The sequence below is a fragment of the Microcoleus sp. Z1_B2 genome (genome assembly GCF_036700325.1).
Lineage (GTDB): Bacteria > Cyanobacteriota > Cyanobacteriia > Cyanobacteriales > Microcoleaceae > Microcoleus.
In genome coordinates, this window is record NZ_JAUBOQ010000007.1 from 47,794 (window position 1) to 95,641 (window position 47,848).

Here is a 47,848-nt window from a genome sequence, read left to right on the forward strand (position 1 = left end):
TAGCAAAACTCCTCGGATTAGAAACAGAATTAGGACAAACTCAGGTACAGCTTGCCGGCAAAGAATCGCAATTTCAAGAAGCTTTAGCAAAAGTCTTAAAATTAGAAGCAGACTTAGGGGAAACTCAGGTACAGCTTGCCGGCAAAGAATCGCAATTTCAAGAAGCTTTAGCAAAACTCCTCGGATTAGAAACAGAATTAGGACAAACTCAGGTACAGCTTGCCGGCAAAGAATCGCAATTTCAAACAGCTTTAGCAAAAGTATTAGAATTAGAAGCAGACTTAGGGCAAACTCAGGTACAATTTGAAGAAACTGAATTTATATTGCAGCAAAAGTTAGCTGAGTTAATTCAGTTAGAAACAGCACAAAGTCAAAATCAGGAAAGATTAAAGGATACTCAGGAAAAATTAGAACACTCCCGCCTGGAAAATGAAAAGTTTCGGGCAGAACTTGCTATCATCAAGTCTTCACTAGGGTGGCAACTGAGAGAAAAGTTGTGGGAAGTTCAGCGCCAAATCCGCGACTTGTTCCCTAAATTTATTTTTTCCTTAGATCGACCAACTACTTGGCAAGTTTGTGATTCCAAGCTGCTAATTGTGGGCTGGGTTTTTAACCAAAAAAGAGAGACTACAGCAGTCCGCGCCCGAATTAAAGACCAGAGTTTTGCGGGCGTTTACGGCCTAGATAGAAGTGATATAGCGCTAGCACACTCTCATATTCCGGCTGCGAAGAACTCAGGTTTTACAATTGAATTGGAAGCGCCTGCGGGACGGCACGAAGTGCTACTGGAAGCGCAAGATGAGCGAGGTAAATGGCATTTGTTGGCAGCTTATCCGTTGTTAGTTTCAACGATTCAAGCATCGTTAGATGTACCGGTGGTGTGGGAACAGCGTCAGGGTCAAATTTTGTTTGCAGGTTGGTGCTGCCACCACGATCGCAAAATTGCTAAATTAAGCTTATTGTGTGGCGATACTTCTGTAGAATGCGCCTACGGTTTGCGGCGAAAAGATGTCGGCGAAGTGTTCCCCGACTGGGTTAACAGTTCGGAAAGCGGTTTTGAGGCCCTTGTCGATTTGCCGCCAGGGGAATGGCACGTTTCTCTGCAAGCTGAGTTAGAAACCGGGGAAATTTTGTCTTTTCAAGCGCCTAAAATATTGACAGTCCGGCGCTACCATATCTGGCAGCGAAGTGCAGATAAGTTTGAGGAGTTATCAAGGTTTACAGCCGCTATTCAGCAGCGGGCGAGGGAGAGAAAACAGCGTCTTGGGAGAATTGTGCCCTTGCCCTGGGAAATTGTGAAAGTGCTCCGCCAGTTGGGGAAGATTTATCGGCAGCAAAAACAGTTTACTGCGCCGGGGGAATTACTGCCACCTGCGGGTTTTGTGGTGCCTCAACCTATTGATAGATATGACGCTTGGCTGGAGGTGAATCAGTGGAACGATCACGCCCGCGATTATTTGATTTCTCGGTTAAAATCCTGCCGGGAGCCCCTGCCAAAAATTTCGGTAGTAATGCCAGTTTACAACCCGCAGATAGATTTTCTCGAAAGTGCGATCGACAGCGTAATCAATCAAGTTTATCCAAACTGGGAACTCTGCATTGCCGACGATTGCAGCACCGATTTAACTGTTGCTGAATCTTTGAAAAGCTGGGGTCAAAAGGACGATCGTATCCGCATCACATTTCGTACAGAAAACGGCAACATCAGCGCAGCAACCAACAGCGCCGCCGCCCTCGCAACAGGCGACATCATCCTGTTTTTAGACAACGACGACGAACTAACTCCCGACGCATTAGGCGAAGTCGCCTTATATTTTGCCGCCCATCCAGCCACAGATTTTCTCTATTCCGACGACGACAAAATCGACACTAAAGGCCGCCGATTCGCCCCGCAATTCAAACCGGAATGGTCGCCGGAACTGCTGCTTTCCTATATGTATCTCGGTCATTTGTGCGCCGTCAGAAGACACATTTTTGAAGAAATAGGCGGTTTGCGAATCGGTTTTGAAGGCTCGCAAGATTACGATTTTGCCTTGAGAGCCACCGAAATTTCTCGCCACGTCGCCCACCTGCCGCTAGTGCTGTATCACTGGCGAACCGCACCCGGTTCTACAGCCATATCTGGAGCCGCGAAACCCGCCAGTTTTTCCGCAGGTCAAAAAGCCATTCAAGACGCACTAAACCGCCGCCAAATTAACGGCAATGTCGCTCAGCACGCATGGGCTATTAAAGAAAATTTGGGCATATTTGCCCAGGATTTCCCGGATAACGGCCCGTCAGTAACGGTAATTATTCCTACTAAAAATCAGCTCCAATTGCTGAAATCATGTCTGGATTCTCTAGAAACTACAACATACAAAAATTATCAAGTTGCCGTTATCGACAACGAAAGCGACGATCCGAAAACTCTGGAATATTTAAAGCAATTAAATTGCCAAGTTTTGCATATAAAAAATCCTGGGGGCAAGTTTAGTTTTGCAGCAATTAACAACCGCGCTGTCGAACAAGTTGACAGCGAATATGTGTTGTTTTTGAACAACGATACTGAAGTAATTAACCCCCGCTGGCTGAGTCAAATGGTGGGATACGCTCAAATTCCCGCTGTGGGTGCAGTCGGCGCGCGGCTGTTATATCCCGACGGCAGAATTCAGCACGCGGGCGTAATTCACGGGCTGCATCACGGTTTGGCGGGTCACGCTTTTAAGCTGATGGACAAGAATAATCGAGGCTATCTTTCTCAAGCGATGGTAACGCGAAATTACTCTGCGGTAACAGCCGCTTGCACGATTACTCCACGTCAATTGTTCTTAGAATTGGGCGGTTTTGATGAGGAGAATTTTGCTGTTGCTTACAATGATGTAGATTACGGATACCGATTGTTAGAACGGGGTTATCGGTGCGTATATTGTCCCGATGCGGAGTTGTTGCACAAAGAAGGAACTTCTAGGGGTTTTACCGACAATCCTCAAGAAGTGGCGGCTTTTAGGCGTAAGTATGCGGGCAAAAATGACAGTTTTTACAGTCCTCATTTGTCTTTAGAAGATGAGTATTTTCATATTCAACCTCGACGGGTTTTTATGAAGGAAGAAGGTTCGGCAACGGATTTTGTAACGGATGTAACGGATGTAACGGATGTAACGGATGTAACCGAGAAGGAAGAACGCAAATTTAGTGATTCTGGTTGGTTGGAAGCAGAAGCAGAGAATTTGATTCATCCTATCAAAGTTTTGATGTGCAGCAATTCGCTGGATTTTACTGGGGCGCCCCTGCATCAGTACGAAATCGCGGTGAAATTGGCGGCTGAGGGTGTGGTTAAGCCGATCGTACTTTGCACCACAGACGGGCCCCTGCGTCAAGCTTACGAACAGCAGGGAATTGAAGTAATTGTGCGCGACAATCCTCTCGAACACATCTATCAGCGCGATGCTTATGATGAAGCTATCCGCAGTTTTAGCACAGAAATTGCCAGTTTAAAAGTAGATGCAATTTATGCCAATACTTTAGAAAACTTTTTTGTAGTTGATGCGGCGCGACAACTCGGAATTCCTGTGGTGTGGAACGTGCACGAAAGCGAACCTTGGCAAACTTATTTTAACAGGTTTGGTTCGGAGATTGCGGCGAGAGCTTTAGAGTGTTTTCGCTTTCCTTACAAAGTTATTTTTGTGGCGGATGCCACGCGGGACAGGTATTTGCCTCTCAACAGCCACCACAATTTTACGGTGATTCACAACGGCTTAGATTTAAGCAAATTGGAAAATTTGGATAATTCTGAATTAGCTAGAAAAACTTTAGGTGTTGCGGCGGAAGATGTGGTAATTTTGCTGCTGGGAACGGTATGCGAACGCAAAGGACAGCAGGATTTAGTTAAGGCACTTTCACTTTTACCTGATAAATGGCACAATAAAATTAGGTGTTTTATTGTGGGCGATCGCCCCAGTATTTACAGCAATAAATTAGCCGATTTAGTGGGGGAATTGCCAGCAGAGTTGCGGCAAAGGGTGACAGTAGTCCCGGAAACTGGGGAGACGGTAAAATATTACAAAGCGGCTGATATTTTTGTTTGCACTTCTCGCGTCGAAAGTTTTCCAAGAGTGATTTTGGAGGCGATGGCTTGCGATTTGCCAATTGTTACATCGCCAGTTTTTGGGATTAAAGAACAAGTGCGGCCTGGAATTAATGGTTTGTTTTATACGCCCGATCGCCCGGACGAATTAGTTGCAGCTTTGATTAGTTTATTGGAGGATAAATCTTTGCGACAGCAGTTAGCTGACAACGCTAAATATGTCTTGGATTCACTTAATACTTTTGAGGAAATGACTCAAGCTTATGCAGAGATTTTTTGCGAAGCATATTTCAGCCGTCATTAGTCATTTTACAGTGCCAGCGTCCCCCCCAGTGAAGGGCAGTAACTCACCTCGTAGACTTTTGGCAGGATTTAATATAATTTGCCAAGAATTGCGGAACATATTGAAAATTGAGCCATCAATACTATAAAATAATCAAAAATGAACGATGATAAAATGACCGATCGCCCAAGAGTAGATTATGAAAGGGCCTGGGACAGTTACGCCCAACAGTGGCAAAAAACTAATGCCGAACTTGCCTATATTGGCGACGAATGGATAGGTAAAGCTGCCGGTGCCGCCAACTCCTTAGCCGAATACGAAGCGCTGATAGAACAGCAATTTATTGCACCGTACATCAAAAAAGAACATACGGTTTTAGAAATTGGTATCGGCGGGGGAAAAACTGGTTCGCTGTTGCTGAAATACTGCGATCGACTAATTTGTGCCGACATTTCCAGTCAAATGCTGCAAGCAGCCCGATCGCGCTTGGGGTGCGATCGCGTTTCTTACGTCAAACTCGACGGTTTAACATTAGACGGCATCGCCCCAGGTTCAGCGGATGTCTGCTTTTGTTACGATACAATGGTACACGTAGAGCCGGTAGATATATTCAACTACCTGACTCGAATTCCCAAACTGCTGCGGGGCGATCGAATTTGCGTGTTTCACCACACAAATATTTTTAGCGAATTAGGGTGGCAAAAATTCGCCAGCGAGTGGGACAAAAACTTGCTAGGGCACCGAGACGGCACAGCATTTTCAGTGATGACTGATACAATTATGGAAAAATTTCTCCATCATTTAAACTATGAAATCATCCTGAAAAATACATCTTCAGTACCGCGAGATTGCGTCTGGATCTGCAAAGCGCCAACCCCTAATGAATAAAACCAAAGCTTTTTAGCCGCCTCAAAATATTTTATTCCAACTAACAACAGTCAACAGTCAATCGATTTTAGATTTTAGATTTTAGATTTTAGATTGTTATCAGTCAACAGTCAACAGTCAACAGTCAACAGTCAATCGATTTTAGATTTTAGATTGTTATCAGTCAACAGTCAACAGACAACAGACAACAGTCAACAGTCAACAGTCAACAGACAACTGACAATGAAAGCATTATTTCTCCATCCCAACTTCCCCGCCCAATACCGCCACATTATCACGGCTTTAGGCGCAGATCCCAAAAATCAAATTGTTTTCGGCACTAAAAACGAGCGCCCAGAGTGGAACATTCCCGGCGTTCGCAAAGCAGCATTTACCCCCAGCCGAGAACCCCACGCGCAGACTCACCAATACGTCCGCCCTTTAGAAAGTGCCGTCATCTACGGACAAGCCGTATTTAGAATGGCAGAACAACTCAAAGCAGACGGTTTCGTACCCGATATTATCTGCGGACATTCCGGTTGGGGGCCGACATTGTTTGTCAAAGAAGCTTTTCCAAATACGCCGCTTTTGTGCTATTTCGAGTGGTTTTATCATGCGATTGGTTCCGACGCAGATTTCGACCCAGCGGAACCTTTAACAGTTGACGATATGGCCAGAATTAGAATCAAAAATGCGCCGATTCTGATCGATTTATATTCTTGCGATTGGGGTTTGTCGCCCACTTATTGGCAGCGATCGCAATTTCCCCCAGAATTACAACAAAAATTATCCACACTCCACGACGGCGTAGATACCGATTACTTCAAACCAGACCCCGGTGCTAAACTGGTTTTGCCTAACTTAGACTTGTCTGGCGTTGATGAAATTGTCACCTACGTATCGCGGGGAATGGAACCTTACCGGGGTTTTCCCGAATTCATTGAGTCGATCGCCTATGTACAAGAACGCCGCCCCAACTGTCACGTAGTAATCGTTGGTTCAGAAAGAGTTTGTTACGGTCGTTCTTTACCCAACGGCGAGTCTTACAAAGACTATATGCTCAAAAAAGTGCCGCTCGATTTGTCGCGAGTTCACTTTGTCGGCCCCCTACCTTACGGACTGTATTTAAAAGTAATTCAAGCATCCGACGTACACGTTTATTTGACCAGACCTTTTGTGCTATCTTGGTCGATGATTGAATCTCTATCAACCGGATGTTTAGTAATCGGTTCCGACACAGGGCCAGTCAGAGAAGTTATCCGCGACGGAGAAAACGGTTTGCTAGTCGATTACTTCTCACCGAAACAAGTAGCCGATCGTATTGATGAAGTTTTAGACCATCCTACCCGCATGGCAGACATTCGCATCAAAGCCCGTCAAACCGCCCTAGAACGCTACAGTTTAGCTAAAATGCTGCCGCAACATTTACAACTGATCGAGCAAGTAGCAAATCGTTCCATGCCGCCTACAGTTGGTATGGAACCAGAACGGGAATTAGCAGCATCTTTTGCAGTGAGAATTTAGCAATAAAGGGTAGTCCTGCATAGTCAGGACTACGCCAATTTTAACAGGAAGAAATGGCTGTACTTGCTTGAAAGTAACCATTTTTGTTACTATTGTTAAAACCCAAATAAATTCCCATGAAATCAACTACTAGGGCGCTGAAAGAATGGAATGTAGCAGTTAATGCTTTGGAACAAGGTCAAACCATTGTGCTGTTGCGGAAGGGGGGAATTCGCGAGCAAGCAGGACAGTTCAATGTCACTGAAAAACAGGTTTTGCTGTATCCAACTTTTGAACACCAACAGCCGGATTTATTAAAGCCGGAGTTTGCACATCAAGTCCAGAAAGTTGAATCTGGTTGGCATCCTGAAGTTATTAGAATTGGCAGTTGGGCGGAGATTACTGATGTTTTTTTGGTAGCTTGGGAACCGGCAATTACTGCGCTATTTCCGTACCATATTTGGAATGAAAAATTTGTAAGCGATCGCCTGAAATGGAAACAAACTCAGCCAATTTATATTTTATTGCTGCGGGCTTATCGCCTTGCAGAAATCCGCGAAATTCCCTACACTCCTGAATACGGCGGTTGCCGTTCTTGGATCGATTTGGCCGATGCTATTTCCCTGGAGGGAAGCCAAGCTGTTTTGAGCGATCGAGAGTACATTGAACGCTCAAATGAAATCCGCAATCTGATAGCGAATCCTGCGAATGCTTCTGGTTCGCAGAGAGTGACAACGCTGACGGAAGGTAGTCAGGATTTTACTCCTCATTAATAGTTTTTAAGGTACTTTTCGAGAGGCGCGCTTCTACCAAACCCAGCCCAAAATCCGCAACTAATGCCATTAAAGCGGCCGGAATTGCCCCAGCCAAAAGTAACTGATTGTTGACGGTAGCAACGCCCCGGAAAATAAACACCCCCAAGCCGCCGGCACCAATTGCAGCGGCGATTGTAGCGAGTCCGATCGCAATTACCGCAGCAACTCGCACCCCCGCCAGAATCACGCCCAGCGCCAGGGGAATTTCCACTTGCCATAACAGTTGCATATCAGTCATCCCCATGCCTCTTCCCGCTTCCGTAATCGCTGGATCGACGCCGACAATCCCAGTATAAGTATTGCGGATAATAGGCAGTAAAGAATACAGAGTGAGGGCGATAATTGCCGTGCGATCGCCTATTCCACCCACTACCGGCACCGGGATTAGCAAGCCAAACAAAGCTAAACTGGGAATTGTTTGCATAATATTAGCAAATCCCAAAATTGGCTTTTTCAATTTAGGTTTTCTCGTGGCTAAAATTCCCAGGGGCATCCCCACAATAATAGCGATAAAAATTGCAACAGTTACTAAATATAAGTGTTCACTGGCGCGCTGAATTATCTCAGCGCCATAGCGGTTGATAAAAATTATCATTAGGTAATTGGTTCTTGCTGATTGCTGTCAACCTTATAAATCATTTTCTATTTCAGGACTTGGTTCACCAGGATAGAAGCGAGAGTCCAAAATTTCCTCTAAGCTGTAAAGGCAATTTTGAGGAAATGTTTTGAGAGGCAAATCGGTTTCTCCTACTGCCAAATCTCTACCGTTTTGATAAGCTTCTTGGAAAGCTTCTTGCAAGTAAGGTTTCAGACTTGGGTTATCTTGTATCAGTCTCTGAGTGTCCCGCCGCTGCACTCGAATTGTAGACAACCAGCTACGACTCCGCTGCTGGGGCTGATATTGCCACTTCAGCAAATGTCCCAGCAAAATGCTCAAACGATTTCTAAGTTCTTGACGTTCCTGTTTGCCCAAAGATTCAATCTCCTCAATTAAATTTGGCAAGTCAAGTTGACTCCACTGACACTTGCGAAGTAACTTGGCTTGTTCTTGCGTCCAAGCATAGAAGTCTGTCTCGTAAAGACTGTGCATCGTTTGATTATCAGCTTAGTTACTAAAACTATATTATCAAATTTTTGCTAAATTATTCAAATTTAGCTACTTGCAAACATTCAAGAAATGCCCCCGCTTCTGGATGCTGAGATTTGAGAAAATCATCAGGTGTTGCCAATTCAATCAACCGTCCATCTTGCATCAAACCAATTCTAGAAGCTAACAAAAAAGCTTCTTGAATGCCGTGAGTCACAAAAATCACAGTTTTGCCAAGTTGCTGCTGTAATTGACCGAATTCCCGCTGTAATTCCAGACGAGTAATCGGGTCTAAAGCACCAAACGGTTCATCCATTAACAATATCGGAGGGTCAGCCGCCAGTGCTCTGGCGACGCCTACCCGCTGCCGCTGTCCGCCGGATAACTGATGCGGATAGCGTTTGGCGAAGTGCTGGGGGTCGAGGTTGACTAATTCTAACAGTTGGCGGACGCGAGATTGAATACGATCGCCCTCCCAACCTTCTAATCTTGGCACTAAACCGACGTTTTGCTCGACGGTAAAATGGGGAAACAAACCAATTTCTTGAATGACATAACCAATTTTTCGGCGCAGTTGAATTGGGTTCCATTGAGTTGTCGGTTTTCCCATGACAAGAACTTCGCCGCTGCTTGGCGTTAGTAAATTGTTAATCAATTTCATGGTAGTAGTTTTGCCACTCCCGCTGCGTCCCAGCAATACTAAAACTTCTCCTTGCAGCACTTTGAAATTGAGTTTGTCTACTAAATGCCTGCGGTTGAGGCGATATGTCACGTCGAGGCATTCGACAGCAACTTCATTATTGAGAGGCATGATTAGTTCCGGTGATTTTGGTTTTAATAAATCGTCAATTGGCTAGCGTCGCGGGACAATCCAAAATCTAAAATCTAAAATCTAAAATCTAAAATTGTCTTGGTTTTGCCATTCTAGCAGTAAGGCTCGACATTGGAGGCAAGTTAATTTTTTGAGCAAGTCGCGAATTCCGTCTGGGGTGACAGGATATTCAGCACCGATAAATTCGGGGTTTACTGTTGCTGTCGGGTGCAATTCTGCAACAAAACCGTAGAGTTTTTGATTGGAGAATGAGCTGTTTATCGCCCAGCCGATATTGTTAATCGGTTCGAGGCGGGCGATCGCACTTTCTGTCACGCCTAATTCTTTCTTGATTATAGCTGGAACGGCTTCTGCTGGCGTGGCTTCGGCTGGTACGCGACCGCCGGGAAAATCCAGGGTTGCTTCTGCCACGCCGGGGCGATACATCGGTGTGGGAAACAGCAATTTTTCAGCTTGAATTGTCAAGATTACAACTGAATCCGCTCTTTCTACTCGCCAATATTCTACTGTTTTGCCTTCCGTTGTTTCGAGATGTTCCGCGATTAGTTTTACCCAATGAGAGTTGATCTCTACAAAGCGATCTAGAGTTTTCCACTGGGATTTTGCAGTTTGGTTCATGTGGGAATTTTTGGAATAAATCAGATGTTGTTTGCTATGGTAGGCGAGCGTTGCCGAGCTGAACAATAGCCGATCGACCTTTTCAGCTTTGAGCCCGTTTTTTCCTCTCGATTGTAAATTTTTGCTACAACCCTACACATTCGCCTAGATAATTCCGTAACATAGACTACATAATCAAAGTTTATCTGCGCCGTCGCTCTGGGTTGTTGCAACCCCGACCTGGTTCAGAGTCTTAGCCCAAAAGGAGTTGTGATGAAACTGCAAACAGATATTCGTACTTGGCAATCCCAACCAACGCCCGGAAGCTTCGCCAATGTCCGCGACTGGGAAAAATTTGGCTGCGCCGTACCTGCACCAAAATTGACTCCTTCTATGTGGGTTAAATTGTTCAACCCGCCAACCGCATTCAGCTTTGACGAAGCGTGGCTGTTGTGTGAATCTTCGGAAGAACAGTGGCTAGCTTGGATTCCTGATTATGGCGAAATTTTACTGAGTACACATGAATTTTGCGCTCCTAAATCGTGAATTACGCAGACAAACTTTGATAAACCAGGTGTTAAAATCCATATCCCTCCGGTTCAACGGGATTTTTGGGAAACAAGCTGGTTTCTGCGTAATAATGTCGTTTGCAGTGAGGAATGCAAGTCCTTAAACTTTGATAAGGACTTGCATTCCTCACTACAAACCTCTTATTATGATGTCGTTTCAGCCGATATCATACAGCACTTTCCAGGTAAGTGAAGTACAGAGAAACCGGGTTTCTTGAATAAAACCGGTTTCTGGCGAGAAATCCAGAAGAAACCCGGTTTCTGGGGTGTACTTTATAAACCGGGAATCCGCTGTATAAGTCCTAATAGATATTAATAGAAATTTCGCCAACAAAAAGAGCAATAGGTTTTCTATTGCTCTTTTTGTTCAAAAACACTCTCTAGTTTTTATCTTTAGATAGCGGAAGTTATATCAACTGGCTTCGATTGACCCCAATATCGCTGCGGTGACGGGTTTACTGTATCGATGCTTGCATGGGAGATATTGGTGAACCCGCCCTTACAGCAATTACGGTCAATTTAGCCCCTGTGATATTGCTGGCTTATTTGCAAACTGCACGGTTATTTGCGTTTCTGACAATCGTGCCTACTCTACCATTAATCTGAATCGGGTTCTTGGTGCTGGCTCGAATCAAGAGTGGTTGTTTTGCCAGACATTCTCTGATTGATGCTGCCCAGGCGGTGAGAGCTCCGGTGTATTCTGTACGACCCGCTGGGGCGCGAAACTGATCGGTAATTAGGAAATCCGAGGTGATGCTAGTGTCAGTACCAACATTGGTAATAATTGGAAAATCAAAGGCTCTGGGCAAGGTTCTGTCCTGGATTCTGCCCGGTACTAACTGGTATTTCTTCGATCCACCCTTGTAGTCAATACCTGCTTGAGGGCTGGTGGGAGGGCTTGTTTGAGCTAAGGCGGGAACAGGCAAGCTTGCTACCAAAACGGTGCAGACACTCCAAAATAATTTCGATTTCATTCGATTCATCTCCTCAACTTTATGACGATTAGCACTAATTTAGGTATGCTCAAAATACACTAGCTTTTATTGAGAAAGCGCCTGATGATATTGAGCTTTTGAGTTTGAGTTCAACTTACCTAATTTATTACCAAACATTCTCAAAAATGTTAAAACTGGTTGGCCTGACCAACTGTAGAAAAGTTTCAGTTGAGTTAGATATTTACACATCTGAAGTTGTTACAGCATTGGGGAGTCGGTTTTACCAGAATGATTCATTTTTGAGCGATGTCATTGGAACTTTATCAAATTTTGTCTCAGATATCAAGTTTTGCCGATCGCGTATCCTGTTTTAACACTGGTTTGTGGCTCGATCGAGGTTTGAGTGTGGCGCGCTATACCAGGGCGAGAAAGATGCTACAGTGCATCGATGGGCGTTTGAGTATTTTCAGGCGACAATAGACAGAGAAGGGGCTTGAAAATAGGTGATTTTAGTGGAAGATAGTAAATTTATCGACGTATCGGGCATTATGGGTGTTCCCGCGGCTCCGGCGGGTTACAAATCCGGCTTTGTGGGTATTGTCGGACGCCCGAATGTCGGAAAATCAACGCTGATGAATCAGTTGGTGGGACAGAAAATTGCGATTACTTCGCCGGTGTCTCAGACGACGCGTAACAGGCTGCGAGGCATCCTAACGACACCGGAAGCACAAATTATTTTTGTAGATACTCCCGGAATTCACAAGCCACATCACGAATTGGGCAAGGTTTTGGTGCAGAATGCCCGCACAGCGATTCAGTCGGTGGATGTCGTGCTATTTGTGGTGGATGGTTCGGTGGAATCGGGAGGGGGCGATCGATATATTATCGAAATTCTCAGCAATTGCAAAGTTCCGGTGATTTTGGGGATGAATAAGTTGGACGAACAACCGGAGGATTCCGTGTTGATCGATCGAACTTACGAGCAAATTGTCAATCCTGAGTGGCCTGTAGTGAAATTTTCCGCTCTCACGGGCGAGGGTGTCGAGTCGCTGCAACAATTGTTAATCGAACATTTGGAGGTTGGGCCTTATTATTATCCGCCCGATTTGGTGACTGACCAGCCGGAACGCTTTATTATGGGCGAATTGATTCGGGAACAGATTTTGCTGCTGACGCGGGAAGAAGTGCCGCATTCGGTAGCAATTGCGATCGACATAGTTCAAGAAGAAGCAAAAATTACGCGCATTCTGGCGACAATTCACGTGGAACGGGATTCCCAAAAAGGCATTTTAATCGGTAAAAGCGGCAGTATGCTCAAGTCGATCGGCAGTGCGGCGCGAGAACAGATTCAAAAGTTAATTGAAGGCAAAGTATATTTGGAGTTATTTGTCAAGGTGCAGCCGAAGTGGCGGCAGTCCCGCACCCGTTTGGCGGAATTGGGCTATCGCGTGGAAGAGTGAAACTTTGGCAGTTGGCAGTTGGATTTCTTCGGTTCTTTAGACCTCTTGCAAAAAATCCTTTTCATCTATTGATGGGACGGGCAAGATGCCCATCCCACAAGAAAAAATAAATTTTGTGGGATGGGCATCTTGCCCGTCCTAATTATTTTTGCAAGAGGTCTTTTGAATCAAGAATCGAGCACGACTTTCGCTCTGAGAGAGTTTCATCGGGTGCGGAGAGTCGGTACAAACCCCCGCTTAACAACTAGAACGCCATTCCAACAACCGTAAAGTAAACTGAGAGCAGCCCCATTCGCCCCAGTTGACCTATGCCGCGTTGGTTCAATACTGCTGGCCCATGCCAAGAAGACATTCATTACGCATTGTCGCCCACGGTACGCTTACCCAGCTTAGAAAGGTTAATCGCTCAACGCAACTATTTCGTCATCCATGCACCCCGGCAAGTGGGGAAAACCACCGCTATGCTGGCGTTAGCCAAACAACTCACCGAAAGCGGACAATACACCGCCGTGATGCTGTCGGTAGAAGTCGGCGCACCCTTCAGTCAAGACATCGCGGGTGCAGAGGATGCCATTCTCGGTGCTTGGCGACGGGCGATTTCGATTCGACTTCCCCCAGAATTGCAGCCGCCTGCTTGGCCCTCGTCGGAACCGGGACAGCAAATCGGCCATGTACTCAGCCTGTGGGCACAATCTTCTCCTCGTCCTTTGGTGATTTTCATCGATGAAATTGACGCACTACAAGACCAAGCGTTGATTTCTATGCTGCGACAACTGCGCGATGGTTATCCCAATCGCCCGAAAGCGTTTCCGCAATCGGTGGGTTTAATTGGTTTGCGGGATGTTCGCGATTACAAAGTGGCTGCGGGGGGAAGCGATCGACTCCATACATCGAGTCCGTTTAATATTAAAGTGCGATCGATTACTCTCAGAGATTTTAATGCCTCAGAAGTCGCGGAACTCTACGCGCAACATACCCAAGATACCGGACAAGTTTTTACACCTGAAGCCGTAGCCTTAGCTTTTGAACTGACTCAGGGACAACCTTGGTTAGTGAATGCTTTAGCTAAGGAAATTGTAGAAGAATTAGTAACAGATGAATCGATCGCTATTACACCAGACCATATTTTAGAAGCCAAAGAAATTCTCATAAAACGACAAGATACGCATTTAGATAGTTTGGCAGAACGACTGCGCGAAAACCGAGTTAAAGCCATTATCGAGCCGATGTTGGCAGGTTTGGAACTGGGCAATATCCCCAATGATGATATTCAGTTTTTAATCGATTTGGGTTTGTGTAAGATGGATGTTCAGGGTGGATTGACGATCGCTAACCCAATTTATCGCGAAGTTTTGCCCCGCGTGCTCACCGTAACGCCAATGGCTTCTCTGCCCCAAATTGCACCGAGTTGGTTGACTAAGGAAGGCAAATTAGACACGCAAGCGTTACTCAAAACTTTTTTGGAATTTTGGCTACAACATGGCGAACCGTTACTCAAAAGTGCATCTTATCCCGAAATAGCCCCGCATTTGGTGTTAATGGCATTTCTGCATCGGGTGATTAATGGTGGGGGAACGTTGGAACGGGAATATGCGATCGGACGCGACAGAATGGATTTATGTTTGCGTTATGGTGAGGTAACATTGGGAATTGAACTGAAGGTTTGGCGAACTCGGAAAGTCGATCCGTTGAGTAAAGGGTTGGAACAGTTAGATGGATATTTGGCTCGATTGGGAGAAGATGAAGGGTGGTTGGTGATATTCGATCGACGCGAGAATGCGCTGGAATTAGAAGAACGACTGAATACTGAAATTCATCTGACACCAATGGGGCGAACCGTTACAGTTATTCGTGCGTGAAGAAGTTCTGATGAATGTCTGTTCGGGTTGTCCATTCTGAGTCTCGAAGAAGTTTTATGCACCACCAAGGAGGAGCGTATGTCGTTAAAAGGTATAGCCAAGGAAACATTGCAGATTCTAGAAAAAGGCGAGTTCATTTCAAGGCACGATCGTGTTATTAATTTCGCTACCGAGCAGAAGCTGGCAGAGAAAAATACTAAATTGTATCGACCAGAAGAAGTTGAAAATTTATTGCAAAATACGCAATGTGATGCGAAACAGAGCCTTTTGGTGGAAGTTACCGATGAGACCTCTCAAGCAGCCGCCTACCGTTTGGTAAAAGGTGAAGGTTGCCACGATCTCGCGCTCCTAAACTATGCCTCCGCTCGAAATCCTGGCGGCGGATTTATTAATGGTGCAAAAGCACAAGAAGAAGATTTGGCTCGCTGTTCCGGGTTATATCCCTGTCAATTGACACAGCCCGAGTATTATCAAGCAAACCGATCGCAAGATTCTCTTCTTTACACCGATTATCTGATTTATTCTCCAAAAGTTCCTTGGTTTAGAATCCGCAGTCGTGAATTGCTCGATGATTATTTTTTAGCATCTGTTATTACTGCGCCCGCACCAAATGCAGGTCAAGTATTGCGTCGCGATCCCAATGCAATTCCCGATATTGAAAAAGCATTACGGCGACGTGCTGGATATGTACTTGCGGTGGCGCAAGATAATGGACATCGATCGTTGTTACTCGGTGCATGGGGCTGTGGTGTGTTTTGCAACGATGCCAGTATGGTAGCAGATGCTTTTGGTCAGTGGCTTGAGAGTCCGCGATTTCATGGATGTTTCGATCGTGTAGTTTTTGGTATATACGATTCGGCTAAGAGTAAGGATACATTGAAGGCGTTTAAAAATAGATTTTTGAAATAGTACCGAATGGGGAGGTATTCTGATGAGCCAAGTGAATTTTGAGGCTATGAGCGATGCCGAATTGAGACGGTACTTTCTGGAAAATCGCGCCCGATCGAGCTGCTTGTCAGGCATATTTAGACAGGTTCAGTCAGCGTCCGAAATCAATCATTGGAAGCCCGATGGATCCCGATTTTGACGCAAAGATTCAGGCAGCAATTCGGCAGAAATTAGAAGCATCGCGTAGTAGCCAGCCAGCTAACAACACAGTGGAGCGGAATAGAGTCTTTTCGCTTCGTTTCGGTGTTACTTGCCGCCGCAGCGTTTTGCCGTTATCTCGTAAACACTGCCTGACCTTGGAGATGATTCGGAATCTCGATCGAGAGATTGACCTACAGAAAATTGGTAGAATAAATAGATACGCTAGATGTCGATCGCTGCCGATGGGCGATCGCTTATAATCGGATGAAAGCGCGATCGATAAAACTCACCCCAAAAGCACCTATGAAAAGCACGATCGAAATCGATAGCTCCCTCATCACCAATGCGCTCCAAGTCACCGGACTGACTGCACAACAAGAAGTCATCGAATTGGCCCTGAGCCTGCTGATCCAAATGAAAAACCAAGAGAACCTACGTGCGCTACGGGGTAAACTCGCCTGGGACGGCGACCTCGATCGCATGAGAACGGATACGGAACAATAGTAAGCCCATGATTATTGTTGATTCCAGCGTCTGGATTGACTACTTTAACGGACAATCCACCCCACAAACCGATCTCCTTGACCAACTCCTCACCACCCAACCGATCGCGATCGGCAACCTTATCCTCACCGAAGTCCTCCAAGGGTTTCACCAAGACTCCGACTACAACAGGGCCAAGCATCTCCTCACCAATCTCACCGTCTTCAATTTCCTCGAAGCCGACCTCGCCATCAAAAGTGCTGACAATTTTCGCACCCTCAGAAAGCAAGGCATCACAGTTCGCAAAACGATTGATGTCATTATCGCCACCTTCTGCATCGAAAACAATCACGAACTCTTATTTGCCGATCGGGACTTTCTTCCATTCGTCGATCGTCTTGGACTGAAATCTGCTCTCTAAACTGGTCTGCTAAAAATCCCATATCAAACTATGAACTACCGAAACCACATCACGATCGAAGCAAACAAACGCGGTGGTAAGCCTTGTGTACGCGGCTTGCGAATTACGGTTTATGAAGTGCTTGAGTACCTGGCTTCCGAGATGACTGAAGCAGAAATTCTTGACGATTTTCCCGATTTGACGCGAGAAGATTTAAAAGCCTGCATTGCTTATGCTGCTGACCGCGAGCGTCGGTTTATGACCGATCCATTATCCGCATGAAATTACTTTTTGATGAAAAATTGTCGCCCAAGTTGCCGAATCGTTTGAGCGATATTTTCCCAAATTCGCTTCACGTTCGAGATGTGGGAATGAAAGCAACGATCGACCCAATAGTTTGGGATTATGCAAAAGATAATAATTTGATGATTGTCTCGAAAGACGCGGATATGCACGACCTGAGCTTAGTATTTGGGAATCCACCGAAAGTTATTTGGCTTCGCCTTGGAAACTGTTCGACCTAGCAAATTGAAAATTTGCTACGTCGGAATTTTAACGCGATCGAATTATTTTATGAAGACGAGAATTTATCGCTGCTTGCTTTATCATAATACACCGAATCGAATTAGCGTTAGGGTAGGTAGTTTTTCCATGATTATTCCACCAATCTTTTAAAGCCTCACACGCGAATTCACTGGCATCTTTACTGTTTCATAATGTTATATATCCTATGTTTTGTTGAAAATCATAAATCCCATGTGGAATCACTTTTCAGTGACCTAAACTCCAAAAGTCATGATCTAAAAGCGATCGCCCAACTCTACATTCTGACTCAACGCTTGTAGCCGATCGCGATCCAATAACTCAATCTGAGAACCATTAATCGTAATTAATCCTTTATCGTGGAGATGCGAGAATGCCCTAGAAAGGGTAGCAGAAATCGTCCCTAAAATAGCAGCTAGCTGAGTTTTAGTAACATCTAGATTAATAACTTGATCGCCATTAGCGCGATCGCTCAAATCTAATAAATAAGCTGCTAATCTTTGTGGCACTTCTTTAAACGACAGATCTTCCACCATCTGTGCCAATTTACGCGAACGGGTTGCCAAACTTGTCAGCATATTGATGGCGAGCGCAGGATATTGATGAAGTAAATCCAGAAAAGCTAACCGAGGGAAGAATATTAATTCTGTGGATTCCAATGCGATCGCCGAAGCTGGAAAAGCTTTGCCATCAAAGGTGGCAACTTCGGCAAAGTAATCGCCTCTTTTTAATAAATGTAAAATGTGTTCTTTCCCATTGGATGCAGTCTTAAATACCTTGACACGACCAGCTTGGACAATGAAAAACCCAGTTGCATCACTGCCCTGATGGAAAATTGTCTCATCTTTTCCAAAGGTTTGCAGTTGAGCGATCTGAGCTAAAGGAATCAGTTGCTCTGCCGATAATCCTTGAAAAATCAGAATGTTTTGTAACCAGTTGCTCAAATCGACTCTATTTAACATCGTTTAGGGTAGTGAGGATGGTTGGAACAAAGCGCCGAGCTAGACAAGATAAACGTACTTGAGCATTTTTTAAGGTTGTTTTTGACTTAAGTCAAAGCATTATTAGGTTCTATTCTCCTATGCTATGTCGATAGGTACTTTAAAACCGAATTTATGGCTTTATGGCAAACCCAACCTTTGACAAAGTGGTGACAGCCCGCGCTCGTCCCCGTCAAATTAGCCTACCCGCTTGGCTGGTGCTAATTTGCATCGTCACTTTTTCAGTGCTGATCTTTGCAGGATCGGCGATTTACAAAAATGCACCACCGATTCCCGCTACTGTGGTGTCGCCGCAACAGGAAATCATTCTAACTCAAGCGAATATTGAAGCTGGGCAAGTAACCTATCTGGGTCGCGGTGGACAACATATTGGGAGTATTTGGGGGCACGGCAGTTACCTAGCTCCCGACTGGACAGCCGATGTCCTGCACCGTTGGGGTCTTGCCACTGCCGGACTTTTATATAACGGTAATTCCGATTTTAGTGAAGCTGATTTACAGGCTTTATCGGCAGTCGATCGCGCTACTCTCCAAGCGCAGGTACAGCAAGAATTTAAAACTAATCGCTATGCGTCAGAGACAGGAGCCTTAACCCTCACGGCTGCTCAAACTAAGGGACTAAGCAAGGTTTTTGATAGCTATAAAACTTTGCTATCCCAAGGCTCTAAGATTCATTCCATTCCTAGCGGTTGGTTTACTGACGAGACGCAAATCCGTAATGTCACCGCTTTCTTTAGTTGGACGGCTTGGGCAGCATCTGCCGATCGTCCGAATGCACCATTTTCCTATACCGCCAACTTTCCCCACGATGACTTGATTGGCAATCAGGCTCCGGCTCAATTCTTGATCTGGTCAATTGTGTCGGTGATTGTGCTGATTGCGGCGATCGGTATATTTCTGTTTGTTTACATCACCCAAGAAGATAGCGAAGAAGTAATCGCTGTCGCCCATCGCCCCCTGATTCGGATTGCCACACCGAGCCAAAAAGTCACTACCCTCTTCTTTGGGGTTGCTATGACTTTGTTTTTGGTGCAAATGTTGATGGGAATGGTCACAGCCCATTACGCTGTAGAAGGCGACGGCTTCTATGGTGTGCCACTTCAGCAATATTTACCCTATGCCGCCTCGCGGACTTGGCATTTACAGCTAGCAGTATTTTGGATTGCCACCTGTTGGCTCGCCGCAGGGCTATATTTCGCGCCAAGGTTTGGTAAACATGAGCCGAAGTTGCAAGCTTGGGGCAATGGCGGTTTGTTAGTGGCTTTGACTGTCGTTGTTGTTGGTTCCTTAATCGGATCTTGGGCTAGTGTCCAAGGCATTATCGGCGGTGACAATAGTTTCTGGTTTGGACATCAGGGCTATGAATATGTAGAACTTGGTCGCCTCTGGCAATTATTGCTGATTGGTGGCATGGTGTTTTGGCTCTGGCTGATGTACCGCGCCCTCAAGCCTGCGCTCAAGGCGGAAGGTGATAAAACGGGACTGAATCATTTCTTTCTCTACAGTGCGATTACAATTCCCCTGTTCTATGCGTCAGGGTTGATGTACAACAATCACACCCATTTGAGCATTGCTGAATATTGGCGTTGGTGGGTCGTGCATTTATGGGTAGAAGGCTTCTTTGAGGTGTTTGCGACTGTAGCGATCGCCTATCTATGTAGCGAATTGGGCTTCCTAAAGCGCTCCTCCGCCCTGAGAGCCACCTACATGACGACAATTCTCTATCTTGGTAGTGGCGTAATCGGCACGTTACACCATCTCTACTTTTCAGGAACACCTGTATTCATTACGTCGATGGGTTCCGTTGCTTCAGCCTTAGAAGTCGTTCCTTTGACCTTAATTGGCTTTGAAGTGGTGAAGTCGATGAAGCTATCCCAAGAAGCGCAAGGATTTTATCGAGTACCACTAAAATTCTTTATTGCCACTGCTTTTTGGAACTTAGTTGGAGCAGGTGTCTTTGGTTTCTTAATCAATCCACCGATTTTCCTCTACTATTCCCAAGGACTAAATACTACGCCAATCCATGCCCATGCTGCACTTTTTGGTGTCTACGGCTCCCTTGCGATCGCCCTCATGCTCTTTGCCTTGCGTGAAATCACTCCTGATCGCGCCTGGGATGAGAAAAACTTCAATTTATCCTTCTGGTGGATCAATGGTGGGCTAGGCATGATGATGGTTTTCGGACTGATTCCTAATGGTTTTTATCAATTGGTACAATCTGTTAATCATGGCACTTGGTACGCTCGCAGTGCTGAAGTCATTGGTTCGGCATGGATGCAGTGGACAGTTTGGCTACGCATCCCTGGGGATATCGTCTTCTCGGTTGGTGCATTGATCCTCGTCTTTTGCGTGATTAAAGCGATCGTGGCTATTTTCCAACAGCCTACTCAAGCCCAACCCCTCGAAACCATTGCGGCTGAGATTCCGGTCGTCAGTCATTAGTTGCTCAATTGTTCAAATTATCTTTCGTATTTATTGAGGATTCAGTCAATGATTCGTCTCTTAGTTGGTATTCTCGTTTTTGTGATCAATGTCGTCTATGCCGATCGCCCTTATCCTCGGTTTTATGTGCTAGAAACCGTGGCTCGTGTTCCTTATTTCTCTTATCTATCGGTACTTCACCTCTATGAAACCTTGGGCTGGTGGCGGAAGGCTGATTGGTTAAAAATCCACTTTTCGGAGTCGTGGAATGAACTACATCATCTGTTGATTATGGAATCACTGGGAGGATCGAGCTTTTGGGTCGATCGCCTTCTAGCACGAGCCACTGCACTCATTTACTACTGGATTATCATTTTGGTCTACATGGTGTCGTCCAAATCTGCCTACAAATTCATGGAACTTGTAGAGGGACACGCCTATGCCAGCTACGACAAGTTCCTCAATGCCGAAGCTGAGGCTCTCAAGCAACAGCCCGCACCAGATGTCGCTATCCAATACTATCGAGATGGCGATTTGTATATGTTTGAGGAGTTTCAAACAAGCAGTGCTAATGTATTCCGTCGTCCAACGATCGACAATCTCTATGATGTGTTTGTTGCCATTCGGGATGATGAAATGGAACACGTGAAAACAATGGTGGCTTGTCAGCAGCCGACTGCACAATTCTCGTTAGTCAGTCCCCATGCGATGCAGGCAGCTTCTACGCTAAAGGTTGAGTTAACTGCAAAGACCGATGCTGTGGAACTCAGTCCCTCGAAATAGGTGATTTGAACCCGTCGTTCTCTGGTATGAAAACGTTGGTATCGCCCTGTGTCTAGGGGCGATCGCGGCTTTTCTGATGGATGCTATTATCGAAAACAATCACTAATTCTTATTTGGCGATCGGGACTTTCTTCCATTCGTCGATCGTCTTGGACTGAAATCTGTTCTCTAAACTGGTCTGCTAAAAATCCCATATTAAATTAGTACAATTAATTCATGGAATATGCGATCGGGTGCGATCGAGTCTAATCTCAAATATAATAAAGATAGCTTGTTTCAGTGCGACGGCTGAAGTGTTTAAGTCGAATCGTGTAGCGAACTCGATCGAGGAAAGGAGATTCCGATGGGGAGTAAGAAGGAGTTGACATACATCCTCAATCTGCGGTATTATTCGGCTATATCCAGTATTTTACCGCATCCAGTCTAGTATTGTACCGCAACTGCGATACAATTATAAGTTATGCGGCAATCCTGGGGTTAGCGAAGTATAGTGAACTTGAAATTGTCATTACTGAGCAAGCCAAATATTAAACAGCTATGAGCGACATATTTATAAGTCAAGTCATTGAGAAAGTTCTGTCAGGGCAAATACGCATACCGACTTTTCAACGAGGTTTCGTCTGGGATGCTGATAAGGTAGCTGTTTTAATGGATAGCTTGTACAAGAGTTATCCTATTGGCTCATTGCTTTTCTGGAGAACGCGATCAAGACTTCGATTTGAGCGTGATCTTGGCCCATTTAGATTGCCAGATGTAGATCCAGACTATCCAATTGACTATGTGTTAGATGGACAGCAGAGAATTACATCTATATTTGGGGTATTTCAATCACAAGTAGACGCTTTTAGCCAAGAAGTTTGGACAAACGTATATTTTGATTACAGAGCTAATACAAATGCTCAGGAATCTCAGTTTGCTGCACTTGATGAGTCAGAAGCTGATCCCAACAGATATTTTTTGCTAAGAAACTTTTTTAATACTGTTGCATACAGGCGAGCTACCGCAAGTTTAGAAGATGAGATATTGGAATTATTAGATAAAGTTCAAGACGTTTTTAGGCAAACAAGAATTCCAATTCAAATGCTGTCAACTGATGACAAAACCATAGTAGCTATTGTTTTCGAGAGAATTAATAGGCAAGGAATTGAATTAGATACTTTGCAGCTTTTGTCGGCATGGACTTGGAGCGAAGAATTTGATTTACAACGTAAATTTGAAGATTTATCCTTGGAACTTGAACCATTTGGTTTCAGAGATGTTGGTCAAGATCAGGATTTGTTGTTGAGGTGTTGCGCTGCTGTTTTGACAGGCAATGTTAAAACTGACACTTTGATTAATCTAAATGGAGCTATTGTCAGAGATCGTTTCCAAGAGATGGCTAATGGGCTCAAGGGGGCGATAGACTTTCTAAGAGACAATTTAAAGATCTTTTCTTTAGACAATTTGCCGTATTCTAATTTTCTAGTTCCCTTATCAGTTTTTTTCTCATCAACTGGAAATTCGCAGTTTCGATATACAGATTCTCAGAGAAGAACAATTCTGAAATGGTTCTGGCGGACTTGTTTTTCTAGAAGATACAACAGTCAACCTATTAAAAGTATGCAGTCTGACGTTGGGGAAATATCGAAGCTAAAACTTGGGCAACCTTCAAATCTAGCTACTATTTCAGATGCTTTTGAAGTAGAATCATCATTCTTCAAAGACAACAAATTTAGAAGTAAGACTGTCATAACAAAAACCTTTATTTTACTGCTAGCTCAAAAAAATCCCTACAGTTTCGTAACTGGATCACCCATAAGTTTGCGTGAGGTTTTGAGGGAATACAATCGAAATCAATTTCACCATATGTATCCTAGAGCTTTTTTGAGAAGCGCCAATCAAGATAGCTACGACGATAGTTGTCTTGCCAATTTTTGCTTTTTGTCTACAAGCGACAATAATATGATTAGTAATAGTCCTCCTAGCCTCTACAGGTCGGTAATGCCAAGTTTGTCTATGAATGAAATTCTTGAACATGCTATTTCTCCTGTCTCGTTGTTTGATGACGATTTTAGAGTTTTTGTAGATGAGAGAGCAGAGCTTTTGGCAGCAGAAGCTAATCGACTTGTCCAATAGACAAATGCAGCGTAACAATTCGGGTGCAGCGGATTGACCGAAGCCGCTTGGATTGGATACAAAGACCCTGGCAACCGCTGACCCGAAACGTTATCTCGCAAACGCTGCCTGACTTTGGAGATGATTCGGAAGCTCGATCGAGAGCTTGACAAATCAGAAAATTGGTAGAATCAATAGATACGCTGCGATCGCGCACCATGCAACAAGCTAGTAGATCCAATCTTTTCGCCAAACCTCGAACGAGGAGATTCTCAAATGCCATTGGCTGAACTAATGTCACAGATCCAGGAACTTTCAAAAATTGACAAGCTTCGGCTGATGCAGTTTCTGGCAACAGAACTCGTCAAAGAAGAAAATGCAACAAACTTTTTTGTGGCCGATCGAGAGTATCCGGTCTGGTCGCCTTACAATTGCTCTGAGGCTGCCAATGTTTTAATGAATCTTCTGACGACAAAACAACAAGAACAGAATGATTGACGCTCAGAGATTTCCCTACAAAATCATTGACAGCAGTCTTGGTATGGTCGATCGAATGCCGTATCTACCATTGACACTCAGCCTGAACGGTCAATCCTTGAACGCTGAGGGCTTACTAGATACAGGCGCAAGCGTTAATGTTTTGCCCTACGAGTTAGGGCTACAACTGGGCTTAGTCTGGGAAAATGAGACACTCTCAGTCGTATTGGCTGGGAATTTGGCTCAATTTGAAGCCCGCGCAGTCGTTGTTAATGCTCGAGTTAGTTCATTCCCAACGCTTAACCTGGCATTTGCCTGGACACAAGCAACCAATGTACCTTTGATTTTGGGGCAAGCTAATTTCTTCTTCGAGTTTGATGTCTGTTTCTTCCGGGCACGTTCAGAATTTGAAATCCGTCCTAAGCAGAGTGAATAGAAATGAAGACACTCCAACTATACCGTTATCTCGTAAACACAGCCTGACTTTGGAGATGGTTCGTAATCTCGATCGAGAATTAAAGATTCCGGTGGATAAAAGTCGGCCTACATTACCAACACTAATGGCTGCTTTATTCTACGATTTATCAACAGATAAAGAAATCAAAATCCCTTCAATCGGTGAAAAACGGGAACGGGAATTGCGATCTCCTACAGCTAGGACTTGATATGATATCTACGAGCAAGCCAACTGGTTGAGCCAACAATCCCCGTACCTTGATAGTCGGGGAGTGTCAACAACAAATATCAAGGCAACTCAACCGAACTCGGTTTAGCAATGTGAGGCAAGCCCCAGCCCAATTTTTCCCGCAAAATGTGGAAAAACTCAAAAGATTGCACCCGAATAAAGCGGGCTGGGTACGGAGCTCGCTCGACTTGCACCCAATCTTCGGGCAGAACATAACATCCGCCGTTACCATCTACCACCATTACCAGGCGGGTCGGACTCGCCGGCAAAATCTTGATCGGCTCGGTGTTGGAAAACACCAAAGCCCGCGAAGCCATTGAATGCGGGCAAATAGGCAGCAACTGCAACACCGGCACTCCGGGAATGATCACAGGCCCGCCGGCAGACAGCGCGTAAGCCGTCGATCCTGTGGGAGTCGCGATGATGACTCCATCTGCGGCAATGTCAATAGAGGCGTGTTGCCCGATCGCCACTTCAAAATGACACATACAAGTCAGCGGTTCCCGGTGCAGCACCATTTCATTGAGACAAAGGGCTTCCCAGAGGCAGTCGTTTTCTCGAAACAACCGCACCGCCAGCATCGATCTTTCTTCTATTTCGTATTCTCCAGCGATTACCTTTTCCAAAGCTTGCGGCAGCAAGTTCAGGTAAGTTTCTGTCAAAAAGCCCATGTGACCGGTATTGACAGTCAGCAGCGGCACTCCGATGGGAGCGACTTGGCGAAATGCCGACAGCACCGTACCGTCGCCGCCCAACACCACTGCAAACTCCATGTCGCTGTCAAAACCGGGGGGGACGAGTTGTTCGATCTGAGTGTGGCACAGGGGGCGATCGGGGCTAGAATAGCCCAGAATTCCTCCCGAACCAGAAACCGAGCAAACCTCCCAGCCGCGGGCAGTCAGCTTGTCTTCTAACTCTGCGGCGATGCGACAAGCCACAGGTTTAACGTCGTTGTATATAATCCCAGCTTTCGGCACTTTAAAATGTAAAGGGCATTTTTTGTTTACTCCGTTTTTTAGTCTTAAGCTGCTCGTACTCTATTTCCTTGAGCTTCTTCATGATCAGATTAAAGTATTCTTCGAGATAAGACTCCAAAGTAGTAGTTTCTTTAGGGTCGATTCCGAAGACACTGTAAACATCATCCATCGGAGCTTTCAAGGGTTTTCCGGCTGCCAAAACTTCTGAAAAAGCCAATCTGTCAGCTACGTTCCAACTCCACTGAAAGAAGGTAGCTAATTTACGAGTAGCCTGCAACAAGACATCCGGGGTGCGCGTAATTTTGGCTTCCTTCCCTGACAGCCGTTCGCACAACCGCACGATTTCGTCAGCATCCCAAGCGCGATTTCCCACCACCGGAAAGCTTTTTTTCTCGGTTTCGGGAACGGAAAGGGCCCGGACGGCAAATTTAGCAACGTCCTGAGTGTTCATGTAGGCAAGGGCGGATGGCTTGTTGGGCAGCCAGACTGCCTGATTGTCCAAAATCGGCATTGCATACAGGCTCAGCAGTCCTTGCAAAAAGCCGCAAGGTCTCAAGATTGTGTAGTCTAAACCGGATTCTGCTAAGAACAATTCGGTACAGCGCTTGATTTCCAACAAGGGGACTTGGGGATATTTCTCAGCGTCGAGAAAGGAAAAGAATATGTAACGCTTGATGCCTGCTGCTGCTGCTGCTTGGATCAGCGATACTTTTCCGTCCCAGTCTACTCTTTTGATGCTGACAGAATCGGCTGCACTGGCTGTTGCTGCATCGATAATAGCAGTGACGCCTTCTAGGGCCGGAGGCAGACTGTCTGGCTGGCAAAGGTTCCCCGGTACGAGTTCAGCGCCCCATTCTTTCAAAAATGCAGCTTTTCTGTAACTTCTGACTAAACAGCGCACCTGGTAGCCCTCGTCTAGGGCGCGGCGGGCTATTTGGCGGCCGAGAGTGCCGGTGGCACCTAAAATCAATAAAGTCATCTAGGGATTAATTATGAATCTTAAACTTTCAATAAGATGGTATCAGGTTTTTGTTAAGTTTTTTATAAAAACTTAACAAAAACCTGAAATTTTCTCATTTTAGGCTTGAGATATTCGCCAGAAGGCTTGCTTTCGGCAGCAAGTAGACTCTAGAAGGCAGAAGGTAGAAGGCTTTTGAAGGATTGGTTGAAAAAAACTTATTCTTCGCCGCCTTGCAATTTGAGCAGGAGGAAGCCTCCACCTATACCCACGAAAATTAGGGAAAAGGACAAAAAGGCTGCATTGAAAATTTCAGGATTCATGATTTTATCTGTTCAATTGGGCGATCGCATTAATTGACACTCCTCGCCCTGAAGGCACGAGGATTCTTAAGACATTTCGATCTTAATATCCCTAGTAATAGGGTTCCCAGGCTGACCACGAAAAGCACATAGGTGTGTAGTCATATCTCCTCTGTGAATGTTTTGGGCGTAGACTTTCCCCCAGTCCGGGGGTAGGTTTTTAAATCTTGTCTGATCTGCTTATTGTACCATATTCATTTGTTTAGATAAATGTGTTATTTTACTTGAAAATGGAAAAAGCCGTCCTAAAAAGACGGGGTTTTAAACCCAATCTTCTGATAAAGATAATATAATTTGGGTCAACCCGGTACATGAATGCTAAAATTTCAGTGCCGAAATTCCTGTATTTTGTTGGAGAAAACTGCCTTGAGTCTCGATCGGGAATCCAAACTAGCTGTAACTCTGGGAGATCCGGCGGGAATTGGCCCGGAAGTGATTCTCAAGGCATTGGCAGATCCCGCTGCTGCTTTGAAGGTGACGGTTATAGGTTCTAGGAGAGTTTTGCAGCAAACTTACGATAAGTTGCGATCGACCAATCCCGCAGCAGAAGCGGCAAATCCCGAAACATTAAATATTATTGATATTGAACCAGACAACAAGTGGGGCGAAATAGTCCCCGGTGTCGGGAATGCAGCTAGCGGGGCGGCTAGCTTTGCTTACATGGAAAGTGCGATCGCCCGTACCATCGCCGGCGAATTCTCCGCGATCGTCACAGGCCCGATTTCCAAAACTTGCTGGCAGGCTGCCGGTTACAATTATCCCGGACAAACAGAACTCCTCGCAGAAAGGGCAAAATCGCAGCGGTTCGGAATGCTGTTTGCCGCCACATCTCCCCACAGTGGCTGGACGCTGGTAACTTTACTCGCTACCACACATATTTCCCTCCGTCAAGTCCCCGATGCTTTGAGTCCAGAATTACTGAGTGAAAAACTAGAATTACTGATAGACTGTTTGCGGGAAGATTTTGGGCTGGAAAGACCGAAAATTGCGATTTCTGGCTTAAATCCTCACAGCGGCGAAAATGGCAAACTGGGAAATGAAGAGCAAGACTGGATGATACCTTGGTTGGAAACGCAGCGCGATCGCTTTCCTCAAGTGCAGTTAGACGGGCCAGTCCCCCCCGATACCCTGTGGGTAAAACCGGCTAAAGTTTGGTACGGTTTAGCCACAGAAGCTCACGACGGTTACTTGGCAATGTACCACGACCAGGGGTTGATTCCAGTAAAATTGATGGCTTTCGATAAAGCAGTCAACACTACAATTGGCTTGCCTTTTGTCCGCACATCTCCCGATCACGGCACAGCTTTTGATATTGTAGGTCAAGGGATTGCGGATGCCTCCAGCATGAAGGCAGCATTGCAGTTGGCGGCCCAGTTGGCTAGTCGCAGAACAGCAGTTAAAATAGGGCGATAGCTTTAGTACGCCAGACACTCGGAAAAATTGTGTCATTCCTATTGATTTTCGCTGGGGTGAGGCGGCAAGCAAGCTGGCAATTTTATTCGGTCGATTAAAATCACCTTTTGGTAGCGCAGTATGGCAGCATTTAATGATAATTCAGGCAAAATATATCAGTCAGAAAAAGAGGTTTCTGATGCAACTCTGGCAAGTTCTAAGGCTGGAGAGCAACTTCAGGAATTGCTAACCATATTGACTGAATTTCAGTTATTGAAGAAATCCAAAAAAGAGCCAAGCGAACTGAAATTACCGCTTTCGGAAAAGTCTGTTCAGCGATTAGAGGATGAGGAAAATCGGCGCAAACAATTATCTTTTCGGATCGAATCACCGAGTATTGTACCGGAAGTATTAACTAACGAGGAAGAGATTCCATCTCAAAGACGAGAAAACAATAATGAGGAACCCGATTTATCTATGGCCGGGAAGGTAGCCAAAAATAATCGGCAGTCGGAGGAAGAATTAGAACAAGCAGTTGAGCAGTTTAAGCAGTTGCAACAACTACTGTTTGAAAGGGATTTGCCGGAATTTTACAGTAATGTTTTGAGCGTGGAACAAAGGTTAGAAAATTTTGAGAAGCTGATGTCTCAACCAGAAGAGTTGATGATTTTACTGAAACCGTTAATTCCTGAGTTGGTGAGAGAAGAATTAGAGGAGTTGAAGTCTGAATTAAAAAAGGCGATCGACCTCGCAAACAATAATAAAATTAATCGCATCGAGTTGGAGGCTAAATTAGCAGATTGGGAAAATCAAATTGCTAACTTTAACCAGCAACCCCTGCCGAATACAGAACACTTAATCCAACGGCTGATGCCAGTAGTGGGAGATCTGCTAAACCGTAAGGTAGAGGAGTCTAAGTTAGAGGTAGCTTCGGCGATCGCACCGAGAGTCAATCAAGTAATTCACAATCAAAACGGACTTGAAGAACAGGTAGTAAGAATTGAAGATAGAGTTGCAAATATTCAGCAGCGTTACCAGCAGCAACCGGAAGATTTAATCAAGCAGCTAGTACCAGTAGTTAGCGATTTACTGAACCGCAAAATTAGTGAATTAAAATTAGAGGTTGTAGAAGCTGTTGCCCCCTCAGTACAGGTAAGAATAGCTTGGGTAGAAATAGAAGAAAAAGTATTGAGCATCATCGAACGCCGACTGGCTACGCAACAGTCGCCAACTCAGAAGCCTGAAGAGATAATGGCGATGCTAATGCCGGCAATAACTGATTTGCTGAATCAGAAAATCGATGAATCAAAATTACAAGTAGCAGCGACGATCCAACCTTTGATAGAATCAGCAATTCTTCAAAGAGAAGTTCAAGGCAAATTGAGCGACGTAGAAAGTAGACTAAATAATCTTCAACGACAGCAAAAAACTCAGCCGGAAGATATAATGGCAAGGCTAATGCCGTTAATGATTGAGTCGCTGAACCGGAAAATTGAGGAGACAAAGTTAGAGGTGAGAGAGGCGATCGCACCTGGTGTCAACACGGCTATTCAAAACAGCGGTATTGCAGCACAAATATTAAATAATGAAACTAAGATTGTCGAAGTTCAGCAGCAAGTTTTAGCCGAGATAGAAGGGTTGATGGCAAGAATAATGCCAGTGATTGTAGAAATGCTGTCCCGAAACATCGGGGAAGCAAAGCTAGAGATAGAATCTGCGATCGCCCCGGCTGTAGATGCCATCATTCAGAATAAAAGGATCGATCAAAGACTGGGGAAGATCGAACAACAGATTGTGGCGATCGAACACCGAATTTATGAATCCACAGACTTGTTTACAGATTTACTGAAACCTTTGATTGACGAGCTGATGGTTAGCCATCACGCCCAACTACAAAAGTCGGTCATCGAATCTATTTTACCATTGTTAGATGAAGTTGTAAGTTATAATTACAGACTCAACGATAAAGTAGGGGAACTCGATCGCAAAATTACTGATGCGGAATGGGGAGGCGATCGGGAAGAATTACTCGCCCGAATTAAAATCATGTTTCCCGAAATGATGCTCCAAACCATTAATGAGTCGAGACAATCATTTGTCGAAACCATAAGTCCGATAATTGATGAAATAATTAATACCAAATCCAGAGAAAATAGACAATCGATGGGAGTAGCCATATCGCCGGCTCTGACTGTGGGAATCAGCCACAGAATGAGTGAATCGCCGGATGAAATTGCAATGGCGATCGCGCCGGAAATGGCCGCTGCTATCAAACAGCAAATTCATCTCAAGCGAGAAGCAATGTCGGATGCACTTTATCCCATCATCGGCAGCACGATTTTAAAATACATCGCCGAGATGATGGGGGAGATTAATGAAAAACTAGAATCAGCTTTAAGTCCAGAGGGAATTAGTCGCAAAATCAAAGCCAAAATACAGGGCATTTCTGAAGCAGAATTGCTGATGAAAGAAACAACACCACTGAGTGTGAAAGCTGTCTTTTTAATTCAAGCAGGATCGGGCTTAGTAATTTCAGCAGTGCAGAAGTCTGAACGCGAACAGCTAGAATCAGATATGGTAGCGGGGATGCTGACTGCTATTCGGGCTTTTGTCAACGATTGTATATCTCAGTCAGGAAATATTGCAGAGATTGATGCTATAGAATACGGCACATCTACCATAGTATTGGAAGTTGCGGGTTCGTGTTATCTGGCAGTAGTGATGCAAGGAGAAACCCGCCAGTGGTTTAAGTATAAAATGCGATCGATATTCAACAATATTGTTCAAGAATACGGAGTTCAAATTCAGTCATTTAACGGCGATCCAGCCACTGTGCCACCCGAAATAAACTCGAAATTGCAAAAATTAATCGATACAGAGGTAAAAGTTAAATCTCGTAAACGTCCAATTTTACCCACGATCGGTTTGGCAGCGTTAGGTTTAATTGGCCTACCTTGGGGAATTCATCAATACCGCAGCTCAGTTGCAGCGAGCTTAGAAGCAGATACAAATTTAGCATTACAATCTGCTCCCGATTTATCCGTTTATCGCCTCGTGGCTGATGTTAAAGATAGAGTATTGGAGATTTCGGGACGAGTGCCGAATCAAAATCTGCGATCGAAAGCGGAAAAAATCGCTCAGCAAGCGGCTCCCCAATCAAGAATTGAAAATAAAATTATAGCCGTTGAAGTACCTCCAGATCCGGTTTTAGTCGAAGCCGATGTCAAGCGGACAGCAGCTCTTTTGAATAAAGTAGAAAGCATTAATATCTCCGCTCGCTATGCAGAGGGAAAAGTCGCCATTGCAGGCAGGGTAAGCAAAGTGCCAGATGCTCAGAAAATAACTCAAGCTTTTGAGAAAATTCCGGGGGTGAAGTCTGTAACAAATACAGTGATAATAGGAACTCCACCGCCACCAAAGATAATAATGCCAGTTCGCGTGTATTTCGGTGCAGGTTCGGCAAGTTTGCAGGCGAAAGACGTAGCACAAAAGCTTAGCAAAGTCAAGGAATATATGGATAAAAATCGCACGAAGAATTTAAGGATAGTTGGCTACAGCGATTTTAAAAGCACTCCGGTAGAAAATCAAAAGTTGGCACTGGAAAGGGCGACAAATGTGAAAAATATTTTGGTTAGACAAGGGATAAATGGCAACAGAATACAAGTTGCTTCTACTAAGGGTCGTCCCGAAGGTGTGGAGGCCAATCAACCGCTGTGGCTGAGCAGATTGGTAGTATTTGAGGTGATCAATTAAAATTGGGAATGGGGAATTGGGAATTGGTAATTGGTAATTGGGAATTGTTAATTGGGCATTTTCCCTAATGACTAATGACTACTGACTAATATCATGTCCGATCGATTAACCATAATATCCCGGTCGGGGCGGGTTTTTGAGATGGTCAATTATTGGCAGGTATTGTTGGTGAACCCGCCCCTACCTGATTGCGGGTAATCGACAGGATATGACTAATGACTACTGACTACTGACTACTGACTACTGACTAATGACTTCTTCCTCTTGAATTAATCGAACTCGCCCGGAGGTAAAGGCTTGTATTCGATCGCCCGCCAAACACACTAACAAGCGGCCGCATCCGTCAATGCCCGCTGCTTCTCCGCAGATGGTTTCCGAAGCAAGTTCGATCGCCACCGGGCAGCCAATCAACGCATCGCGGCGGCGCAATTCCGGCAAAAGTAGCGCTAAACCGGACTTGGAGGCTGGCTTGTCTGTGGTAGAAAACATATCGGCTAGTTCGAGTAAATAGTGCCGCAGTCGATCGAGCAAACACAGTTCATCCGGTACTGTACTAGCAATAGAATGCAAGCTTACCGCATTACCGAGATCCCTTTCATCCAATCCCGCAGCCGCGAAATCTACGCAGCGGTTGAGTCCAATTCCCACAACGGCGCGAGTTTTACCCAAAGCATTGCCCGAAGAGGCTTCGCAGAGAATTCCGGCTAATTTGTGGCGATCGATCCAGACATCGTTTGGCCATTTCAGGCGCAGCATATCTCGACAGTCGGGAACCAAATCTTCGATCGCGTAAATCACCGCTAAACCCGCTGCTAAACTGAGTCCCGGCAACAGAGTGGGGTTGAGGTTGTCGAGTACAAAACTAACAGTCAAGACACCGCTTGGGGCGTGCCAGGTGCGCCCGTGTTGGCCGCGCCCGCTGGTTTGTCGCCTAGTAAATACTGCATCTCCGTGGTGGAGCCCGGCCGCGCGGGCGATCGCCCAACTGTTGGTACTTGGACAGGTATCCAACGAGTGTAGCCAGTGAGGGAGGTTTGGGCGATCGGGTTCTGGGCTTGCGGGCACGGGAGTTAAGGGCAATTCAGACAACGTTTGATTTGTAGTATTTGATATCTAAAAGCTGATTATCGCATTTTCCAGAAGTGCCACCTCGCGCGACGGCGAGAATTCAGAGAAATTGGAGTGTAGTACAGTTTCCGCATCAGATTTACCTTACGCCACAACATCTGTTTAGCCACCAAATCTCTTGATTTATAAGGATTTTGGGGGATTCATAGGGTTGGTTGGAGCGATCGACACCCCTTTAAAAAACCCAATTTCAAAAAAAGTTGTATTACCCCCTTGACAGTCTTGTAATACGCAACGTAGTATAAATGTATGGCGAAGGGGAAAGAGCTTCAAAGCCTTACCCCACGAGCAATATGAACCTTGAAAACAGAATAGGAAGTTAATCGTGTCACATAATTGTGGACATTGGCGGTGTAGACTCCGGCAACAATAGCCCGATCGGGTTGTAGTACGCGGAATCAACCGCCACCCCGTCCCAACTTGAGTAATTCAAGGACACAATATTGTTCATTTTCGCGGGGGTATAGCTCAACCGGTCAGAGCAGTCGCCTGTCGAGCGAAAGGTTGCGAGTTCAAGTCTCGTTACTCCCGTCAGTCGATTTTAGATTTTAGATTTTAGATTTTAGATTTACTCCACAGGAGAAGAATCTCGGAATTGGAACTTTGGTCTAAAATCCACACCTCCTGTCGGAAAGCAAATATCCGTTTTTCGGCGGGGGTCAAAGTCCCGTAGGCAAAAGTCAAGCCGTCTCCCCCTCTGGCGTGAAGATTGCGAGTGCAAACCTCGTCGGGACTCCCAGGTTAGGTGGCTGAGTGGCTCAAAGCGTTGGTCTGCAAAACCGATTTTCGCGGGTTCAAATCCCGCCCTAACCTCTGTTCCTATTTATTCGCAGGAGCAATCTCAAATCTCAAAGAGCAATCCAAAATCTAAAATCTAAAATCTAAAATCGATAGTGCTGTAGGCAAATGGTTTAAGCCGCTTGGTTTTCACCCAAGTGATTGCGGGTTCAACTCCCGTCAGCACTTCTCGTGGGTCGTTGGCAGAATGGTTTTGCAGCCGCCTTTTAAGCGGATGGATCGAGGTTCAATTCCTCGACGACCTACCAAAATTTCTATCTTGGGTCGGCCCTCCTATTGGCGTGGGTAGCTGTCTGTAAAACAGTAGCTTAAAGCGTTGCTGGTTCAATTCCAGCCCGGCCCATTTGTAACTGCATTTAATCCGCAGTTGCAATCTTGAGAACGTGGTGTAGCCGGATAACATCTCAGTTAATAAAACTGAAGATTGAGGGTTCAAATCCCTCCGTTCTCGGTGTGGAGAGGTGGCCGAGTGGCTTAAGGCGCTTTCCTGCTAAGAAAGAGCGGTTTAACAGCCGTCGAGGGTTCAAATCCCTCCTTCTCCGTTTTCCCCCGATAGCTCAGTTGGTAGAGCGCTTGTCTGAAGAGCAGGAGGTCGTCAGTTCGATACTGACTTGGGGGATTGCGTTGCCTTATAGCTCAATGGTAGAGCAAGCGGTTGTTAACCGCTAGGTTGTAGGTTCGAGTCCTACTGGGGCAGCCATTTTTTTAATTGCCGGGTAGACAAATTGGTAAAGTCGCCTATCTCTGAAATAGGAGTTTCTGTAGGTTCAAAGCCTACCCCGGTACCCAATTATTGGGAAGTCGCCTAATCGGTATGGCACCGCTCTTTGAAAGCGGCAAAATGCAGGTTCGACCCCTGCCTTCCCAGTTCTGCTATTACCAAAGCAGATCAATTACACTCCTGTAGCCCAATTGGCAGAGGCCACAATTTCAAAAATTGTGTTGTGTGAGTTCAAATCTCACTCCTGAGTACCAAATTTTCAACTAAGTTTCTACTTGCTCCTGTGGCGGAATTGGCAGACGCGGCAGACTTAAAATCTGTTTTATTTTGAGTGTGAGTTCGAGTCTCACCCGGAGCATGAACGGGATGTAATTCAGCGGCCAGAAGCCATGCTTTGGGAGCATGGAGTCGTTGGTTCAAATCCAACCATCCCGACTTTACCCCTGTGATGTAATTGGAAAACATCACTCGCTCAAAACGAGTGTTTTTTGCAGGTTCGAGGCCTGTCAGGGGTATGAGGTTTTATTCAATCTCAAATCGAAAATCTCAAATCGAAAATCAATTTTGCCCCTGTAGCCCAATCGGTAGAGGCGCTAGATTTAGGATCTAGTTAGTGCTGGTTCGATGCCAGTCAGGGGTATTTGGTGACATCGCGGGTGAAGTAGCCTGGGTAGGCTTGGCAGTCTCATAAGCTGCAAATCAGCAAGTTCAATTCTTGCCCCCGCCACCAAAAATGCAGGTGTGATGTAATTAACAACATGAGGGTTTCATACAGCCTTTTTGCGAGTTCAAATCTCGCCATCTGCTGTGCTGGTGTAGCTCAATTAGGCAGAGCAACTGATTTGTAATCAGTCGGTTGTAGGTTCAATTCCTATCACCAGCCCCACAATTGCGGATATGGTGTAACGGTAGCATTCGAGTCTTCCAAACTCTAGGCACGAGTTCGAGCCTCGTTATCCGCTTGGTTAAACGAGAGGTTTGTTAAATCTCACATCTTGCACCATTCTCGCTTAACAGGCTTTTCGGCCTGTTCCACAAGAAAATCTACTCTTTGTGGAACAGGCCGAAAAGCCTGTTCATAAAAGGCTTATTGACAAGGGTGCAACATCTCAGTTAAATCCAAAATCTCACATCTAAAATCGGTTTGCGGATGTCATGTAGCGGCTAGCATCTGAGTATGCCATTCTCAGCGCATGGGTTCGAGTCCCATCATCCGCTTTTGTAGTCCTGAGCTTCGATGGTAGAGCGTTTGCCTTACAAGCAGACGCGGGGTAATCTCCTGTCAGGACTACTAATTTATGGGAGTGTAGCTCAATGGATAGAGCGCCGCGCTATGCGCTACCGCGCACGCTTCGCTAACGGACGCGGATGTTGTGGGTTCGAGTCCTGCCACTCTCGTTGTTTTTGCTTTAATTTAAGGAGGTTGATTCCCTTGAATGGATAATTTTTTATATTACGATCGATTCCCGTAGGGAATCGCACAAATTAACAAAAAATACGGGAGTGTAACTCAACTGGATAGAGTGTCGAGCTTCTACCTCGAATGTTGTGGGTTCAAGTCCTACCGCTCCTGCTGTCTGGGGTTCGTAGCTTAATTGGTAAAGCATCTAACTGGCTGTTAGAAAGATATCGGTTCAAATCCGATCGCAATCCACCACACCGATTTTAGATTTTAGATTTTGGATTTTGGATTTGAGATTGATTTCACAAATCAATCTGGAAGCTTGAATATTCGTCTAATATTTTGTTATGGGCGACTTAATACCACTTTAAAAAACTAATTAAACTGTCGAGAATCTCCAAACCCATATCCACTAACTCATCCCCAATCTAAAATCTAAAATCTAAAATCTAAAATAGTATAAGGGGTCATAGCTCAATTGGTAGAGCGCTTGCTTTGCACGCAAGAGGTCAGGAGTTCGATTCTCCTTGACTCCACTTACGGTGTCTGAAGTCGAAGCGGTCGAGACGCTAGCCCGTGAAGCTAGTTATTAGCGGGTTCAATCCCCGTCAGACACCCCTTGGAAGATGCCGCTAAATGGTTGGCAACCAGTCTTGAAAACTGGGGTACAGGTAACTGTAAGGGTTCGATTCCTTCATCTTCCTTTTAACCACCGGAAGTCGAAAAGCGAGACACCGTGCTGATAACGCGGGGATAGGAGGGGCAGTACCTCCTCGGTGGATGGATTGGTTTATAATAAGTCTAAATTTACTACTGATTCAACATAAAAGCCATGAAAGTTCAAGTTATAAAATTAGAATTAATTCAGTGGTCTTTGTTATTGAAGGATATTCAATTTTTAAACGAAATCCAAAAACTGAAAGAAACGTCGCATGAAAAGACTGCGGTCTTCAAGTCCCGTAAATTTGGCTGTGAAAAAGGAATTTTTACTTTCGTTGCGGATGATTTTGATGAAAAAAGTCCTGGTTTTTACGATGTAAAATTGTTGTACCAAATGAACGTGAAAGATGAGAAAACTAAACTATTACGTTGCTTGCACAGTTGATGGGTTTATTGCTCGCGAAGATGGGTCATTTGATTGTTTCCCTATGGACGGAGAGCATTTTGCTGATTTGTTAGATTCCTTTCCTGAAACTTTTCCGGCTCACTTTCAGGAAGCACGAGGCATTCGTGCAGAAAACAAGCAGTTTGATGCGGTTTTGATGGGACGGAAAACCTATGAGGTAGGGCTAAATGTTGGTGTAACTAATCCTTATCCCAGCTTGAAGCAGTATGTCTTTTCGCGCACTATGGAAGCCAGTCCCGATGAGAATATTGAACTTGTTTCGGACAATCCTGTTGAATTGGTTAAGGAATTGAAAAGGGAAACGGGTAAAGACATCTGGCTCTGCGGTGGTGGGGCTTTAGCGGCAACTCTTTTTTCTGAGATTGACGAGATGATTGTGAAGTTAAATCCGGTAGTAATTGGAGCGGGAATTCCTCTTTTTTCCGGTGCAATCGAGCCGACCAATTTGGAAGTTGCCGATCGCAAAATCTACAGCAACGGTTTCATGTTGCTTCATTATCGAGTGAAGCATTAGCGATAAGCTGTTCGGCATTTAAAGGACTTGCGTAAGGTGCGTCAGCATCTAAGGTTTTCCGTTTCAGCGTAAAAGTTCTAGCTGACGCACCCTACTAGCCTCGTTACTGGTTTAAATGCTCCACAGCTTAAGGACTTTATTTGTTGCAATTACTGCGGGCAAAAAAGGACTGAAGTCCTTACTACAAAATGATTTTCTAGGAATTACACAAAAATTGTATGCGGTATTTTCTCGGTTTCAATGTTGAGTCAGACTGATATCTTGCACCATTCTCAATTAGCGGTAGGGGCGGGTTCGCCAACAGCCTTAAAGCTTGCAAATAGGTTCTATAAACCCGCCCGACCCCACGAAAAATCCTCTTATTGATATTGCTGCAAGATGTCAGGTCAGACCGATCGCCACAAATTTTTACAGAAATAGTTGATTTTTCAAAACGGTTGTGTTATACTAGCTTAGATGCGGGAGTATAGCTCAGTTGGTTAGAGCAGGTGACTCTTAATCTCAAGGTCGAAGGTTCAAGTCCTTCTACTCCCATCCCAAATAACATACGACTCACAAGGCTTAGAGGCTTTAAACTGTCTCTAGTTTGTCGTTTTCCACTCATTTTGCGCTCACGATAGCAGCCAATGGCGGTAGCGGTTGGATTACTGTGAGTGTTTGCGTTGTCGGATTTTTAATGTCGATCGACTCATCCGATCGATAAAAGTGCGATCGCCCAAGCTATTTTGAAACTGAATAACAACAGGGAATGGTGATTAGCTATGATGGCAAATCTCTCGGCGCGCTGCTATGGGGGCGATCGCGATTTAGATGCGATCGCCCATTTAATCAATACTTGCGAAGAAGTCGATCGGCTCGATGAAGGCACTTCCATCTCGGAATTACAACAAGAATTTAACCAACCGTCCCTAGATGTAGCCCGCGATATCCGCCTTTGGGAAGATGCGGAAGGAAAATTAATCGGTTTTGCTCAGTTGTCCGTTTCTGAACCGGGGGAAGTAATTGACGGTTGGTTGTGGTTTCGCGTTCACCCCGACGCGCGCGGAGGCGATGTGGAAGCAGCCGAGATCGCCTGGGGTGAAGTGCGGATGCGCGAAGTGTCTGCAATGCGGGGCGGGCGCGTGAAGCTGCGAACCTATGCTCGCGCTGAGGATTGCGATCGCATTTCTGTGCTGACAAGTTGCGGTTTTAAGGCCGATCGCTATTTTTGCCGAATGGCGCGATCGCTCTCTGAACCGATCCCAGAACCGCAATTCCCCGAAGGTTTTGCCCTCATTCAGTTCCCCGGCGAACAGGATGCGGCAGCTTGGGTAGAAATGTTCAACCAGTCATTTATCGATCACTGGAATCATCACGATTTAACGGTGGATAAATTTAAGCACGAGTTAGCTAAACCCGATTACAGAAATGATTTAGACTTGATTGCTGTTGCTGATGACGGCACATTTGTCAGTTTTTGTTACTGCGAGATTAGTGTGCAAGAGTGCGATCGTACCGGGCGCAATGAAGGCTGGATTGCTTGTCTCGGCACTAGGCGTGGCTTCCGCAAAATTGGATTGGGACGAGCAATGTTGCTGGCTGGTTTGCATCGACTGAAAGCTGCCGGTGTCGCTACTGCTATTATCGGCGTCGATGCTGCAAATTCATCAGGTGCGATGCGACTTTACGAGTCTGCTGGCTTCCACAATATTCGCAACAGCATTTCCTATGTTAAGGATGTTTGATCGATGTTACAGATTGCGATCGCCCTTTGACCCAAGAAACCGGGTTTTTTACCGAATCTGCGGGTGGCAACGAAATATTTTGGTAAAAAAACCCGGTTTCTCGCCACTCGTGTAAGTTTTATCTAAAAAACTTTTGCTACCCCCTTGACACTTGTGTAGTATTTATGTAGCATATAAATATGGAAAGCGCAGGACAAGCAAAAACCTGTATTTTTCGTGCAAATTCTGAACCTTGACAACTAAATATTGCTCAAATTTTCAACGAACATCAATTTGAAAGTCTTGCAATATAGACTCGATGGTCATGTTGTTACTTTATACGAAAATGTTCGGTTACAAATTGACTCGATCCGAGTCAGATGTTGTACGAAATCAGTCTAATTTCAACGAATTTAATGCGGATTCAGAACAGAAAATTTCAGCCAGATTTCAATCAACCAAAAAGGCTGAGGAAATCCGCAAAATTAAACAAGCTTATCATTTAGAACGGCGCTTCTTTCAGTAAAGATTATCAGATTTCGTGAATCTTTACCGATACTGGCAATTTGCCCGCGTCTCACAAAAAGCCAAAGTCGAGAGCAGATAAGCTACTAATCCAAAATCAAAAATTGCTCTAGGAGGTATCGGTAATGGTTCACATTCGTTTTGAAGGACGTTCCTACGATCTGGCGGAAAACCAACTGGGTATCGCGGCAGGAATGAGCGACAAAGCTATTAAGGAACGTCTGGCCAATCATTTTGATGTCAAGGGATCTCGCTTCGATTCTTACGTGCTCGATCGCCGTCCCAGTGGCGATTTAATTGTTCGCCCAGAAGCCGTTTACGGCTAGAAATTCACTTAAAGCACGTATTAGGCAGCGCACCCTAACAAAAGAAGCTTACAAACTGGATACGTTCGACTTAAAATCGAATTGTAGGTTCAATTCCTACTTGCCGCGAGGCTAAAGCTTCTCTGACTTGTGCGCTGCCTTTTATAGCTGAATTTTTTATATCTATCCGGCGCTTAAAATTTCCACTTCGCGCCCCAACAAAGGAAGCTTACATACTAGCTCATTGGTAGAGCATTTCTCTTTAAAGAAAAGGTCGCGGGTTCAACTCCTGCGTATGTGCAAATGGCTTTCTTAACTTGCGCGAAGTGACTTTTGAGGCGCTATCAGCTCTTGTGGTTAATTCAGGATAATAATTAAGTAATCCTGTTTGTATTGAAGACTTCCGTCCTCAAAAATAAATTGGTATTAGCCATGAGAAAATGTTGGCCGATATCTCGCCGATGAAAGTCACAATTACTCGATCGTACATCTGGCTAACGGTTTGATTGCAAAATATGCCGATCGCACTTTACCATTTCGCTACTAGACGCGCGATCGCCTGATGTCCTGGGAAGCTCGGATTAATTGGGTTGAACCAGATTTGAAGTCACTCGACTCCGAAATAGTCCGCCAGGGATTGAAATCCCTGTCTAATAGCTAAAGTCCTCGCTATGAGGACTAAAGATATTTGTTTTTCTTGGTTTTTAATCACCGAAAATACATTTTTAAACACGCATTTCAGTCCTCTTAAGAGGACTTAAGCTTTGAGCCAGGGATTTCAATCCCTGGCGGACTAAGGCGATAGGTGCAAAATATTAGGTGACAGCAATGAATATGAATGTATTAGAGCGCGATTTGCGTTTGGAAATGCTCAACAGTCTCCTCACAACTCCTCACCGCCAATTAGAAAAAGTAGCAGAAATTCACAAGTTAATTATCGAATTAGATCCGATTTTTTACGGTCATTTAGCAGTGTGGTATCAACGCCACGGCGACGTGCGCGATCACAAGGAAGTTTTTGCCGGAAATTTGCTAACTTCGGCGCTGACGGAACACCGAGATGCCGGTTTTATGATGCTGCAAGAGTTCCCTCCCTACGAGGTTTCGCGGATTGTGGACTTTATGAAACAGCATCAGAATAAGGTGCCCCGCAGTGCGCGCACTGCTGTCACTCGCTATCTGAAATCGCGGGAAAAGAATGCACAGTTTTTCGATCGCGCCGCCATCCGCAACCGCAAGGCGATGAAGCATTTGTACGCAACGCTGCACGTCAAGCCGAGCGATCGCGCTAATGCTATTCTGTTTAAAGACAATCCGCCGGAAGACTCTCTGGCATTCGTTTTGAAGCAGTTAGCAAAGGCGGCGACACCTGCGGAACAGGCGAATTTGATTGTTGAGTACAAGATTCCGTATACGATCGCAGTTGGTGCGATCAGACAGCTAACGCCAACGGTTTTGGCCGCGCTGATTAACTCGATGTCGCCACAGGAAGTCATCAACAATTTGAAATCGATTCAGTCGCGCGGGGCGATGGATCACCCGGAAGTCAAGCAGTTGATTGATTCCAAGCTGGATGAAGCGGCAAAGTGCGATCGGGTTTCTGCTTACAAAGCGAGTGTTGCGGGCGCGGGCGCGAACTTCGACGCAGCAACGGCGGCGAAGCTGGAAGCAGTGACAAACGAACAGGTGAAGAAGCGCGGCAAGATTGCGAAAGCAACCGGTTTGTTGATTGACAAGTCGGGTTCGATGGAAAGTGCGATCGAAGTTGGGAAGCGTCTCGCTGCTTTGATTTCCGGCATTTCCGAGGCTGAACTGTTCGTTTATGCCTTTGACACGATGCCGTATCCAGTGCAAGCAAATGGCAGCGAATTGACAGACTGGGAACGCGCTTTCAAGCACATTCGCAGTGGCGGCGGCACAAGTTGCGGTTGCGCGGTGGAAGCAATGCGAATTAAAAAGCAGGTTGTCGAGCAATTCATTATGGTAACAGATGAAGGCGAAAACGCTGCACCTTATTTTGCAGATGCTTATCAGAATTACTGTCGCAGTTTGGGGGTAATTCCTGATGTTGTGATTGTGCGAGTTGGTTCTTGGTGCGAATATGTCCAGAAGCAATTGAAGGACAAACAAGTATCGGTGGAAACCTTTACGTTTGCGGGTGATTATTACTCCTTACCGAATTTAGTGCCGATGTTGAGCCGTCCTTCGCGGCTGGAATTGTTGATGGAAATTCTGGATACGTCGCTGCCGGTAAGGAATGACAAGTAAAATGTAGGGTGCACGCTGCGACCTTATTTCTTAGTCTCAAGCGGCTGTAATATCAAGTTGGAGCGCTCCGTTACAATCTAATTCCCGGTATTGTAGGGGCGGGTTCACAGACAATAATTGCCGATAATCGACAATCTCGTAAACCCGCCCCCACCCAACGGTAAATCGCAATCTACTTATATAGTTAAAATTGGCACGGATCTGAAGGACAAGACACTATGAAACTAGCTGAAGCTTTAATTTTAAGAGCTGACTGTCAAAAAAGAATGGAACAACTGCGAGCCAGATTGATAAGAAGTGCTAAAGTACAGGAAGGAGAAGAACCTCCAGAAAATCCCCAAGCACTAATTAGCGAATTAGATGCAGGGGTGCAAGAACTGGAAGACTTAATTAAGAAAATTAACAAGACTAATTCGCTGACAACTCTGGAATATGGATTGACTTTATCGGATGCTTTAGCTAACAGAGATGCTCTCGCGCTTAAGCGCGGCATTTACAATTCTTTAGTTGACGCAAGCGCTTTGAGGCAAGACCGCTATACTCGATCGGAAGTCAAATTTTTTAGTACGATCGACGTTGGTGAACTGCAAACGCAAATCGATCGAATGTCTAGACAGTATAGGGAGTTAGATACTAAAATACAGCAAGCAAACTGGAATACTGAACTTATCGATTGAGCAAGTTGGTAGCCAATGCAATAGAAGCGAGCACAACCCCCAACAGGGTTAAGTTGGACGGTACGGTTGAGAGGCCATAACCAAGCGGGTTCAAACCCCGTATCACAAATCAAGCCTTGATTGTTACAAACGTACAGGGCATTGTTAAAGTTACTACCGCGTGCTGGTCTATTGATATTGGTGAGGGTGGGTTAGGGGTTTCTTGCTCAATTGCAAAAAGTATTGGGAATTCCAGAAGGCTGTGAGGCGGTTAAAATTTCGATTTTTTTCATCCTCAACCGAAAGCGTTTTCCCTATTTTAAATTATTCTCTAATTCGATCGATAATTTCTAGTAACTCTGGATTAGCGATGGCTGAGACTAAGTGGGAATCCGCAGCAGCCAAAGCAGCGCGTAACTTTTCCGAAGTCAGTGCGGGATATTTTTCTAACACCTGCTGTTGAGTCCATCCCGCAGCAAAGAGCCCTAGCAAAAATTCTACAGACAATCGAGTTTCTGGTGCTGCTGGTTGACTTGTTGAAGCTTTCGGGTTTGGATGAATGAGCTTTCGCCAGTCCATTGTTTTACTTAAACGATTGGGGAAGATTCCGCCGATTATACTGCATTTGGGCACAGTAGAAACACGGGCATCGTTGACTGACTTTGTAACAGTGCCACCGCAGGTCATACCATGTTAGATTTTAGATTTTAGATTTTAGATTGGGAATCACTGATGAATTAAGGGTTTGAAGCTTGGCTAGAGTCGCATTTTTTGGGAACTGGTGTCATTTGGCGATTTTGCCATTAAATTGTTATTACGATCGCAGTACAGCACTTTCTTATAGACTAGACTAATGGGGTAGCGACGGGGCGAGATCCCTTTTTCCTTCAGTCCGTTTCAATACCGAACCGCGTTAGCCAAGCCCGCCCCTACGGGGGCTACGCCAACTAAGAGGATCGCACTAAATCTCAACCCACTGTCTAACGGACTGTGCCATCCACAGTGCAACCCACAATACAACTACTTTAACTTCTTAAAACTATGGGAAAAAAGTCGAAAGCCAAAAAATCCCAGGTCAAAAAATCCAGTTTGCTCTCCCAGCGACTGCAAGAAGCTCTCGATCGAGGCAGTAAAGTTTGGATTAAAACAAATAATAGCAGTTTCGGCGGCATCCCGATTAATTTGTTCGGGGAGTTTGCGGAACTTTTGGTGATAGTTCCCCCTAACGAACAGGCGGAAAATATCGATGCTTACGGACAAGTTACGTGGCTGATTCGACTCTCTGATATTATTGCACTCGCTTACCCTACTGAATATTGGTCTAAAGATAGATTAGAAAGTTTGCTGCCACCAGATGCAGTTACTTCCGAAGTAGGAGATTAACTGCGTAGGGTGTGCATTGCGTACCCTAATTTTAGCTGAGTTGTATTTGGTATGGTGTGCAATGCACACCATACATTTACTATTTTTTAAGCTGTTTTAGCAGCCAACATATACACCTCTTCCACCGATTTTTATCAGTTTAATTAGTTGTTGCAAGCTGAAAGCTGCACTTTACAACTGCCGCCCTCTAGTTCGCTGCAACCGGCGAGAGCTTGAGCTTCTGCTGCGGCTTTATCGTCGCCCCAGCCCGCACCTGCTCCTCCTTTGCCTACGGCGATCGCTCCACAATTATTACTATTAGATGTCAGCGGTTCGCAGTCGTTAGCACCTCCGCTTTGTTCATTGCAAGCGGCTACTGCTGCGTTTAGTGCTTCTTTCTCCGTAGCATGATCCCAACTAATACCAGTGGCGTCAGAAGTCGGAGAATAAGCAGTAGCTCCATAGCTGTCCTGAGCTTTAGCTACCTGGACTGAGCCAAAAAGAGGAAGTGTCAAAGCTGTGACTACAACCCACTTAGAAAAAAGCTTTTGCAGCATATTTACGCGATATATCTACAAGGTTAAATTGGGAGGTTCGCTCAATATTATATTAGGGTATTGATTCGCGTCAACAGTATTGATGAATCTTTATATTTATTTAATTTAAAAGTGTGTTAGGTAAAAAAGTTAAGACAGGACTTACCCATTCCGATGCCTAGAAACCGGGTTTTTTAGCGAATCGGCGGGCGGGAACGAAATATTTTTGTAAAAAACCCGGTTTCTGATTCCCTATGCGTAAGTCCTGTAAGATGAAGGAGGTCAATTCAGTGGCAGATATCCGCAAAATCCTCAGCCAACTCGCTGCCCAAGAAGCGCACCTACTCGATACTCAATTCCTGGCTCCTTGCGTGCGTGGGGGAAGCGTGCGGATAAGAGTTAGCTCAATGGTTTATACTTTTGTACCGCAGCCACAAAACTTTGAAGGATGGGCTATTTTTGCGCCATTAAATGAGAAAATAGCTGCGGTAATTGAGGAGCCGAGTTTGCCGCAAGTGGCCGAGTATTTGCAACTCCTCCTCCCCGTTCGCTTGCACTTGGCTTACGTGCTGCAAGGGCAAACCTGGCTGGCTTATCCTGTTAACGAATCTGATGCTAAACAGCGCACGGGTGTAGCGAAACCAGTACCAGTCCATTTAGTAACTGAAGGTTCGCAGTTTGAGCCGATTGTTGCGCGCTGGGACGGTCATTGTTTGTGGTTTGAAGAGATTGACAGGCGCGCCGATCTGCTGCCATCTGAGAAGTTAAAAGCAGCTTTAAAAAAGTTGATTTTGCCTCAAGAAGTTCGCTTTAAAGGGATGACGCCGGAAATGCGAACTGTTTACGAATTGGTGTCCCGAAATATTAAAGATTTCGATCCAAAAGTGCGGGATGAACAGCGCTTGCAGCGGGCGTTGAAAATGGGCGGCGGTGAATTGCGGGATTTTTGCGATCGCGAAAATTATTGGCTGGTTGAATGGACTAGCGGAACCGGAGAACATCACACTTCTGCGATCGCCAAAAATGACTTGACAGTTATGAGTGCGGGGATTTGTCTCAGCGGATTGGACAAAGACTTCGACTTGCATTCATTGGTTGGAGTCGTCGAAAATCGATAATTCTTGATTACCATGAGTATATTTTTTCACGAACAACTTTACAGAAGTGCCGCCGTGATGTCGCAGATCAAAAATTTCCCGGTAACGGTGTGCGGGGCGGGCGCTTTGGGTGCGAATATTACAGAAAGTCTGGCGCGATCGGGCTTTTGCCAGTTAAAAGTCATCGATCGCGATCGCATCGAAGAGCGCAACCTTTCCACTCAACCCTATTATCGATCGGACATCGGCGCATTCAAAGCCAAAATTCTCGCCAACAACCTCTACCGCGCTTTGGGAGTCAGCATTGACGCGCACTCAAAAGAATTGACGCCCGCAAATGTCGATCGGCTGCTTGCTGTCAGCGCCACAGTCATCGATACTTTTGATAACAGTGTCGGGCGACAAGCAGTCAAGGATTACTGTGCGAGTGCCTCCCTTCCCTGCGTGCACGTCGGATTAGCTGCAGATTACTCGGAAATAATTTGGAACCAACACTATCGGGTTCCTTCAGCCGCGAATGATGACGTTTGCGATTACCCGCTGGCGAGAAACTTGGTAATGCTGACAGTTGCAGTTGCCTGCGAAGTAATTGTTACCTTTGCTGCTACCAAAGAGCAACAAAATTTAACTTGCACGATCGGAGATTTTGCAGTAAAGCCACTTATATTGTAGAATGTCGGTTGACTGTTGCCAGAAACCAGGTGAATCGAGATTGGATGCACCCATCCCAGAAACCCGGTTTCTCACTCTCAAACAATCGTCAAACTTGCAAAAAACGCTTGAGAAAATTAACAGGGAAAGTATGGCGGGAACACAGACTTTTTATTATTTACTAGCAATTCTCGGTCTATTAGTTTTGACTGGCACAAGTAGAGCCAACTATGCAGCGAGCTCCGCAGTTTGCCACACAGATGATTGCCATCAACCAGTAGTGAGACACCATAAAAGGATTTTAAAATGTGGCTCGAAAGGGGAAGATGTGAAGAAACTGCAAAAGTTGTTGAACGCGCGGGGCTTGTCCGCACACCCGATCGTAATTGATGGCGTTTTCGGCCCGACAACCGAAAATGCAGTGAAAAGATTTCAGCGACAAGCGGATATTCCTGTAGACGGAGTTGTGGGAGGCAAAACTTGGGACAGACTGTTTGCTAGTTTGTAACTTTAAGCACCGGACAACAAAGGTTCCTCAGTCAGTCGATTTTAGATTTTAGATTTTAGATTTTAGATTTACTCGATAACAGATGAATCTGGAAGCTTAAACTCTGTAATCTAATTTTTTTTGCTCGACCCTCGATAGCGTAGGAAAGCAAGTACCTGTGTTTGGGTCAAGTCAGTCGATTTTAGATTTTAGATTTTAGATTTTAGATTTACTCGATAACAGATGAATCTGGAAGCTTAAACTCTGTAATCTAATTTTTTT

The 47,848-nt window shown here is 45.2% G+C and carries 45 protein-coding genes, 26 tRNA genes and 1 pseudogene; 59 read left to right on the forward strand and 13 right to left on the reverse strand.

What is annotated here, in order from left to right:
- From QT984_RS05595 to QT984_RS05610, 4 genes are all read left to right on the forward strand, one after another.
- On the forward strand, positions 1-4,367 hold a 4,367-nt coding region (locus QT984_RS05595), incomplete at its 5' end, for a glycosyltransferase (protein WP_333373468.1).
- A gap of 138 nt (positions 4,368-4,505) precedes the next feature.
- Complete coding sequence (locus tag QT984_RS05600) at positions 4,506-5,234, forward strand: class I SAM-dependent methyltransferase (protein ID WP_333233893.1); 729 nt, start codon at positions 4,506-4,508, stop codon at positions 5,232-5,234.
- A gap of 222 nt (positions 5,235-5,456) precedes the next feature.
- Positions 5,457-6,737, forward strand: coding sequence for a glycosyltransferase family 4 protein (locus QT984_RS05605; protein ID WP_333053633.1), 1,281 nt, complete (start codon positions 5,457-5,459; stop codon positions 6,735-6,737).
- A gap of 116 nt (positions 6,738-6,853) precedes the next feature.
- The gene (locus tag QT984_RS05610) at positions 6,854-7,489 is read left to right on the forward strand and encodes a DUF1802 family protein (protein ID WP_333272604.1); all 636 of its coding nucleotides are present in this window, start codon (positions 6,854-6,856) and stop codon (positions 7,487-7,489) included.
- Here QT984_RS05610 and QT984_RS05615 read toward each other — a convergent pair.
- The 4 genes from QT984_RS05615 to QT984_RS05630 form a co-directional block, all read right to left on the reverse strand.
- Positions 7,476-8,126, reverse strand: a complete 651-nt coding sequence (locus QT984_RS05615) for an ABC transporter permease (protein WP_333053526.1) — start codon at positions 8,124-8,126, stop codon at positions 7,476-7,478. The two genes, QT984_RS05610 and QT984_RS05615, sit on opposite strands and share 14 nt — an antisense overlap.
- Positions 8,127-8,159: 33 nt before the next feature.
- Complete coding sequence (locus QT984_RS05620; protein ID WP_333053528.1) at positions 8,160-8,621, reverse strand: DUF29 domain-containing protein; 462 nt, start codon at positions 8,619-8,621, stop codon at positions 8,160-8,162.
- Between the two features lie 52 nt (positions 8,622-8,673).
- The gene (locus QT984_RS05625; RefSeq protein WP_333208958.1) at positions 8,674-9,429 is read right to left on the reverse strand and encodes an ATP-binding cassette domain-containing protein; all 756 of its coding nucleotides are present in this window, start codon (positions 9,427-9,429) and stop codon (positions 8,674-8,676) included.
- 81 nt (positions 9,430-9,510) lie between these two features.
- Complete coding sequence (locus QT984_RS05630; protein ID WP_333373472.1) at positions 9,511-10,068, reverse strand: NUDIX hydrolase; 558 nt, start codon at positions 10,066-10,068, stop codon at positions 9,511-9,513.
- Positions 10,069-10,320: 252 nt separating this feature from the next.
- Between QT984_RS05630 and QT984_RS05635 the strand changes: the two genes are divergently transcribed.
- Positions 10,321-10,593, forward strand: coding sequence for a hypothetical protein (locus tag QT984_RS05635; protein ID WP_333203460.1), 273 nt, complete (start codon positions 10,321-10,323; stop codon positions 10,591-10,593).
- Between the two features lie 565 nt (positions 10,594-11,158).
- On the opposite strand, the gene QT984_RS05640 is transcribed toward QT984_RS05635, so the two are convergent.
- Positions 11,159-11,590 (reverse strand): hypothetical protein, encoded by a 432-nt coding sequence (locus QT984_RS05640; protein WP_333208954.1) that lies wholly within the window; start codon positions 11,588-11,590, stop codon positions 11,159-11,161.
- 267 nt (positions 11,591-11,857) lie between these two features.
- Between QT984_RS05640 and QT984_RS05645 the strand changes: the two genes are divergently transcribed.
- From QT984_RS05645 to QT984_RS05685, 9 genes are all read left to right on the forward strand, one after another.
- Positions 11,858-12,031 carry a hypothetical protein gene (locus QT984_RS05645; RefSeq protein WP_333053533.1) on the forward strand — a complete coding sequence of 58 codons (174 nt, stop codon included), beginning with the start codon at positions 11,858-11,860 and terminating at the stop codon, positions 12,029-12,031.
- A 68-nt stretch (positions 12,032-12,099) separates the two neighbouring features.
- Positions 12,100-13,011: a GTPase Era gene (gene era / locus QT984_RS05650; protein ID WP_333053634.1), complete on the forward strand. Its 912-nt coding sequence runs from the start codon at positions 12,100-12,102 to the stop codon at positions 13,009-13,011.
- Between the two features lie 308 nt (positions 13,012-13,319).
- On the forward strand, positions 13,320-14,870 hold the full coding sequence (locus QT984_RS05655) for an ATP-binding protein (RefSeq protein ID WP_333373476.1): 1,551 nt from the start codon (positions 13,320-13,322) through the stop codon (positions 14,868-14,870).
- A 78-nt stretch (positions 14,871-14,948) separates the two neighbouring features.
- Positions 14,949-15,779 (forward strand): TIGR02452 family protein, encoded by an 831-nt coding sequence (locus QT984_RS05660; protein ID WP_333053535.1) that lies wholly within the window; start codon positions 14,949-14,951, stop codon positions 15,777-15,779.
- 161 nt (positions 15,780-15,940) lie between these two features.
- Positions 15,941-16,219 (forward strand): hypothetical protein, encoded by a 279-nt coding sequence (locus QT984_RS05665; RefSeq protein ID WP_333053536.1) that lies wholly within the window; start codon positions 15,941-15,943, stop codon positions 16,217-16,219.
- Positions 16,220-16,262: 43 nt separating this feature from the next.
- The gene (locus tag QT984_RS05670) at positions 16,263-16,463 is read left to right on the forward strand and encodes a type II toxin-antitoxin system VapB family antitoxin (protein ID WP_333053537.1); all 201 of its coding nucleotides are present in this window, start codon (positions 16,263-16,265) and stop codon (positions 16,461-16,463) included.
- Between the two features lie 7 nt (positions 16,464-16,470).
- A complete protein-coding gene (vapC, locus tag QT984_RS05675) occupies positions 16,471-16,863 on the forward strand; it encodes a type II toxin-antitoxin system VapC family toxin (RefSeq protein WP_333053538.1) in 393 nt (130 codons plus the stop codon).
- Between the two features lie 30 nt (positions 16,864-16,893).
- The gene (locus tag QT984_RS05680) at positions 16,894-17,124 is read left to right on the forward strand and encodes a DUF433 domain-containing protein (RefSeq protein ID WP_333053539.1); all 231 of its coding nucleotides are present in this window, start codon (positions 16,894-16,896) and stop codon (positions 17,122-17,124) included.
- Positions 17,121-17,366: a DUF5615 family PIN-like protein gene (locus QT984_RS05685; protein ID WP_333053540.1), complete on the forward strand. Its 246-nt coding sequence runs from the start codon at positions 17,121-17,123 to the stop codon at positions 17,364-17,366. Before QT984_RS05680 ends, QT984_RS05685 begins: the two co-directional genes overlap by 4 nt.
- Before the next feature lie 28 nt (positions 17,367-17,394).
- Here the strand turns inward: QT984_RS05685 and QT984_RS05690 are convergent.
- Positions 17,395-17,538, reverse strand: a pseudogene (locus tag QT984_RS05690) (ISAzo13 family transposase); the annotation flags it as partial.
- 104 nt (positions 17,539-17,642) lie between these two features.
- Positions 17,643-18,347 carry a Crp/Fnr family transcriptional regulator gene (locus QT984_RS05695; RefSeq protein WP_333373481.1) on the reverse strand — a complete coding sequence of 235 codons (705 nt, stop codon included), beginning with the start codon at positions 18,345-18,347 and terminating at the stop codon, positions 17,643-17,645.
- Between the two features lie 161 nt (positions 18,348-18,508).
- On the opposite strand from QT984_RS05695, the gene QT984_RS05700 reads away from it, so the two are divergent.
- The 6 genes from QT984_RS05700 to QT984_RS05725 all read left to right on the forward strand — a co-directional run bounded on the left by QT984_RS05700 (position 18,509) and on the right by QT984_RS05725 (position 24,825).
- On the forward strand, positions 18,509-20,827 hold the full coding sequence (locus tag QT984_RS05700; protein ID WP_333373484.1) for a nitric-oxide reductase large subunit: 2,319 nt from the start codon (positions 18,509-18,511) through the stop codon (positions 20,825-20,827).
- A gap of 48 nt (positions 20,828-20,875) precedes the next feature.
- A complete protein-coding gene (locus QT984_RS05705; RefSeq protein WP_333373487.1) occupies positions 20,876-21,589 on the forward strand; it encodes an alternative oxidase in 714 nt (237 codons plus the stop codon).
- Positions 21,590-22,126: 537 nt separating this feature from the next.
- Positions 22,127-23,704 (forward strand): GmrSD restriction endonuclease domain-containing protein, encoded by a 1,578-nt coding sequence (locus QT984_RS05710; protein WP_333373490.1) that lies wholly within the window; start codon positions 22,127-22,129, stop codon positions 23,702-23,704.
- A 273-nt stretch (positions 23,705-23,977) separates the two neighbouring features.
- Entirely contained in the window at positions 23,978-24,181 is a 204-nt protein-coding gene (locus QT984_RS05715; RefSeq protein WP_333373493.1) for a hypothetical protein, read from the forward strand.
- Entirely contained in the window at positions 24,174-24,596 is a 423-nt protein-coding gene (locus QT984_RS05720) for an aspartyl protease family protein (RefSeq protein ID WP_333373496.1), read from the forward strand. The genes QT984_RS05715 and QT984_RS05720 overlap by 8 nt, the downstream gene beginning before the upstream one ends.
- Positions 24,589-24,825 (forward strand): hypothetical protein, encoded by a 237-nt coding sequence (locus QT984_RS05725; RefSeq protein ID WP_333373499.1) that lies wholly within the window; start codon positions 24,589-24,591, stop codon positions 24,823-24,825. The genes QT984_RS05720 and QT984_RS05725 overlap by 8 nt, the downstream gene beginning before the upstream one ends.
- A 79-nt stretch (positions 24,826-24,904) precedes the next feature.
- Here the strand turns inward: QT984_RS05725 and QT984_RS05730 are convergent, their stop codons facing one another.
- From QT984_RS05730 to petM, 3 genes are all read right to left on the reverse strand, one after another.
- Positions 24,905-25,822: an NAD(+) kinase gene (locus tag QT984_RS05730; protein WP_333053556.1), complete on the reverse strand. Its 918-nt coding sequence runs from the start codon at positions 25,820-25,822 to the stop codon at positions 24,905-24,907.
- A 1-nt stretch (position 25,823) separates the two neighbouring features.
- Positions 25,824-26,801: an NmrA family NAD(P)-binding protein gene (locus QT984_RS05735; RefSeq protein WP_333053557.1), complete on the reverse strand. Its 978-nt coding sequence runs from the start codon at positions 26,799-26,801 to the stop codon at positions 25,824-25,826.
- 197 nt (positions 26,802-26,998) lie between these two features.
- Positions 26,999-27,103, reverse strand: a complete 105-nt coding sequence (gene petM / locus QT984_RS05740; protein WP_172189541.1) for a cytochrome b6-f complex subunit PetM — start codon at positions 27,101-27,103, stop codon at positions 26,999-27,001.
- A gap of 354 nt (positions 27,104-27,457) precedes the next feature.
- On the opposite strand from petM, the gene pdxA reads away from it, so the two are divergent.
- Both pdxA and QT984_RS05750 read left to right on the forward strand, forming a co-directional pair.
- Positions 27,458-28,555, forward strand: a complete 1,098-nt coding sequence (gene pdxA / locus QT984_RS05745) for a 4-hydroxythreonine-4-phosphate dehydrogenase PdxA (protein ID WP_333338402.1) — start codon at positions 27,458-27,460, stop codon at positions 28,553-28,555.
- Positions 28,556-28,675: 120 nt separating this feature from the next.
- Positions 28,676-32,287: an OmpA family protein gene (locus tag QT984_RS05750; protein ID WP_333373502.1), complete on the forward strand. Its 3,612-nt coding sequence runs from the start codon at positions 28,676-28,678 to the stop codon at positions 32,285-32,287.
- Between the two features lie 240 nt (positions 32,288-32,527).
- On the opposite strand, the gene QT984_RS05755 is transcribed toward QT984_RS05750, so the two are convergent.
- Positions 32,528-33,376, reverse strand: coding sequence for a biotin--[acetyl-CoA-carboxylase] ligase (locus QT984_RS05755; protein WP_333053561.1), 849 nt, complete (start codon positions 33,374-33,376; stop codon positions 32,528-32,530).
- A gap of 496 nt (positions 33,377-33,872) precedes the next feature.
- On the opposite strand from QT984_RS05755, the gene QT984_RS05760 reads away from it, so the two are divergent.
- The 33 genes from QT984_RS05760 to QT984_RS05920 all read left to right on the forward strand — a co-directional run bounded on the left by QT984_RS05760 (position 33,873) and on the right by QT984_RS05920 (position 43,454).
- Positions 33,873-33,946 (forward strand) — tRNA-Asp (locus QT984_RS05760).
- A gap of 208 nt (positions 33,947-34,154) precedes the next feature.
- A tRNA-Cys gene (locus tag QT984_RS05765) sits at positions 34,155-34,228 on the forward strand.
- A 79-nt stretch (positions 34,229-34,307) separates the two neighbouring features.
- Positions 34,308-34,381, forward strand: a tRNA-Glu gene (locus QT984_RS05770).
- Positions 34,382-34,386: 5 nt separating this feature from the next.
- A tRNA-Lys gene (locus tag QT984_RS05775) sits at positions 34,387-34,461 on the forward strand.
- A 13-nt stretch (positions 34,462-34,474) separates the two neighbouring features.
- Positions 34,475-34,556, forward strand: a tRNA-Tyr gene (locus QT984_RS05780).
- 34 nt (positions 34,557-34,590) lie between these two features.
- Positions 34,591-34,664: transfer RNA gene (locus QT984_RS05785), tRNA-Tyr, on the forward strand.
- 4 nt (positions 34,665-34,668) lie between these two features.
- Positions 34,669-34,755: transfer RNA gene (locus tag QT984_RS05790), tRNA-Ser, on the forward strand.
- Between the two features lie 4 nt (positions 34,756-34,759).
- Positions 34,760-34,832 (forward strand) — tRNA-Phe (locus tag QT984_RS05795).
- Between the two features lie 6 nt (positions 34,833-34,838).
- Positions 34,839-34,913, forward strand: a tRNA-Asn gene (locus QT984_RS05800).
- Positions 34,914-34,923: 10 nt separating this feature from the next.
- A tRNA-Gln gene (locus tag QT984_RS05805) sits at positions 34,924-35,002 on the forward strand.
- Between the two features lie 5 nt (positions 35,003-35,007).
- Positions 35,008-35,081, forward strand: a tRNA-Gln gene (locus QT984_RS05810).
- A gap of 35 nt (positions 35,082-35,116) precedes the next feature.
- Positions 35,117-35,188 (forward strand) — tRNA-Leu (locus tag QT984_RS05815).
- Between the two features lie 23 nt (positions 35,189-35,211).
- Positions 35,212-35,292: transfer RNA gene (locus tag QT984_RS05820), tRNA-Leu, on the forward strand.
- A 4-nt stretch (positions 35,293-35,296) separates the two neighbouring features.
- A tRNA-Pro gene (locus QT984_RS05825) sits at positions 35,297-35,369 on the forward strand.
- A 131-nt stretch (positions 35,370-35,500) separates the two neighbouring features.
- Positions 35,501-35,574 (forward strand) — tRNA-Leu (locus QT984_RS05830).
- A gap of 169 nt (positions 35,575-35,743) precedes the next feature.
- Positions 35,744-35,820, forward strand: a tRNA-Thr gene (locus QT984_RS05835).
- Positions 35,821-35,825: 5 nt separating this feature from the next.
- Positions 35,826-35,896: transfer RNA gene (locus QT984_RS05840), tRNA-Gly, on the forward strand.
- A gap of 184 nt (positions 35,897-36,080) precedes the next feature.
- Positions 36,081-36,152: transfer RNA gene (locus QT984_RS05845), tRNA-Gly, on the forward strand.
- 82 nt (positions 36,153-36,234) lie between these two features.
- Positions 36,235-36,332: transfer RNA gene (locus QT984_RS05850), tRNA-OTHER, on the forward strand.
- A gap of 101 nt (positions 36,333-36,433) precedes the next feature.
- Positions 36,434-36,507 (forward strand) — tRNA-Arg (locus QT984_RS05855).
- 7 nt (positions 36,508-36,514) lie between these two features.
- Positions 36,515-36,591, forward strand: a tRNA-Ala gene (locus QT984_RS05860).
- Between the two features lie 208 nt (positions 36,592-36,799).
- Positions 36,800-36,872: transfer RNA gene (locus QT984_RS05865), tRNA-Ala, on the forward strand.
- 6 nt (positions 36,873-36,878) lie between these two features.
- A tRNA-His gene (locus tag QT984_RS05870) sits at positions 36,879-36,953 on the forward strand.
- 4 nt (positions 36,954-36,957) lie between these two features.
- Positions 36,958-37,040 (forward strand) — tRNA-Ser (locus QT984_RS05875).
- 128 nt (positions 37,041-37,168) lie between these two features.
- On the forward strand, positions 37,169-37,441 hold the full coding sequence (locus tag QT984_RS05880; protein ID WP_333053562.1) for a hypothetical protein: 273 nt from the start codon (positions 37,169-37,171) through the stop codon (positions 37,439-37,441).
- Positions 37,404-37,976 carry a dihydrofolate reductase family protein gene (locus QT984_RS05885; RefSeq protein WP_333053563.1) on the forward strand — a complete coding sequence of 191 codons (573 nt, stop codon included), beginning with the start codon at positions 37,404-37,406 and terminating at the stop codon, positions 37,974-37,976. Before QT984_RS05880 ends, QT984_RS05885 begins: the two co-directional genes overlap by 38 nt.
- A gap of 460 nt (positions 37,977-38,436) precedes the next feature.
- Positions 38,437-38,510: transfer RNA gene (locus tag QT984_RS05890), tRNA-Lys, on the forward strand.
- A 227-nt stretch (positions 38,511-38,737) separates the two neighbouring features.
- Positions 38,738-39,700 carry a GNAT family N-acetyltransferase gene (locus QT984_RS05895; protein WP_333053564.1) on the forward strand — a complete coding sequence of 321 codons (963 nt, stop codon included), beginning with the start codon at positions 38,738-38,740 and terminating at the stop codon, positions 39,698-39,700.
- 325 nt (positions 39,701-40,025) lie between these two features.
- Complete coding sequence (locus tag QT984_RS05900) at positions 40,026-40,205, forward strand: radical SAM protein (RefSeq protein WP_333208932.1); 180 nt, start codon at positions 40,026-40,028, stop codon at positions 40,203-40,205.
- 124 nt (positions 40,206-40,329) lie between these two features.
- Positions 40,330-40,530, forward strand: a complete 201-nt coding sequence (locus QT984_RS05905) for a hypothetical protein (protein ID WP_333053565.1) — start codon at positions 40,330-40,332, stop codon at positions 40,528-40,530.
- A 209-nt stretch (positions 40,531-40,739) separates the two neighbouring features.
- A tRNA-OTHER gene (locus QT984_RS05910) sits at positions 40,740-40,810 on the forward strand.
- 527 nt (positions 40,811-41,337) lie between these two features.
- Positions 41,338-42,777 carry a hypothetical protein gene (locus QT984_RS05915; RefSeq protein ID WP_333373505.1) on the forward strand — a complete coding sequence of 480 codons (1,440 nt, stop codon included), beginning with the start codon at positions 41,338-41,340 and terminating at the stop codon, positions 42,775-42,777.
- 218 nt (positions 42,778-42,995) lie between these two features.
- Positions 42,996-43,454: a DIP1984 family protein gene (locus QT984_RS05920; protein WP_333232555.1), complete on the forward strand. Its 459-nt coding sequence runs from the start codon at positions 42,996-42,998 to the stop codon at positions 43,452-43,454.
- Positions 43,455-43,757: 303 nt separating this feature from the next.
- Here the strand turns inward: QT984_RS05920 and QT984_RS05925 are convergent, their stop codons facing one another.
- The gene (locus tag QT984_RS05925) at positions 43,758-44,012 is read right to left on the reverse strand and encodes a DUF433 domain-containing protein (RefSeq protein ID WP_333232552.1); all 255 of its coding nucleotides are present in this window, start codon (positions 44,010-44,012) and stop codon (positions 43,758-43,760) included.
- 462 nt (positions 44,013-44,474) lie between these two features.
- Here QT984_RS05925 and QT984_RS05930 point away from each other — a divergent pair, with 462 nt between their 5' ends.
- The gene (locus tag QT984_RS05930) at positions 44,475-44,816 is read left to right on the forward strand and encodes a hypothetical protein (RefSeq protein ID WP_333149124.1); all 342 of its coding nucleotides are present in this window, start codon (positions 44,475-44,477) and stop codon (positions 44,814-44,816) included.
- A 143-nt stretch (positions 44,817-44,959) separates the two neighbouring features.
- Here QT984_RS05930 and QT984_RS05935 read toward each other — a convergent pair whose 3' ends face one another.
- Positions 44,960-45,352, reverse strand: a complete 393-nt coding sequence (locus QT984_RS05935; RefSeq protein ID WP_333053569.1) for a DUF4189 domain-containing protein — start codon at positions 45,350-45,352, stop codon at positions 44,960-44,962.
- Positions 45,353-45,621: 269 nt separating this feature from the next.
- Here QT984_RS05935 and QT984_RS05940 point away from each other — a divergent pair, with 269 nt between their 5' ends.
- From QT984_RS05940 to QT984_RS05950, 3 genes are read left to right on the forward strand one after another with little or no spacing between them, the layout of a single operon-like run.
- Positions 45,622-46,449 carry a hypothetical protein gene (locus QT984_RS05940; RefSeq protein WP_333373508.1) on the forward strand — a complete coding sequence of 276 codons (828 nt, stop codon included), beginning with the start codon at positions 45,622-45,624 and terminating at the stop codon, positions 46,447-46,449.
- Between the two features lie 12 nt (positions 46,450-46,461).
- Complete coding sequence (locus QT984_RS05945) at positions 46,462-47,100, forward strand: ThiF family adenylyltransferase (RefSeq protein ID WP_333053571.1); 639 nt, start codon at positions 46,462-46,464, stop codon at positions 47,098-47,100.
- 40 nt (positions 47,101-47,140) lie between these two features.
- Complete coding sequence (locus QT984_RS05950; RefSeq protein ID WP_333312856.1) at positions 47,141-47,587, forward strand: peptidoglycan-binding domain-containing protein; 447 nt, start codon at positions 47,141-47,143, stop codon at positions 47,585-47,587.
- Positions 47,588-47,848: the final 261 nt, after the last annotated feature.

Bases quoted from the DNA above. Each gene is read 5' to 3' on its own strand.
- QT984_RS05600 (WP_333233893.1), top strand. From the start codon at position 4,506: ATGAACGATGATAAAATGACCGATCGCCCAAGAGTAGATTATGAAAGG.
- QT984_RS05605 (WP_333053633.1), top strand. From the start codon at position 5,457: ATGAAAGCATTATTTCTCCATCCCAACTTCCCCGCCCAATACCGCCAC.
- QT984_RS05610 (WP_333272604.1), top strand. From the start codon at position 6,854: ATGAAATCAACTACTAGGGCGCTGAAAGAATGGAATGTAGCAGTTAAT.
- QT984_RS05615 (WP_333053526.1), bottom strand. From the start codon at position 8,126: ATGATAATTTTTATCAACCGCTATGGCGCTGAGATAATTCAGCGCGCC.
- QT984_RS05620 (WP_333053528.1), bottom strand. From the start codon at position 8,621: ATGCACAGTCTTTACGAGACAGACTTCTATGCTTGGACGCAAGAACAA.
- QT984_RS05625 (WP_333208958.1), bottom strand. From the start codon at position 9,429: ATGCCTCTCAATAATGAAGTTGCTGTCGAATGCCTCGACGTGACATAT.
- QT984_RS05630 (WP_333373472.1), bottom strand. From the start codon at position 10,068: ATGAACCAAACTGCAAAATCCCAGTGGAAAACTCTAGATCGCTTTGTA.
- QT984_RS05635 (WP_333203460.1), top strand. From the start codon at position 10,321: ATGAAACTGCAAACAGATATTCGTACTTGGCAATCCCAACCAACGCCC.
- QT984_RS05640 (WP_333208954.1), bottom strand. From the start codon at position 11,590: ATGAAATCGAAATTATTTTGGAGTGTCTGCACCGTTTTGGTAGCAAGC.
- QT984_RS05645 (WP_333053533.1), top strand. From the start codon at position 11,858: ATGTCATTGGAACTTTATCAAATTTTGTCTCAGATATCAAGTTTTGCC.
- era (WP_333053634.1), top strand. From the start codon at position 12,100: ATGGGTGTTCCCGCGGCTCCGGCGGGTTACAAATCCGGCTTTGTGGGT.
- QT984_RS05655 (WP_333373476.1), top strand. From the start codon at position 13,320: ATGCCGCGTTGGTTCAATACTGCTGGCCCATGCCAAGAAGACATTCAT.
- QT984_RS05660 (WP_333053535.1), top strand. From the start codon at position 14,949: ATGTCGTTAAAAGGTATAGCCAAGGAAACATTGCAGATTCTAGAAAAA.
- QT984_RS05665 (WP_333053536.1), top strand. From the start codon at position 15,941: ATGGATCCCGATTTTGACGCAAAGATTCAGGCAGCAATTCGGCAGAAA.
- QT984_RS05670 (WP_333053537.1), top strand. From the start codon at position 16,263: ATGAAAAGCACGATCGAAATCGATAGCTCCCTCATCACCAATGCGCTC.
- vapC (WP_333053538.1), top strand. From the start codon at position 16,471: ATGATTATTGTTGATTCCAGCGTCTGGATTGACTACTTTAACGGACAA.
- QT984_RS05680 (WP_333053539.1), top strand. From the start codon at position 16,894: ATGAACTACCGAAACCACATCACGATCGAAGCAAACAAACGCGGTGGT.
- QT984_RS05685 (WP_333053540.1), top strand. From the start codon at position 17,121: ATGAAATTACTTTTTGATGAAAAATTGTCGCCCAAGTTGCCGAATCGT.
- QT984_RS05695 (WP_333373481.1), bottom strand. From the start codon at position 18,347: ATGTTAAATAGAGTCGATTTGAGCAACTGGTTACAAAACATTCTGATT.
- QT984_RS05700 (WP_333373484.1), top strand. From the start codon at position 18,509: ATGGCAAACCCAACCTTTGACAAAGTGGTGACAGCCCGCGCTCGTCCC.
- QT984_RS05705 (WP_333373487.1), top strand. From the start codon at position 20,876: ATGATTCGTCTCTTAGTTGGTATTCTCGTTTTTGTGATCAATGTCGTC.
- QT984_RS05710 (WP_333373490.1), top strand. From the start codon at position 22,127: ATGAGCGACATATTTATAAGTCAAGTCATTGAGAAAGTTCTGTCAGGG.
- QT984_RS05715 (WP_333373493.1), top strand. From the start codon at position 23,978: ATGTCACAGATCCAGGAACTTTCAAAAATTGACAAGCTTCGGCTGATG.
- QT984_RS05720 (WP_333373496.1), top strand. From the start codon at position 24,174: ATGATTGACGCTCAGAGATTTCCCTACAAAATCATTGACAGCAGTCTT.
- QT984_RS05735 (WP_333053557.1), bottom strand. From the start codon at position 26,801: ATGACTTTATTGATTTTAGGTGCCACCGGCACTCTCGGCCGCCAAATA.
- petM (WP_172189541.1), bottom strand. From the start codon at position 27,103: ATGAATCCTGAAATTTTCAATGCAGCCTTTTTGTCCTTTTCCCTAATT.
- pdxA (WP_333338402.1), top strand. From the start codon at position 27,458: ATGCTAAAATTTCAGTGCCGAAATTCCTGTATTTTGTTGGAGAAAACT.
- QT984_RS05750 (WP_333373502.1), top strand. From the start codon at position 28,676: ATGGCAGCATTTAATGATAATTCAGGCAAAATATATCAGTCAGAAAAA.
- QT984_RS05880 (WP_333053562.1), top strand. From the start codon at position 37,169: ATGAAAGTTCAAGTTATAAAATTAGAATTAATTCAGTGGTCTTTGTTA.
- QT984_RS05885 (WP_333053563.1), top strand. From the start codon at position 37,404: ATGAGAAAACTAAACTATTACGTTGCTTGCACAGTTGATGGGTTTATT.
- QT984_RS05895 (WP_333053564.1), top strand. From the start codon at position 38,738: ATGATGGCAAATCTCTCGGCGCGCTGCTATGGGGGCGATCGCGATTTA.
- QT984_RS05900 (WP_333208932.1), top strand. From the start codon at position 40,026: ATGTTCGGTTACAAATTGACTCGATCCGAGTCAGATGTTGTACGAAAT.
- QT984_RS05905 (WP_333053565.1), top strand. From the start codon at position 40,330: ATGGTTCACATTCGTTTTGAAGGACGTTCCTACGATCTGGCGGAAAAC.
- QT984_RS05915 (WP_333373505.1), top strand. From the start codon at position 41,338: ATGAATATGAATGTATTAGAGCGCGATTTGCGTTTGGAAATGCTCAAC.
- QT984_RS05920 (WP_333232555.1), top strand. From the start codon at position 42,996: ATGAAACTAGCTGAAGCTTTAATTTTAAGAGCTGACTGTCAAAAAAGA.
- QT984_RS05925 (WP_333232552.1), bottom strand. From the start codon at position 44,012: ATGGACTGGCGAAAGCTCATTCATCCAAACCCGAAAGCTTCAACAAGT.
- QT984_RS05930 (WP_333149124.1), top strand. From the start codon at position 44,475: ATGGGAAAAAAGTCGAAAGCCAAAAAATCCCAGGTCAAAAAATCCAGT.
- QT984_RS05935 (WP_333053569.1), bottom strand. From the start codon at position 45,352: ATGCTGCAAAAGCTTTTTTCTAAGTGGGTTGTAGTCACAGCTTTGACA.
- QT984_RS05945 (WP_333053571.1), top strand. From the start codon at position 46,462: ATGAGTATATTTTTTCACGAACAACTTTACAGAAGTGCCGCCGTGATG.